General features: G+C 71.2%; 54 protein-coding genes and 1 tRNA gene (1 of these 55 cut by a window edge). 17 read left to right on the top strand and 38 right to left on the bottom strand.

The window, feature by feature from the left end:
- The 3 genes from IEY61_RS14730 to IEY61_RS14720 all read left to right on the top strand — a co-directional run.
- Nucleotides 1–103, top strand: partial view of a phytoene/squalene synthase family protein gene (locus IEY61_RS14730; RefSeq protein WP_189044509.1) — the 3' portion only. 842 nt of this gene lie to the left of the window's left edge; the window shows 103 of its 945 coding nt (coding positions 843–945); its start codon lies off the left edge, out of view; its stop codon occupies nt 101–103.
- Nucleotides 104–207: 104 nt separating this feature from the next.
- The gene (locus IEY61_RS14725; RefSeq protein ID WP_189044506.1) at nt 208–1,692 is read left to right on the top strand and encodes a dihydrolipoyl dehydrogenase family protein; all 1,485 of its coding nucleotides are present in this window, start codon (nt 208–210) and stop codon (nt 1,690–1,692) included.
- A gap of 235 nt (nt 1,693–1,927) precedes the next feature.
- Complete coding sequence (locus tag IEY61_RS14720; RefSeq protein ID WP_189044504.1) at nt 1,928–2,779, top strand: Rieske (2Fe-2S) protein; 852 nt, start codon at nt 1,928–1,930, stop codon at nt 2,777–2,779.
- Nucleotides 2,780–2,883: 104 nt separating this feature from the next.
- Here the strand turns inward: IEY61_RS14720 and IEY61_RS14715 are convergent, their stop codons facing one another.
- From IEY61_RS14715 to IEY61_RS14660, 12 genes are all read right to left on the bottom strand, one after another.
- A complete protein-coding gene (locus tag IEY61_RS14715; RefSeq protein ID WP_229705912.1) occupies nt 2,884–4,218 on the bottom strand; it encodes a LysM peptidoglycan-binding domain-containing protein in 1,335 nt (444 codons plus the stop codon).
- 15 nt (nt 4,219–4,233) lie between these two features.
- Entirely contained in the window at nt 4,234–4,659 is a 426-nt protein-coding gene (locus IEY61_RS14710; RefSeq protein ID WP_189044502.1) for a hypothetical protein, read from the bottom strand.
- Complete coding sequence (locus tag IEY61_RS14705; RefSeq protein WP_189044500.1) at nt 4,656–5,123, bottom strand: TadE/TadG family type IV pilus assembly protein; 468 nt, start codon at nt 5,121–5,123, stop codon at nt 4,656–4,658. Before IEY61_RS14705 ends, IEY61_RS14710 begins: the two co-directional genes overlap by 4 nt.
- Nucleotides 5,108–5,521: a TadE family protein gene (locus IEY61_RS14700; RefSeq protein ID WP_189044776.1), complete on the bottom strand. Its 414-nt coding sequence runs from the start codon at nt 5,519–5,521 to the stop codon at nt 5,108–5,110. Before IEY61_RS14700 ends, IEY61_RS14705 begins: the two co-directional genes overlap by 16 nt.
- Before the next feature lie 36 nt (nt 5,522–5,557).
- Entirely contained in the window at nt 5,558–5,755 is a 198-nt protein-coding gene (locus tag IEY61_RS14695) for a hypothetical protein (protein ID WP_189044498.1), read from the bottom strand.
- Nucleotides 5,756–5,788: 33 nt separating this feature from the next.
- Nucleotides 5,789–6,649 carry a type II secretion system F family protein gene (locus IEY61_RS14690; RefSeq protein WP_189044496.1) on the bottom strand — a complete coding sequence of 287 codons (861 nt, stop codon included), beginning with the start codon at nt 6,647–6,649 and terminating at the stop codon, nt 5,789–5,791.
- Entirely contained in the window at nt 6,646–7,518 is an 873-nt protein-coding gene (locus IEY61_RS14685) for a type II secretion system F family protein (protein WP_229705932.1), read from the bottom strand. The genes IEY61_RS14690 and IEY61_RS14685 overlap by 4 nt, the downstream gene beginning before the upstream one ends.
- A gap of 30 nt (nt 7,519–7,548) precedes the next feature.
- Nucleotides 7,549–9,078, bottom strand: coding sequence for a TadA family conjugal transfer-associated ATPase (locus IEY61_RS14680; RefSeq protein ID WP_189044491.1), 1,530 nt, complete (start codon nt 9,076–9,078; stop codon nt 7,549–7,551).
- Nucleotides 9,068–9,868, bottom strand: coding sequence for a CpaE/TadZ family protein (locus IEY61_RS14675; RefSeq protein ID WP_189044489.1), 801 nt, complete (start codon nt 9,866–9,868; stop codon nt 9,068–9,070). The genes IEY61_RS14680 and IEY61_RS14675 overlap by 11 nt, the downstream gene beginning before the upstream one ends.
- Before the next feature lie 2 nt (nt 9,869–9,870).
- Nucleotides 9,871–10,533: an SAF domain-containing protein gene (locus tag IEY61_RS14670; protein WP_189044487.1), complete on the bottom strand. Its 663-nt coding sequence runs from the start codon at nt 10,531–10,533 to the stop codon at nt 9,871–9,873.
- Nucleotides 10,530–11,444: a hypothetical protein gene (locus IEY61_RS14665; protein ID WP_189044774.1), complete on the bottom strand. Its 915-nt coding sequence runs from the start codon at nt 11,442–11,444 to the stop codon at nt 10,530–10,532. The genes IEY61_RS14670 and IEY61_RS14665 overlap by 4 nt, the downstream gene beginning before the upstream one ends.
- 89 nt (nt 11,445–11,533) lie before the next feature.
- On the bottom strand, nt 11,534–12,157 hold the full coding sequence (locus IEY61_RS14660) for a hypothetical protein (protein ID WP_229705911.1): 624 nt from the start codon (nt 12,155–12,157) through the stop codon (nt 11,534–11,536).
- A gap of 538 nt (nt 12,158–12,695) precedes the next feature.
- On the opposite strand from IEY61_RS14660, the gene IEY61_RS14655 reads away from it, so the two are divergent.
- Nucleotides 12,696–13,496, top strand: a complete 801-nt coding sequence (locus tag IEY61_RS14655) for a prepilin peptidase (protein ID WP_189044485.1) — start codon at nt 12,696–12,698, stop codon at nt 13,494–13,496.
- 1 nt (nt 13,497) lies between these two features.
- Here the strand turns inward: IEY61_RS14655 and IEY61_RS14650 are convergent, their stop codons facing one another.
- On the bottom strand, nt 13,498–13,671 hold the full coding sequence (locus IEY61_RS14650; RefSeq protein WP_229705910.1) for a hypothetical protein: 174 nt from the start codon (nt 13,669–13,671) through the stop codon (nt 13,498–13,500).
- Between the two features lie 229 nt (nt 13,672–13,900).
- On the opposite strand from IEY61_RS14650, the gene IEY61_RS14645 reads away from it, so the two are divergent.
- Both IEY61_RS14645 and IEY61_RS14640 read left to right on the top strand, forming a co-directional pair.
- Entirely contained in the window at nt 13,901–14,590 is a 690-nt protein-coding gene (locus tag IEY61_RS14645) for a TetR/AcrR family transcriptional regulator C-terminal domain-containing protein (protein ID WP_189044483.1), read from the top strand.
- Nucleotides 14,591–14,702: 112 nt separating this feature from the next.
- Nucleotides 14,703–15,305: a histidine phosphatase family protein gene (locus IEY61_RS14640; RefSeq protein WP_189044481.1), complete on the top strand. Its 603-nt coding sequence runs from the start codon at nt 14,703–14,705 to the stop codon at nt 15,303–15,305.
- Here IEY61_RS14640 and IEY61_RS14635 read toward each other — a convergent pair.
- Nucleotides 15,251–15,835 carry a GNAT family N-acetyltransferase gene (locus tag IEY61_RS14635; RefSeq protein ID WP_189044479.1) on the bottom strand — a complete coding sequence of 195 codons (585 nt, stop codon included), beginning with the start codon at nt 15,833–15,835 and terminating at the stop codon, nt 15,251–15,253. The genes IEY61_RS14640 and IEY61_RS14635 overlap by 55 nt on opposite strands.
- A 473-nt stretch (nt 15,836–16,308) precedes the next feature.
- Between IEY61_RS14635 and IEY61_RS14630 the strand changes: the two genes are divergently transcribed.
- Nucleotides 16,309–17,208: a DODA-type extradiol aromatic ring-opening family dioxygenase gene (locus tag IEY61_RS14630; RefSeq protein WP_189044477.1), complete on the top strand. Its 900-nt coding sequence runs from the start codon at nt 16,309–16,311 to the stop codon at nt 17,206–17,208.
- Between the two features lie 39 nt (nt 17,209–17,247).
- On the opposite strand, the gene IEY61_RS14625 is transcribed toward IEY61_RS14630, so the two are convergent.
- Nucleotides 17,248–17,913 (bottom strand): TetR/AcrR family transcriptional regulator, encoded by a 666-nt coding sequence (locus IEY61_RS14625; protein WP_189044474.1) that lies wholly within the window; start codon nt 17,911–17,913, stop codon nt 17,248–17,250.
- A 265-nt stretch (nt 17,914–18,178) separates the two neighbouring features.
- On the opposite strand from IEY61_RS14625, the gene IEY61_RS14620 reads away from it, so the two are divergent.
- Nucleotides 18,179–19,402: a DUF418 domain-containing protein gene (locus IEY61_RS14620; protein WP_189044471.1), complete on the top strand. Its 1,224-nt coding sequence runs from the start codon at nt 18,179–18,181 to the stop codon at nt 19,400–19,402.
- A gap of 136 nt (nt 19,403–19,538) precedes the next feature.
- On the opposite strand, the gene IEY61_RS14615 is transcribed toward IEY61_RS14620, so the two are convergent.
- A complete protein-coding gene (locus IEY61_RS14615; RefSeq protein WP_189044469.1) occupies nt 19,539–20,273 on the bottom strand; it encodes a VOC family protein in 735 nt (244 codons plus the stop codon).
- 140 nt (nt 20,274–20,413) lie between these two features.
- Here IEY61_RS14615 and IEY61_RS14610 point away from each other — a divergent pair, with 140 nt between their 5' ends.
- Together IEY61_RS14610 and IEY61_RS14605 are read left to right on the top strand one after the other, a co-directional pair.
- Nucleotides 20,414–20,929 (top strand): hypothetical protein, encoded by a 516-nt coding sequence (locus tag IEY61_RS14610; RefSeq protein ID WP_189044467.1) that lies wholly within the window; start codon nt 20,414–20,416, stop codon nt 20,927–20,929.
- 175 nt (nt 20,930–21,104) lie between these two features.
- Nucleotides 21,105–21,593: a hypothetical protein gene (locus IEY61_RS14605; RefSeq protein ID WP_189044465.1), complete on the top strand. Its 489-nt coding sequence runs from the start codon at nt 21,105–21,107 to the stop codon at nt 21,591–21,593.
- A 238-nt stretch (nt 21,594–21,831) separates the two neighbouring features.
- On the opposite strand, the gene IEY61_RS14600 is transcribed toward IEY61_RS14605, so the two are convergent.
- The 5 genes from IEY61_RS14600 to IEY61_RS14580 all read right to left on the bottom strand — a co-directional run bounded on the left by IEY61_RS14600 (nt 21,832) and on the right by IEY61_RS14580 (nt 27,938).
- Nucleotides 21,832–22,476 (bottom strand): response regulator, encoded by a 645-nt coding sequence (locus IEY61_RS14600; protein WP_189044463.1) that lies wholly within the window; start codon nt 22,474–22,476, stop codon nt 21,832–21,834.
- Complete coding sequence (locus IEY61_RS14595) at nt 22,467–23,609, bottom strand: sensor histidine kinase (protein ID WP_229705909.1); 1,143 nt, start codon at nt 23,607–23,609, stop codon at nt 22,467–22,469. Before IEY61_RS14595 ends, IEY61_RS14600 begins: the two co-directional genes overlap by 10 nt.
- A gap of 88 nt (nt 23,610–23,697) precedes the next feature.
- A complete protein-coding gene (locus tag IEY61_RS14590; protein WP_229705908.1) occupies nt 23,698–25,962 on the bottom strand; it encodes an MMPL family transporter in 2,265 nt (754 codons plus the stop codon).
- Entirely contained in the window at nt 25,959–26,777 is an 819-nt protein-coding gene (locus tag IEY61_RS14585) for a DedA family protein (RefSeq protein ID WP_189044462.1), read from the bottom strand. Before IEY61_RS14585 ends, IEY61_RS14590 begins: the two co-directional genes overlap by 4 nt.
- A gap of 222 nt (nt 26,778–26,999) precedes the next feature.
- The gene (locus IEY61_RS14580; RefSeq protein WP_189044461.1) at nt 27,000–27,938 is read right to left on the bottom strand and encodes an AraC family transcriptional regulator; all 939 of its coding nucleotides are present in this window, start codon (nt 27,936–27,938) and stop codon (nt 27,000–27,002) included.
- Nucleotides 27,939–28,010: 72 nt separating this feature from the next.
- On the opposite strand from IEY61_RS14580, the gene IEY61_RS14575 reads away from it, so the two are divergent.
- A complete protein-coding gene (locus IEY61_RS14575) occupies nt 28,011–28,850 on the top strand; it encodes an NAD(P)H-binding protein (RefSeq protein ID WP_189044460.1) in 840 nt (279 codons plus the stop codon).
- A gap of 81 nt (nt 28,851–28,931) precedes the next feature.
- On the opposite strand, the gene IEY61_RS14570 is transcribed toward IEY61_RS14575, so the two are convergent.
- The 10 genes from IEY61_RS14570 to IEY61_RS14530 all read right to left on the bottom strand — a co-directional run bounded on the left by IEY61_RS14570 (nt 28,932) and on the right by IEY61_RS14530 (nt 38,214).
- The gene (locus tag IEY61_RS14570) at nt 28,932–29,690 is read right to left on the bottom strand and encodes an SDR family NAD(P)-dependent oxidoreductase (protein ID WP_189044459.1); all 759 of its coding nucleotides are present in this window, start codon (nt 29,688–29,690) and stop codon (nt 28,932–28,934) included.
- A gap of 22 nt (nt 29,691–29,712) precedes the next feature.
- On the bottom strand, nt 29,713–31,059 hold the full coding sequence (locus tag IEY61_RS14565) for an MFS transporter (protein WP_189044458.1): 1,347 nt from the start codon (nt 31,057–31,059) through the stop codon (nt 29,713–29,715).
- 78 nt (nt 31,060–31,137) lie between these two features.
- Nucleotides 31,138–31,722 carry a TetR/AcrR family transcriptional regulator gene (locus IEY61_RS14560; RefSeq protein WP_189044457.1) on the bottom strand — a complete coding sequence of 195 codons (585 nt, stop codon included), beginning with the start codon at nt 31,720–31,722 and terminating at the stop codon, nt 31,138–31,140.
- A 285-nt stretch (nt 31,723–32,007) separates the two neighbouring features.
- A complete protein-coding gene (locus IEY61_RS14555; protein ID WP_229705907.1) occupies nt 32,008–32,553 on the bottom strand; it encodes a hypothetical protein in 546 nt (181 codons plus the stop codon).
- A complete protein-coding gene (locus IEY61_RS14550) occupies nt 32,550–34,007 on the bottom strand; it encodes an alpha/beta hydrolase (protein WP_229705906.1) in 1,458 nt (485 codons plus the stop codon). The genes IEY61_RS14555 and IEY61_RS14550 overlap by 4 nt, the downstream gene beginning before the upstream one ends.
- 213 nt (nt 34,008–34,220) lie before the next feature.
- A complete protein-coding gene (locus tag IEY61_RS14545; protein WP_229705930.1) occupies nt 34,221–34,514 on the bottom strand; it encodes a WXG100 family type VII secretion target in 294 nt (97 codons plus the stop codon).
- Nucleotides 34,515–35,095: 581 nt separating this feature from the next.
- Nucleotides 35,096–35,218: a type II toxin-antitoxin system Phd/YefM family antitoxin gene (locus tag IEY61_RS31800; protein ID WP_268240647.1), complete on the bottom strand. Its 123-nt coding sequence runs from the start codon at nt 35,216–35,218 to the stop codon at nt 35,096–35,098.
- A gap of 141 nt (nt 35,219–35,359) precedes the next feature.
- Nucleotides 35,360–35,431, bottom strand: a tRNA-Lys gene (locus IEY61_RS14540).
- 148 nt (nt 35,432–35,579) lie between these two features.
- A complete protein-coding gene (locus IEY61_RS14535) occupies nt 35,580–37,328 on the bottom strand; it encodes a condensation domain-containing protein (RefSeq protein WP_189044455.1) in 1,749 nt (582 codons plus the stop codon).
- Between the two features lie 4 nt (nt 37,329–37,332).
- Entirely contained in the window at nt 37,333–38,214 is an 882-nt protein-coding gene (locus IEY61_RS14530) for a helix-turn-helix domain-containing protein (protein ID WP_189044454.1), read from the bottom strand.
- Between the two features lie 215 nt (nt 38,215–38,429).
- Here IEY61_RS14530 and IEY61_RS14525 point away from each other — a divergent pair, with 215 nt between their 5' ends.
- The 6 genes from IEY61_RS14525 to IEY61_RS14500 all read left to right on the top strand — a co-directional run bounded on the left by IEY61_RS14525 (nt 38,430) and on the right by IEY61_RS14500 (nt 46,882).
- A complete protein-coding gene (locus IEY61_RS14525) occupies nt 38,430–38,714 on the top strand; it encodes a phosphopantetheine-binding protein (RefSeq protein WP_189044453.1) in 285 nt (94 codons plus the stop codon).
- Nucleotides 38,711–40,339: an acyl-CoA ligase (AMP-forming), exosortase A system-associated gene (locus IEY61_RS14520; RefSeq protein ID WP_229705905.1), complete on the top strand. Its 1,629-nt coding sequence runs from the start codon at nt 38,711–38,713 to the stop codon at nt 40,337–40,339. The genes IEY61_RS14525 and IEY61_RS14520 overlap by 4 nt, the downstream gene beginning before the upstream one ends.
- Nucleotides 40,336–41,556 (top strand): pyridoxal-dependent decarboxylase, exosortase A system-associated, encoded by a 1,221-nt coding sequence (locus tag IEY61_RS14515; RefSeq protein WP_189044452.1) that lies wholly within the window; start codon nt 40,336–40,338, stop codon nt 41,554–41,556. Before IEY61_RS14520 ends, IEY61_RS14515 begins: the two co-directional genes overlap by 4 nt.
- Nucleotides 41,557–41,690: 134 nt before the next feature.
- On the top strand, nt 41,691–42,512 hold the full coding sequence (locus tag IEY61_RS14510) for an ABC transporter ATP-binding protein (protein ID WP_229705904.1): 822 nt from the start codon (nt 41,691–41,693) through the stop codon (nt 42,510–42,512).
- Entirely contained in the window at nt 42,502–43,257 is a 756-nt protein-coding gene (locus tag IEY61_RS14505) for an ABC transporter permease (protein WP_189044451.1), read from the top strand. The genes IEY61_RS14510 and IEY61_RS14505 overlap by 11 nt, the downstream gene beginning before the upstream one ends.
- A gap of 52 nt (nt 43,258–43,309) precedes the next feature.
- The gene (locus IEY61_RS14500) at nt 43,310–46,882 is read left to right on the top strand and encodes an SDR family NAD(P)-dependent oxidoreductase (protein WP_229705903.1); all 3,573 of its coding nucleotides are present in this window, start codon (nt 43,310–43,312) and stop codon (nt 46,880–46,882) included.
- 152 nt (nt 46,883–47,034) lie between these two features.
- Here the strand turns inward: IEY61_RS14500 and IEY61_RS14495 are convergent, their stop codons facing one another.
- The 7 genes from IEY61_RS14495 to IEY61_RS31795 form a co-directional block, all read right to left on the bottom strand.
- Entirely contained in the window at nt 47,035–47,820 is a 786-nt protein-coding gene (locus IEY61_RS14495) for a thioesterase II family protein (protein ID WP_189044450.1), read from the bottom strand.
- Nucleotides 47,817–48,935 carry an HAD-IIIC family phosphatase gene (locus tag IEY61_RS14490; protein ID WP_189044449.1) on the bottom strand — a complete coding sequence of 373 codons (1,119 nt, stop codon included), beginning with the start codon at nt 48,933–48,935 and terminating at the stop codon, nt 47,817–47,819. The genes IEY61_RS14495 and IEY61_RS14490 overlap by 4 nt, the downstream gene beginning before the upstream one ends.
- Nucleotides 48,932–50,065, bottom strand: coding sequence for an acyl-CoA dehydrogenase family protein (locus IEY61_RS14485; protein ID WP_189044448.1), 1,134 nt, complete (start codon nt 50,063–50,065; stop codon nt 48,932–48,934). The genes IEY61_RS14490 and IEY61_RS14485 overlap by 4 nt, the downstream gene beginning before the upstream one ends.
- A 10-nt stretch (nt 50,066–50,075) precedes the next feature.
- Nucleotides 50,076–50,318, bottom strand: coding sequence for an acyl carrier protein (locus IEY61_RS14480; protein ID WP_189044447.1), 243 nt, complete (start codon nt 50,316–50,318; stop codon nt 50,076–50,078).
- A 12-nt stretch (nt 50,319–50,330) separates the two neighbouring features.
- Complete coding sequence (locus IEY61_RS14475) at nt 50,331–51,179, bottom strand: 3-hydroxyacyl-CoA dehydrogenase family protein (protein WP_229705929.1); 849 nt, start codon at nt 51,177–51,179, stop codon at nt 50,331–50,333.
- Nucleotides 51,179–55,912, bottom strand: a complete 4,734-nt coding sequence (locus IEY61_RS14470; protein WP_189044445.1) for a type I polyketide synthase — start codon at nt 55,910–55,912, stop codon at nt 51,179–51,181. Before IEY61_RS14470 ends, IEY61_RS14475 begins: the two co-directional genes overlap by 1 nt.
- A gap of 3 nt (nt 55,913–55,915) precedes the next feature.
- On the bottom strand, nt 55,916–56,602 hold a 687-nt coding region (locus IEY61_RS31795), incomplete at its 5' end, for an acyl carrier protein (protein WP_268240646.1).

Below are 56,602 nucleotides of genomic sequence, written 5' to 3'. Positions count from 1 at the left end.
GGTGGCCGGCCGTGCCCTGCTCACCCCGACCGGTACGCCGGTCGTGCCACCCGGGCCGCCGGTGCCGGCGGCCGGCGTACTGCCCGGGCCGGTGGTGCGGTAGCCGGGCTGCCACCGCGTCGCGACTTCCGCCGGCGGTGCTGGGGTGGCCCGTGGGTCGGCGGTTCTGGGGTGGCCCGTGGGTCGGCGGTGCGCCATGCTGGCGGGATGGCGGAACCGGAACTGGTGAACGTGGATGTGGTCGTGCTCGGGCTCGGGGTCGGTGGCGAGGAGGTCGCCGGCCGGCTCGCCGAGGCCGGGCTCACCGTAATCGGAATCGAGCGGAACCTGGTCGGCGGGGAGTGCCCGTACTGGGGCTGCATCCCGAGCAAGATGATGATCCGGGCGGCGAACGCGATCGCCGAGGCGCGCCGGGTCGACGGATTGGGCGGCAGCGTGCAGCTCCGCCCCGACTGGGCGCCGGTGGCGAAACGGATCCGCGACGAGGCCACCGACAACTGGGACGACCGTGCCGCGGTGCAACGGTTCATCGGCAAGGGCGGGCGCCTGGTCCGGGGCAGCGGCCGGCTCGACGGGCCGGGCCGCGTCCGGGTCGGCGACACGGTCTTCCAGGCCCGGCACGGCATCGTGCTGGGCACCGGCACCAAGGCGTCGGTGCCGCCGATCGACGGGCTGACGGACACGCCGTACTGGACGAACCGCGAGGCCGTCGAGGTCGAGGAACTGCCAGGGTCGCTGCTGGTGCTGGGTGGCGGGGCGATCGGGCTGGAGTTGGCCCAGGTGTTCGCCCGGTTCGGCGTACGCGTCACCGTGGTGGAAGCGGCGGACCGGGTGCTCGCCGTCGAGGAGCCGGAGGCGTCGGAGGCGGCCGCCGCCGCGCTGCGCGCCGACGGCGTCCAGATCCGTACCGGGGTCAAGGCGGCGCGGATCGAGCACGGCTCGGGTGGCTTCACGCTGCACGGCGCCGCCGGGGAAAAGCTCAGCGCCGACCGGCTGCTGGTGGCCACCGGGCGCCGCGCCCACCTGGACGAGCTGGGGCTGGAGACGATCGGGGTGGACGTCGGCCGACGGTACCTGTCGGTCGACGACCGGCTGCACGTGACCGACGGGGTCTGGGCGGTCGGCGACGTGACCGGCGAGGGTGCCTTCACCCACGTCGCCATGTACCAGGCGGGCATCGTCGTCGCCGACGTGCTCGACCATGCCCGGCGGGCCGGCGACGGCGCGGATCCCAGCGGCACCGCCAGCGCCGTCAGCGGCGCGGTCGGCGCGGCCAGTTCGTTGGCGGCCACGGGATCGAGCGGCTCGGCGGGCTCGGTGCCCCGTGCCGACTATCGGGCGCTGCCCCGGGTCACCTTCACCGACCCCGAGGTCGGCGCGGTCGGCCTGACCGAGCAGCAGGCCCGCGAACGCGGCATCAACGTGCAGGTCGGCTTCACCAAGCTCTCCTCGTCCAGCCGGGGCTGGATCCACCGGACCGACGGTGAGGGCTTCATCAAACTGATCGCCGACGCCGACCAGGGAGTGCTGGTCGGGGCCACCTCGGCCGGTCCGGCCGGTGGCGAGGTGCTGTCCGGGCTGGTGGTGGCCGTGCACGCGGCGGTGCCGCTGGCCCAGCTCCGGCACATGATCTACGCGTACCCAACCTTCCATCGCGCCATCTCCGACGCACTCCACAACCTCAATTCATGACCTGACGCCACCCCCACCCCAGCCCTTCCTCCCCGCCGATCTTGCACTTTCGGTCGCCGTTTTGTCGGTTGCGTAGGCCTTTGTCCCGACGCAAAGTGCAAGATCGACGGGGAGGAGGGCTGGGGTGGGGGTTGGGGAGATTGTGGGGTGGTGTTGAAGGGGTGGCGTCGAGGGTGGTTGGTGATTTGTCCCGGGCGACCGGTTTGCGACCGCGATCGGCGGGAAGTCGGTAACCGTGCGAGCCTTGTTGACGAAGATCGAGCAAGCGTCCGGCCTGGACCGGTTCGGCGACCGGTTGCAGAGTGTGGTGCAGGGCGTCCTCCGCCCGCAGCGGGTCCGCGACCTGCTGCACGGGGTCTGGCTCGGGCACCCGCTGCACCCGGCGATGGTGCAGGTGCCGGTCGGCTCCTGGATCAGTGCGGCCGTGCTGGACCTGATGCCGGGCCAGCGACGGGCGGCCACCACCCTCACCGCGGTCGGCACCCTGAGCGCGGTGCCGGCGGCCGTCGCCGGGCTCAACGACTGGGCCGCGCTGGCCCGGGACCAACGCCGGGTCGGGCTGGTGCACGCCGCGGCGAACACCGTCGCGCTGGCGCTGTACGGCGGCTCGCTGGCCGCGCGGTTCACCGACCGGCACAACCTCGGGCGTACGCTCGGCTGGCTCGGACTGAGCGCCGCCAGCGCGGGCGCCTACATCGGGGGGCACCTCGCGTACAAGCAGGGTGCCCAGGTGAACTTGAGCGTCGCCGACCTGCACCTGATCAGCGACGGCTGGCACTCCATCGCCGAGTTGGCCGAGCTTCCGCAACGGGAGCTGGTCACCCGCAAGGTGGACGACGTGTCGCTGATCGTCTACCGGCACGGTGACGAGGTCACCGTGATGCTCGAGCGCTGTCCGCACCAGAGCGGCCCCCTCGGCGAGGGCGAGGTACGCGACATCGACGGGCACGTCTGCGTGGTGTGCCCCTGGCACGGCAGCACGTTCCGGCTCAATGGCGGCGAGGTGGTGCACGGGCCGTCTCCGAACGACCAGCAGGTCCTGCCCACCCGCATCGTCAACGGCGTGCTGGAAACCCGCCTGCCCTGAAGCACACCGGCCGGCGGGGCCACCCATGATCGTCTGCGTTTCGGTGTTCGCCGCCCCGGCGGGTCGTGTCACTGAAGCGCAGACGATCGGCGGTAGCAGGGCGGTCAGTCCCTGCGGTGGCGGCCGGCCGGTAGGCCCGACGGCGGGCTGACCGGTACCCGTTGCCCCCCGACGGCGCGCGCCACCGCTACCCGCCGGCGCATGCCCAGCACGGCGCCGATCTGCGCGCCGACGATGCTCGCCACGGCGAGCACCGCGGAGACCGCGAGCGGCCGGTTCACCCGGTCGGGTTCGCTGGCGCTGGCCGCGCCGACCGTCACCACCGGTGGGTGGCCGCCCGTCACGTGGTCGCCCGGCGGCGCGTGTTCTCCGCCCTTCGGCGCGGGCGCCACGGGTGTGAGGTTGCCGGTTTCGCTCGGTTGTGGGGTGTCGCCGGGTTGCGCGGGTGCTACGGGCGTGAGGCTGCCGGCCCCGCCCGGGTGTGGGGTGTCGCCGGGCGGCGTCGGTGCCACGGGTGTGCGGATGCCGTCCGGTTGTGCCGTGTCCGGTGCCTGCTGCTTGCGCTCGGCCCGCTCGGGCGTGGCCGGACCGGGGGAGGGAGGCGTCGCCGCCCGGGTGACCAGACGGCCGGTGGCGTGTGGCCGGGAACCCTGGTCCGCCGCCTCGCCCGGCAGCTTGATCAGCTGGCCGGGGCGGATCCGGTCCGGATCACGCAGCCGGTTGAGGGCGGCCAACTCCCGGTAGTCCTCGAAGTCGTCGAGGTACCGCTCGGCGACCTTGCCGAGGTAGTCACCCTTGGCCACCCGGTAGACCGGTGCGCCGGAGGATGCCGGGCCACCGTCCCGGGCCGCCGCTGCGGGGCCGGCCACCTGCAACTGTGCGGCCGCTGTCCCCGATGCGGCCACCCGCAACTGTGCGACCGCTGTCCCCGGTGCGGCCACTTGCATCGGTGCGGCCGCGGCAGGGGCGACCCTCGCGGGCGCCGTCATCGCCGGTGCGGCGGCGTAGGCCGGGGCGGCGTACGTGCCGGCGTACGCCGTGGTGGCGGCGGTGGCGGCCGGGCTGGCGGCCAGGATCAGCGCGACCGACCCGACCAGCGCCGCTGCCGCCCGCTGCTGCCGGCTCATCCCGGGCAGCCGGGGCGCCGGCCGGCGCAGCGCCTGCGCGCCCACCTCGACGAGTACGGAGAGGACGAACGTGGCCCAACCGAACCACCCGGCCAGCGCCAGCGCCCGCAGGAAGAGCTGCCCGTCGTCGCGGCTGGTCAGCGCGGTGCCGATCTCCGCCAGCGTGGGTACGTGGTCGGGCAGCGGGTTGCCGGCGAAGGCCAGCAGCGCGATGGGCCCGCCGGCCAGCAGGCCGACCAGCACGATGAGTGCCCCGAAGCCGGTGAGCATCCGACCGGCCCGCCGTGCGGCGGTTCCACCCGATGCGGTCATGGCCACCTTCCTTCCCTAGGGTGCCCCGGTCAGCGCCCGCGCGGTCGCCTCGCCGGAGACGGTGACGGTGTTGGAGAAGCCGAAAAGGCCGAGCACGGCCCGGCGGTAGGTGATGGTGACGCGTACCTCGATCAGGGTTTCGCCGTTGACCACCGGGAAGCTGACGCGGTGACCGCTGGCCCCGGCGGCGGAGAGGTACCGCGCGACGGCCCGCCGGGCCTGGGGCCGGTCGATCCGCTTGGGCCCGCCCTCGATCGCGGTGGCCCGGTCGATGGCCTGGCCCCCCGTGCGGGCCGCCTCGGCGGCCAGGTTCTCGGCGCGTTGCAGGGCACGGAGCTGACCTGCGCCGTCGAACGCCATGCCGATGACGGCGAGCACCCCGAACAGGGCGACGGCGAGGAAGACGCTCACCCGCCCGGCATCGCCACGGCCCGCGCTCATCCCCGGCTCCGGTAGCGGTCCAGTGGCGAGGTGAAGGCCACGGTGATCCGCTTGCCCGCCGGCATGCTCTTCAGGGCGGGCAGCTTGATGTCCCGGTAGGAGACCGTGCAGGCGACCTCGACGGTGACCGAGGCGTCCTGCCCGACCTGGCTGCGGAAGGCCGCGTCGAAGCTGGTGGACCGGCCGTCGACCGTGCCTCGGAAGGTCACCCGTGGGGCGTCGGCGCAGGACACTCCCCGCCAGTCGAGTTGCCGGCGGGCCGCGTCCCGCGCCTCCCGACGGGCGGTGGTGGCGTCCCGGGAGATCGACGCCGCTCGGGCCGCGTCGTGCGCGGCGGCCTCGAGCGCCTCGCTGGCCACGGCGGTACGCCCGGCGACGCCGGCCAGCACCATCAGCGCCACGAAGGCGGGCGCCAGAACGGCGACCTCGATCGAGACCGATCCCCGGCTCACGGTGCGCTCCATCGCTCCACCGTTCCGTGTGCGCTCTGCCGGACCGAGAACTCGACCCCGGGTACAACCGACAAGGACCGGCCGGTGACGGTGCAGGTCACGTCGGTGTCGGTGATGACACAGCTCGGTCCCGGCTTGTCCCAGTCGACCAGCCAGTCGCCGGCCTGGTGGAGAAACTTCGTGGCCCGCTCCGCGCCGGCCCCCGCCGGGGCCTGGTGGAGCCGCTGCGCGTTGACGCCGCTCTGCGCGGCGTTGAGCGCGGTCGAGCGGGCCACGAAAACCGCGGCGACCTGGATCGAAGCGAACAACATCAGCAGGATCGCCGGCAGCGCCACCGCCAGTTCGACCGGGTTGCCGCCCCGCTCCGGGAAGGGATCGGGCAGCCGACGATGCCGGACGGCCACGGCCATCCGGCACCACCCGGTGGACAGGACGTCGCGCACGGATCACTTCGGGTCTTGATGCTTCGGGATGTTGTCCATCCAGTCGTTGGCGGCGCCGAGGGCGGCGGCGGTCACCGCCATCGCCACGGCCACCAGGCCGAAGATGATCACAGCGGTGGGTACCGGACTGTCGCCGCGGTCGCCGCGCAGCTCGGCCAGTCGCGCGCGGAGCGCGACGTGCAGATAGGTGAAGACGGACACTGCTTGCTCCTTTGCTCGGGAGGAGAGGGGAGGTCAGAGGCGGGCCAGGAACGGGTAGATGGCGAAGCCGAGCAGGACGAAGACCAGCAGCGCGCCGGGGATGTCGAGCCGGCTGGTCACCCCCTCGGCCCGGGCCAGGTTGTCGGTGCGGATCTGGTCACGCAACGAGTCGGCCCGGCTGCGCAGGGTCTCGTGCACCTGCGCGCCCTCCTTGCCGGAGGAGCGCATGATCGCGCCCACGTCGCCCAGTTCCGGGATGCCGATCCGGTCGGCGAGGTCACGCAGTTCGTCCCAGGGCGAGTGCATCTGCATCTGGGCGATGCGCAGCGCCTCGGAGATCCGGTCGAAGACCCAGCCCTCGCAGATCGCCGCCGCCCGCTCCAGCGACTGCACCGGACCGTGCGCGGCGGACAGTTGCAGCGCCACCAGATCCAGGTAGGTGCAGACCGCCTGGCGGAACTCGTCCCGGGCGGCCTCGGCGCGGACGATCATCGACCGGTGCGCGATCAGCGCGCAGAGCAGCGCCAGGCCGAGACTGCCCAGCACCGGCACGGCCACCGGCAGCGCCACGCCGACGGTGAACAGTGTGGCGCTGACCAGGGCCGGTCCGGCCAGCCCGACCAGGGCCGACAGCAGCAGGGACAACGCGTACTGCTCGGGGGTGCGGTCGAGCAGGGCCAGTTGCCGGTGCGGCGGGCGCAGCCAGCGGGCCAGCCCGGTGAGCCACTCCAGCCGGCGGTCGGCAGGGTCGAGCCGGGCCCCTGCCGGCTGGTGCAGCCGGCGCAACGCCGGGCCGAGGGCGGGGGTCGCCGGCACCAGTTCCCGGACCACCAGGAAGACACCCAGTCCGATCGCGGCGCCGCCGGTGACGGCGACGGTCAGCAGCCAGTTCACGCCACCACCTCCGCCGGGTCGGGTGCCGGCAGGAAACGGGCCGGTCGGGGCGGCTGGCTCATCGAACGCACCCAGGCCAGCAAGCCCACGAAGGCGGCGCCGAGCACCGCCATCACCACCTGGCCGACCGGCGTGCCGTACGGCCGGACGTATTCGGTGTTCAGCAGCCCGTACGCGATGGTGGCCAGGGTCATCCCGGTCAGGAAACGGACCGCGAAGCGCGGCTGGGTGCGTTTGGCCTCGACCTCCCGGCGGGTGGCCACCTCGGCCGCCGCCGCCGAGGCGATCGAGCCGAGCACGTCACCGAGCCGGTCGCCCCGGTCGGTCAGGTGCAGGATGAGCGCCGCGACCACCTGGTCGCAGACCGGGTCGCCGATCTCGTCGGCGAAGGCCAGCAGGGCGGCGCGGGCCAGCCAGCCGGCCTGGAGCCGGGCGACGAGCAGCCGTACCTCCTCCTGAATCTCCTCCGGGGCGGTGGGTACCGTGCCGATGATCGCCTGTTGGAGCCCCTGGCCGGTGGCGGAGACGTCCTTGAGCCGGCGGGTCCACTCGCCGACCGCCTCGATCCGGGCGATGGCCCGCTGCTCGGCCCGGCCCACGGAGAACAGCCACGGGGTGCCGGGCACCGCCACCGCGACCAGCAGGCCGACCACCGGCAGGCCGGTCAGGAGGAAGGCCAGCGCCCCGGCGACCAGCGCACCGACCAGCAACGCCTGGTGTGCCCGACGCTCGCGCAGGGTGCCCGAGCCGTGCCAGAGCCGGGCGATTCCCGGTCCCGCGCCGGGGGCCCGGCCGGGCGGGCGCCGGGTGCCGACGAGGGCGACGACCGCCAGCACCAGCCCGGCCACGCAGGCCGCCCCGGAGACCATCGCGATCAGTTCGATGTTGTCGTGCACCACTCACCGCCGGCCGAGTCGGGTCTGCTTGGGTCGGCGCCAGGCGCCCTGGCCGGCCTCGATCCAGCGGCTCAGCAACCGCGCGTCGTAGCCCACCCGCAGCAACTGCTCCCGGACCCGCTCGGGCAGGTGTCGCGGCACCGCCCGGCCGTCCGGCCCCGGCCCGAACACCTGCGTGGTGGCGATCCGACTGCCCTCGCTGACACCGAGCACCTCCTCGACGTGCGAGACGTACCGGTGTTTACGCCCGCCGATGCCGGTCTCGTCCTCGACCGTGACGTAGACGATGAGATCGAGCGCGTTGCCGGCCATCCGGCGGGCCTGGTCGACCGTCATCTCCCGACCGTGCGCCAGCGCCAGCTCGATGATCCGTTCGCTCACCCCGCCCGGGCTACGCGCGTGGATTGTGCACATCGAGCCCCGGCTGGTGGTCATCGCCTGGAGCATCGGCACGATCTCCCGGGACCGCACCTCGCCCACGATGATCCGCAGTACGCCCATCCGCAGCGAGACCGGGATCAGGTCGGCGATGCTCACCTCGCCGGCCGGCCGGCCGTCCGGCCCGCGTTCGCCGTGCCCCTCCCGGGCTTCGAAGCTCATCACCGCCCGGTGCCGCTCGGTGCGTCGGGCCGGCAGCAGCTCGCGGCTCTCCTCCAGCAGCACGTACGGCTCGTCCGGTGGGATATCGCTCATCAGTGCCCGGATCACGGTGGTCTTACCGGCCCCGGCCAGCCCGGCGACCATGACGTTCAGCCCGGCCCGCAGCGCCGCGCGAAGGAAGTCGCGCAGCAGCGGGTCGATCATTTCGTCCAGGTCGCCGCGGGCGCCGGCCAGGTCGTCCAGGGTCACGTCGAGGGTGTTGTGTTTCCGGATCACCGCGTACGGGCGGTGGCTGACCAGGAACACCGCCGCGAGCCGGCTGCCGTCGGGCAGTTGCAGGTCGAGGGTGGGCTTCGAGGTGGACAGCGAGCGTTCGGTCGCACCGGCCCGGCGGGCCGCCGCCTGGAGGATCTCCACCAGCTCGTCGTCGCTGTCGGCGATCGGCTCGGCCCACTCCACCCCGCCGCCGTGCCGGGTGACGCGTACCTGGTCGCAGCCGAGGATGTGCACCTCCTCGATGGTGTCGTCGACGAGCAGCGTCTGGAGCCGGCCGAGACCGGCCAGCTCGGCGGTGACCTGGTCGAGCAGCAGTCGCTCCTCGCCGGCGGGCATCGGAGTGCCGGCGCGGCGTACCGAGTCGGCGTACTCGGCGACCAGCTCCACCGCGAGCCGGGCCCGCTCGGTGTCCTCCTCGTCGACGCTGAACTCCCGGCCGCGCTGCCACCGGGTGAGCCGCTCGCTCAGCTCCCGCCGCAGCTCGCGGACCACCTGGAAGTCGACTCGGGGGCGGGGTGGCGCCTCGGGCGACACCGGCACCACGGCTACCGGCACCGGGTGGTGCTGCCGGCCGTTGGCCGGTGGCAGCGGTGGGGCGGTCGAGGTGACCCCGGGCGGTTGCCGGCGGGGATCCGACGAGACGGGTTCAAACCGCATCCGGCACCCCCTGGGAGACCGGCCACGCCAACCGCGCCCGCCGGTGCTCCAACAGGGCGCCGACCGGCACCTCCAGCCCGCGGGCCGCGCGCAGCAACGGCCGTCCGGTGCGAACGGTGCCGCCCAGGCTCAACACCTCGGCGGTACGCGGATCGTGTGGCAGCCGGGCGATCACCGGCAGCCCGAGCGCCTTGCCGATCTCGCCCTTGCCGTGCCCGCCGCCGACCAGGAGCAGCCGCAGCGTCCCCGGCGGCACCCGGTGCTCGGCGAAGTCCCGACCGATGGCGTGGATCGTGGCGCGGGCGCTGGACAGGTCCGGCAGCTGTGCCCGGGCCACCACCAGCACCACCGACGCGGCGCGCAGCAGCGGCCACGGCGCACCGACCGCGTGCAACCGGCCGCAGTCGACCAGCACGTCGTACGGCGGGTTGCCCTGATCGAGCCCGGTGAAGAAGTCGGCGAAGCGTTGCCAGAGCGGGACGACGCTGCCCGTCTGCGCGGGATCGATGACCCCGGGCAGCAGCAGGCGTTCACGGTGTGGCGCGTCCAGGTCGACCAGCTGTGACCAGAACGCCGTCTCCAGGTTGCCGTCGCGCAGCTCGCCGACGGCCAGTTCGCCGATGCCGCGCCGCCCGTCCAGCGCACCGCCGAGGTAGCCGGCGAGCACCGAGCCGCCGGCCGGGTCGCACTCGGCGAGGATCAGTCGCCGGTGCCAGCTCAACGTGCAGGCCAGTGCGGTGGTGGTGACCCCCGGCGAGCCCTTGGCCGAGACCAACGCGATGAGCGCCATGCTCAGGCTGCCCGGGTCAGCACGAGGGCGATCCGGTCCTGGGCGGCCAGCGCCACCACGGCCGGTACGTCCCGGACAGCGAGGGCCAGGTAGACCACCACCTCGTCGCGGCCTTCGGTGCTGACGGCGTCGGTGACGGTGGCGGTGAACCGGGTGGCGCCGCCGGACGAGCCGCTGCTGCTGTCGTCGCGCGGGGTGCTCACCAGCAGGACCTCGTCGCCGGGGCGGAGCTTCGGGGCGGGCACCTGGGCCGCGCGCAGGCCGAGCGCGAGCTGTTGCTGCCCGGGGCCGAGCAGCGGTTCGTCGGTGAGCTGCGCCATGGTCAGCAACGTTCCCGGGGTGAGCGAGACGGCGGCCCGCATGCCGACCACGTCGGCGAGTTGGCCGGCCGGCACCGGGTCGAGCCCCTGCCCGCCGGCCACCTGCACCGACACCAGGTCGTCGGCGCTGAGCACGCTGCCGACCTCGATCGTCCGGGCCACCGCCAGGTAGCTGCCGGTCGCCCGGACCGAGGTGACCGCGAACGCCGAGCCCAGCCCGCCGAGCGCGATCAGCAGCACGGCCAGGCCGAGCAGGCCAGGCCGCACCCGGCGCTGCCGGACCACCCGGGGTGGGGCGACCGGTGCGTCCACCGGAGAGGTTCCGTCGCGGGTCGCCACGCTCATCGGGTCACCACCTGAAGTTCGTTGATCTGGATGTCGACCGGGTTGGTGATGCGGGTGACGCCAGGAATGTTGCCGGCCTGGCCGCTGCTGCTGCGCCACTCGACGGTCCAGTACGCGGTTGCCCGGACCTGGTACGCCCCGGCCTTCGGGTAGCCGCTGTGGTAGCCGCAGTCGGGTGAGCGCCGACCGGCGCGTGGGCCCTTCGTGTCGTACGCGGTGCCGGGCCCGGTGCAGGTGACCTCGATCCCGTTGCCCATGTCCCAGACGACCTTCTCGACCTTGGCTTCGATGGTGACGGTCAGGCCCCGGTCCGTCGCGGAGGCTTCGAGCGGGCCGAACTGGTTGCGACCTCGCTCGGCCCACATCCACACCGGCAGGCCGACCAGCCCGGGGCCGATGCGCTTGCGCGGTGCGACCGATGCCCGGGGCGCGAGCAGGGTGATCGAGGCGAAGGCCCGGCGGGCCAGTTCCTCCGGGTCCGGCGGGGCGCCGAAGCCCGGTGGCGGTTCGGCCAGCAGCCGAAGGCTCACATCGCTGATCGCGCCGCCGTAACAGCTACGCGTGTAGTACTGATAGCCCGGGGGAGGCTCCTCCGGTGGCGACTCGGCGATCTTGTAGTAGCAGCCTTCGCCGCTGTTGAACCAGCCGAGGGCCTCGTCGTAGCAGGGAATGGTCCGCCCCTCCCACTGACAGACGCCCCCGCCCCCGCCGCCGTTGCCGCCCCCGCCGTTGCCGCCTCCGCCGTTGTTGCCGCCGCCTGGTGTGCCCGGGTCGTCGTCCCAGACGTCGCAGTTCGGTTGGGCGGGCGGGCAGCCGGCGCCGGGGCCGGCCGCGGTCGCCGGCACCGCCGGTCCGGTCGCCAACAGCAGGGCCAGGCCGGCAGCGAGCAGGGCTTGCCGGCCACCGATCAGCCATCGGCGGCCTGCGCCGCGAGGACGGTCAGCGGTGTCGCGGGTGTCGATCTGGCCGGCGGTCCGGCCGACCCGGGTCGTGGCCGGGGTCAGCACGGCTGGTCCTGGTGGGCCGTGCCGGCGCTGATCCGCCAGCGACCGTCGGGATGGCGGGTGGCGGTCGCGGTGGCCAGATGCCGCGTGCCGCGCGTGCCGGGCACCGCCTTCCGGTCCTTCACGTAGACCATCCGGTAGCCGGTGGCGTCCACACAGTCCTGGATCTCCACGCTGGGCGGCTTCCCGTCCAGGTGCACCGAGATCACCGTGGGATCGGAGCGCAGCGTGCCGACGCTGACGGCGCCGTGCCGGTGGGCCTGGAGAAGGCTGAACCGGACCCGGGTCAGCAGCGGGTCGGCCAGGAACCGGTCGAGTTCCGGGTGTTGTGGGTCGCTCTGCCGGCTCGCCGTACGGGAGGCGGCCAGGTATCCGGCGTAGGCCTCCAGGGCCGCCTCTTCCGCGGCCCGTTCGTCGGCGGCCCGCTCGGCGCCGATGGCCTTGACCCGATCCTTGCCGGTGCCGACGGTCACCTCCGGTGGGTCGCCGCAGGCGGAGGTGGTGCCGACCGCGGCCACCGCGACCAGGCCGGCCGTCCAGCGGCTCAACTGCCGTGCTCGCACCGTCGTGCCCTCCTCGGTGCCGGCCCGGCGACCGCCGTCGCCGGCGTCTGGGGGCATGCGGCGGCGCCGCGGGAAGGGCCGCTGACGGCCCTGTCCAATACGCAGCCGCATTTACCCTTGCGGATCACTTACAAGTGCTCTGTCCTGGGTGGTCGTGCCGATGGACGTGGGTTGCATCACATCCAAGGGGCGAGCATAGGCTGATGCCGGCCGATGCAACAGAGGCAGTTCGTCCGAACACGGTGAGTTACGAACGGTGGTGGTCCCGGATGGGTACCCGCAGGTCGTCGGGGTTGCTCGGCGTCGCGCGGTCGTCGGGCCGGTGCGGCTCGCGGCCCGGCTCGGTCTGGCTCCCGGCGATGTGCCCGGCGGCCGGCCGGAATAGGGCGGGAAATAGCGGCTCGCCCGATCCGTCCCCCCGAATAACGAGGCGAATTTGGCGACAATTGCATTCGATGGGAATTCCGCCGTCTGCATTGAAGCGTTTCGGCGCCGTCGCGTCCGCCCCCGGTGGAGCCGTCTCCCGACGTTCGGGTCGCCACCCGAACCAAGCGGGCAGATTACGGTCCGTGTTCACTCTCTCGGGTTGGTCGGCATGAGCCGGCCGCCGGCCGCCAGCCCGGTGCGCCACGAGAACCCGCTCGGCGGCCCGCCACCGGAACGCTTCCGTCTCCGCTGGCCTCGGCCGCTGGCCGTGCTGGCGCTCGCCCCACTGCTGCGGTACGCGGTCGCCCGGCACGCCGTACCGCCGGGAACCGCTCGACGCAGCGGCTGCGACGCCTGCGGTACGCCGATCGGCCTGGCCCGCCCGTGGCCGGCGCTCGGCCCACGGGCGCGGTGCGGCGGGTGCGCTGCCCGGGTCGGGGCACCGCCGGGCACCGCCGAGTTGACCGTTGCCGCGGTCGCCCTGGTGCTGCTGCTGGCCCGTCCGCCCGCCGGGGAACTGATCGCCACGGCCTGGTGGCTGGCCTTCGCCGTGCCACTGGTCTTCGTGGACGTCGCGGTGCACCGGCTGCCCGACCGGCTCACCCTGCCGGCGGCGGCCGGCACCTGGCTGCTGCTCGGGCTGACCGCCCTGGCCGGCGCCGGGGCGGCACCGTGGCTGCGCGCGATCGCCGCCGCGCTCGGGCTGGCCCTCTTCTTCGCCACCACCACGCTGCTGCTCGGCGCGCGTGGCTTCGGCATCGGCGACGCCAAGCTCGCCCTGGGTGCGGGCGCGCTGCTCGGCTGGTACGGCTGGACCGTCCCGGTGCTCGGGCTGCTGCTCGCGCTGACGCTCTCCGGCCTGGTCGCGCTCGGGCTGCTGGTCACCCGGCGCGCCGCCTGGTCCAGTCACCTGCCGTTCGGGCCGTACCTGGTGCTCGGCACCCTCGCCGCACTCCTGCTGGCCTGGTGAGTCATCGGGCGGCGAGCGGGGAGACGGCCACCGCCGGCTGCGGTGCGACCAGCGCCTGCTTCCGGACGCCCCGGACGATCAGGTAACCGAGGATCCAGAACTCGCCCACGGAGGCGGGGATCACGAGAAGGTCCGCGACGATTCCCGCGCCGGGGGCGAGGTACGCGACGAACACCGGCCACGAAGAGCCGCGGCCGGATGATCAGGAAGCCGAGTCCGCCGGCGACGGCGAGGCTGAGGTAGAACAACCCGGTCGTACGGGCGGTGCGGATCAGCGGGTGCATGACGGCTCCTCAGGTTGCGGGTCAGCACCGGTCGGCTCCGCCGCCATGACGGCCGAAGGCGGCAGGCACCTTACGCAGTAAGGCAACCATACGGCGTAAGGTAAAGGAAGAGGGGGGTCGATGGGAGCGAGGAAATCTCGGGAGCCGCTGAGCCGTGAGCGCGCCCTGGCGGCGGCGATCGCGCTGGTGGACGCGGAAGGGCTGGCGGCGCTGACCATGCGTCGGCTCGCCGCTGGGCTCGGTGTCGAGGCGATGTCGCTCTACTATCACCTGCCCGGCAAGGAGGGCCTGCTCGACGGCTTGGTCGAGGCCGTCATCGGCGAGATCGAGGTGGCGGTCGGCCGGGCCGAGGCGACGGCGGCCGGCGGCGACTGGCGTACGCGACTGCGGGGCCGCTTCCTGGCCGCGCGGGCGGTGATGCTGCGGCATCCCTGGGCACCAGCCCTGCTCAGCTCCCGCCCCACCATTCCCGTCGGGGTGTACGGCTACTACGACGGGATCATCGCCACGCTGCGCGACGGCGGATTCTCGTACCGGATCGCCCACCGGGCCCTGCACGCGTTCGGCAGCCTGGCGCTCGGCTTCGCCCAGGAGGTCTTCCGTCCGGCGGCGGCGGGCGGCGCCACCGATGTCGAGGCTGCCGAGACGGACCTGGCCGCGATGGCCGAGGCGCTGCCGCACCTCACCGCGATGGTCGCCGCCGAGGCACACGCCGCCGAGGACCCGACGCTCGGCTGGTGCGACAGTCAGACCGAGTTCGAGTTCACCCTCGACCTGCTCTTCGACGGCCTCGAGCGGGCTCGGGAATGACCGCAGCGAATTGCCGTGGCGAATCTGTCAAGTGGGTCGTCTTGAGACTGGCGAAAACCCGGGCCGTCGATGAGCCGTCCGGGCGGCATTGATGCTCGGCTAACCTGTTCCGGTGTCAACCGTGATCGTCTTCGAGACCCACTCGTGGAGTGAGGACAATGAGCGCGGCGTTGCGACCGGTTGGTCGCCGGGCCGGCTGTCGGAGCGAGGGCGGGAGCTGGCGGCGCAGCTCGGCGGGCGCCGCCGCGCCGACGGCATCGACGCGGTGTTCACCTCCGACGTGCGTCGTTCGGTCGAGACAGCGGAGCTCGCCTTCGCCGGCAGTGGGATTCCCATCCTGCACGACTGGCGGCTGCGGGAGTGCGACTACGGCGCCCTGACCGGTATCCCCGCGATCGAGTTGCACCAGGGTCGCCGGCGCTATCTCGACCAGCCCTATCCCGGCGGCGAGAGTTGGCGGCAGGCGGTGCACCGGGCCGGGCGCTTTCTCGCCGACCTGCCGACTCGATGGGACAATTGCCGGATCCTGGTCATCGGTCATGTGGCCACCCGCTGGGCGATGGACCATTTCCTCGACGGCGTGCCCATCGAGGAGCTCATGGCCGTTGACTTCGACTGGCGCGAAGGGTGGGAATACCGGCTCCAGGACCCCGTGCTGCGTCAGCGCTCGGTCAACGCGCGTACGGTCTCTTCGGGTAGCGGCCGGTCGCTGTAGAGCAGCCGTACGGCCGAGGCGTCCGGATTCCCGGCGTCCGCACCACGCCAGACCAGCCCGAGCCCGATCCGCTCGACAGTCCGCCGAGACCGTTCGTTGCTCTCCAGCACGTACGCGGTCACCGGCAGGTCGGCGCGTAGCCGTCCCGCCGCACTCGTCGCCGCCGCGCTGATCTCCTGCGCGTACCCGCGCCCCCAGAAGCGGGGCACGATGCGGAAGCCGAGATTCCACGCGACGTCGTAGCGGACGAAACAGCCGCCGATGCCGACGAAGGTGCCGTCCGGGTGGTGGGCGACCCACATGCCCAGCCCGTCGCGGTGCCAGGCGGTACACCAGTTGTCGAGCATCCGTTCGGTCTGTTCGATCGTGTGGTGGCGGCTCACCGGATCGGGCCTCCACGCCTGCGGGTCGGTGTACAACGCGAACAACCGCGGCAGGTCCCGTCGATCCGGCTTGCGCAGCATCAACCGCTCGGTCTCGGTGGGGTACTCCGGATCGGTCACCCGCTCATCGTCGGTCAGCGACAGCACGCGCCCAAGCAATTAAGAACCTGAGCAGAGTTCTGTCGCTAACAGAAGGCCGTCGGCTGGTCGAGAGGGATGGCGCCGGTCCCACGGCGCTGACGGAGTCGATGGGTCAGCGCCGCCTCACCCCCCTCCACTGCCTTTGCTCTGCTTCAAGCCACGCAACGGGTTCGGCGGCAAACCGTTGCGTAGGTTGAAGCAGAGCAAAGGGGCCACAAACCCAGGTGAGGACCGGGCCGGCAGTGCTGCCGTCGATCAGTCGAGCCCCACCGCAGCGTGCGCAACATCAAGCTGTACGAGCGCGCCGGCGATGCCCGCAGCCGCGTCGACAGCACCTCGGGCGGCATCGTTCACCTCACCAAACAGCGGAGGACCACCTGATATTTGACGCGGCAACTAATTCGCCGTACAGTAGTGGTTGAGAGTTCAACTACCCGTGAAGTAGTCGGCAGTCACATCGCAGCCTGGAGGTAGCAGCCATGACCAACTCCGCCGTCTCCACCACCGCAGCCGCCGACGCCCGGATTCCCGCCGAACACCCGTTCGCCGCGCACCTACGGCACGCGGCCGCGATGGAACGCGCCGAGCCGCACCGGCCGTGGACGCCCGCGGCCGGTCCGCTGCCGGCGCTCTACATCAGCCACGGCGCGCCGATGCTGTTTGAAATGCCCGACTGGATGACCCAGCTGCACACCTGGGCCAGGGCGCTACCGAAGCCGCGCGCGATCGTGATCGTCTCCGCGCACTGGGAGTCAGCGCCGTTGAGCATCACCAGCAGTCAGCCGACCGAGCTGGTCTACGACTTCGGCGGATTCCACCCGATGTACTACCGGATGCGCTACGACACCCCGCCGGCTGCGGAGCTGGCCCGGCAGGTCGTCGGGCTGCTGCCGGATGCTGAGCAGGTCCACGAGCACCGCGGCCGCGGGCTGGACCACGGCGCCTGGGTGCCGCTGAAGATCATGTACCCCGACGCCGACATTCCGGTGCTGCAGCTGAGCATGCCCACCCACGACCCGGACCGGCTGATGGCACTGGGTCAGCGGCTGAAGGCGCTGCGGGAGAGCGGGGTGCTCGTGATCGGGTCGGGCTACATGACCCACGGGCTGCCCTTCATCGACTGGCACAACCTGGACCAGGTGCCCGGCTGGTCGGCTGACTTCGACCAGTGGGCCGCCGACGCCCTGACCCGCGGCGACGTCGACCAGCTCGCCGGATTCCGCTCCAAGGCTCCGGGCATGCCGTACGCGCACCCCACCGTGGAGCACTTCACCCCGCTGTTCGTCACCCTCGGTGCCGCCACCGACCCCACCGCATCCACCACCGTCATCGACGGCTACGCCCTCGGTCTGGCCAAACGCTCCCTGCAGGCCGCCTGACCGCGCAGGCTCCCGGCACCCAACGGCACCGGGAGCCTGTCACCATCCCGGCGCCACGCCGTCGACCTGGTTTCCTCCGTCCCGACACCGCACCCGAAGCAAGCCGTCGAGCATTCGGCGTAGCCCGAACTCGAACCAGGTGTCGAGGTCTTCGTCGGGGTCGGTCTGGCTGGCTGCCGTCAGCCACGGCCGTTGTTGGAGGCGGCCGGTGCGTTCGAGCCGGAGCCGGGTTGCTGAGTGCCAGGTGCGCCAGGTGCAGTGATCGTTGTCGGCTGGCGGGCGTCGGATGAGCAGGGCCATGCCCTGGATGTAACCGCTGAGGACGAGGTAGGCGCGGTACGCCTCCGCGGGATCGAACCCGGCCTCGGTCAGTACCGACACGACGCGGTCGACCATGGCGAGTACGGCGGGACCGGTCGGCGGCCGGTCGCTGGCAAGAACGGTCAGAAGCCAAGGGTGCCTGCGGTACATTGCCCACTCGTCTTGGGCGAGGTGTGCCAACTGTGCCCGTGGATCGTCCTGCGATGGGATGGTGCGGGACCGGTGCGCGTCGATGACGTGCTCGGCCATCCTGCTGAGCAGGTCGCTGCGGTTGCGTACGTGGCGATACAGCAGGTGGGCGGGGAGGCCGGCGCGATCGGCGAGAAGCCGCATGGAGACGCTCTCGATGCCGAGGCTGTCGGCGAGCTCGATCGCGACGGCCACCGGGTCGGGGTCGTCGCGCGCAGGCGGCGCGTCGACCCCTTTCGACGATGTGATCGGGCCGTGGTCACGGCGTCTGCGGTACGCGCGCGCCCGGCAGCTACGCGAGCAGTAACGGCGTGGCCGTCCCCGGCCCGCCCCTGCCGGCAGGTCGGCTCCGCACTCGGCACATCTGATGGTGGCATCCCTTTCGGGCGCTTTTCGTCACGCCGGATCGTGTGACGAAACTACTGTACGGACACCGAGGGTCTTTACAAGGCTCGATGCCATGAATGTGCTCCGATCTGACTGGCCGGGCCGCGGCCGACCGGGACCGTCGTTCGACAACGACCGGACCAGTGACAACGCCCAGACCAGCGACGATGCCCGGATCAACGTCGTGGACGCGTTGCGCGGGACGGCGCTGCTGCTCATCCTGCTGGTCAACGTGTCCTTCTTCGCCTCCGGATTTGCGTTCCACCTGGTCGACGATCCGGCGCACGGTGCGCTCGACCGGCTGGTCGAAGGTGCGGTCGAGTTGCTGTTCGCGATGAAGGCGTACCTGTTGTTCTCGTTCCTGTTCGGCTACAGCTTCACTCTGCAACTCGATTCGGCGGCCCGGCGTGGGGCGGCCTTCGGCTGGTCGTTCCTGCGCCGGCTGTCCGGGCTGTTTGTGCTGGGGGCGCTGCACGCGGTGCTGCTGTTCCACGGCGACATCCTCACCACGTACGCGGTGCTCGGTCTCGTGCTGCTCGCCGTTCGCCGGATCGAGCCGCGTACCGCCCTGCTCGTAGCGGCGGCCATCGTGGGCGTGGTCGCGTTCGTGATGGGTCTGGCTGCGGTCTCCGGTGCCGCGCTGGTCCCGGACGAGGCCGCCGCGCTCGCCGCCGGCGCGCATTCGGCGGAGGCCCTGCGCGGCGGATTCGGTGATGTCGTCCTGGAGCACCTGCGTTCGTTGCCGGCCATGCTCGGTGGGCTTGCCGTGCAGGGGCCGTTGGCCTTCGCCGGGTTCCTCGTCGGTCTCGCCGCCGGCAAGCACCGGATGCTCGCTGCCGTGCACAGCCACCAGGATCTGCTGCGTCGATGCGAGCAGGTCGGCTATCCGGTCGGCCTGGCCGGTGCCACCCTGTTCGCGGTCGGCGGCGGCACCGCGAACGTGACCGGCCTGATGGTCAGCATCGTCACCGCGCCGTTCCTCGCGGCGGCCTACGCCGCGACCCTGCTGCGTCTGTTCACCCGGCGGCCGCGCGTCGCGGACGCGTTGGCGCCTGCGGGACGTATGGCCCTGACGAACTATCTCGGCCAGTCGCTCGTCTGCCTGCTCGTCTTCACCGGCGTCGGGCTGGGCCTGGTCGGCCGTACCTCGCCGGCGCAGACCCTGCTCATCGCAGTGGCGATCTTCGTGCTACAGGTGGCGGCCAGCTGGTGGTGGATGCGGCGGTTCCGGTACGGCCCCGCCGAATGGGTGTTGCGCGCGTGGACGCACCGCAAGCGGCCCACCATGCGGCGATAGACGCATCTGCTTGATGGTGTCGAGGACGTCGCGTGCGGCGTGGGCCACTGCGCAGTCGGGGGTGTGGCAGATCGGGCAGGTGCGACGGCGGGGATGAGCAGGTCGACCAGCCGCTGCCCGACCCGCCGTCGCACGATCAGACCATCCAGACCAGGCAGAACGGGTGGCCGTCCGGGTCCGCGTACACTCGCCAGTTTTCCCCGTCGCCGGGCAGCCGGGTCGCACCGAGCTCGAGCACCCGAGGCTCGGACGCGTCGATGTCTTCGACCAGAAAGTCCAGGTGCAATTGCTGCGGGTGTGCAGGATCCGGCCACCGCGGCGGGTTGTAGTCGGCCACCGGCTGGAAGAAGATCTCGCCCATTGGGGTTGGCTCCTCGGCGCCGATCCAGGCCATCTTGTCCTGTGAGTACTTGACCTTGTATCCGAGCAGGGCCGCGTAGAACGCCGACAGCGGTTCACCGTCGGGGCAGTCGATGGTGACCGCGGACGTCGTGATGGGCTCGGTCTGCTCGTAGGCGCACAGGCAGAAGGGGTGCCCGGCCGGGTCGACCATCACGTTCCAGTTGCTACCGCTGCCAATCTTTCGCGCGCCGAGCTTCTCGGCCTCAGCCGTGGCCGCAGCCAGGTCGGCCACCCGAAAATCCATGTGCATCTGCTGCGGGTGCCCCGGGTCGGGCCACTGCGGCGCTACATGGTCGGGGGCGGCCTGGAACCCGAGCCGCCAACCGTCACCGGTGAGGGCCGTCGCCCACTCGTCGTCGGCGTACTGCTCCTTGCCGCCGGTCAGGGCGACGTAGAACCGGGCCAACCCCCGATGATCACGCGCGTCGAACACCACGGTCTTGAGTTGAAAACTGCTAGCACCTGCCATGCCGAGTGATCCTGCCACCGACCACCGACACAAACGGCTGGCCTACGGACCACGCGATAATCCGAGGGCCGAAGGCGGAAGGAGACAGGCCATGCGCCATTGGCCGCGTGGACGTTGGTAGCGGTGGAACGAGTCGTGCGGTGACCAGCCGCGCCGGTGAAGCGTTCTCGACCGACCGGGCCATCTACGACATCGAGGCGCTCCTCGCCGTGGACCTACCGGCCGGCGGCTCGGCAGTCAGGGAGGGGGACCCAGAAACCGGGGAGTGGACCGCCACCAGGGGCGATGGCTTCGAGATCAGGCCGATCTGGGAAAGCGAAGGGCTCACCGGGGTGTACGGGAGGGACTGGAACGAGGCGGAGGAGGCCGCAGCGGAGAACCTGGCTCTCGTCGTACGCGAACTGGACCGCCGATGGGGTCCCCACCGGCCGGTTTCCATGCGCGTGCCGCTCTTTCGTGCTCGGGCCGGCGAACCGATACTGCCGCTCTTTCAGTCGCTGTGCGATGTGGACTGTTACGGCGATCTGGCCGTGTGGGAGCCGGTGAACCCCAGCGGTCGGTGGGTCGGGGTTTCCGTCAACCAGTGCGACGGCGATGCCCCGATGATCCTGACGGCGGTCGTCAGCAACCGACCGATCATCGAACTCGCGGACTGAACCCGGGCAGGTGGCATCAGGGCCGCATCCACTCAGCTCAGAGTGAGGGTGGGATCCGGGGCGACCACCAGGGCCTGTGATCCCCGACGTGCTGCCAGTCGGGGTCCTGGAAGATGTCCGCGGTGGCTGGTAGGCCCATTTACATAGGCCTACCAGCTGAACCCCTGGTCAAGTCATGTTCATCTACCTGTCACCCAAGATGGACTTCGCAGAAACCGCGATACCTATACGGTTCAACAACACCTACAGGTTTGGGGGAATTTATGAGGAAAGTAACGGCGAAGTGACTCGCGGCGGCGGGCGGAGCTTTCGCGCTCACGTTTGCCGGCATCCTTCCTGTTGCCATGCCGGCATCTGTGGCAGTCGATCAATTCCGAGCGCAACGGCGAACGAGATGGACGCCGAACCGGCGGACGTCGAAGCTGCGGCCTCATGCTTCGCTTGGACGCCGCACATGAGGCGAGTCATCGTCGGCAGCGCCAAGGTGCACAGCAGCTATTACGGGTCATCCCCGGTGATAGCAACGTGGAAGTCCAAGACGCTTTTCCGCATCGACAAGCGCTGCGTGAACGATCACGGAAACCTGTGGTGGCACTCGGACTGCTGCACTGGCGTTAAGGGCTGGATCTGGAACGACTATACAGAGTTCGCCCACTACAACTGACTCAGCTCAAGAATGGCGAGGAGTTCATCGCCTCAGACGCCTCCATCACCTGCGAAATAGAGCGTGCCTTGGAGGCGAGGTGGCTGGGGCGACAAGGTGTAGCGTCCGACCGGACATACAAACTCCTTGTCGCCCTGACCCCTTAGGTGTCGGCCCCTCCGATCCCCACCCCGCAGTCGATGCGAACTCGTGACGCACCCCCGGACATCTACCGGTACGGGCCGGAGGCCCGGATCGATTAGGAGCCGAGGTAGTGCAGGATCGCCAAGACCCGGCGGCTGTAACCGGTCACGTGGGACAGGTCGAGCTTGTCGAAGATCGTATTGATGTGTTTCTCGACCGCGCTCTGCGACACGTGTAGCCGTCCGGCGATGGCGGCGTTGGTGTGTCCCTGGGCCATGTGGTGCAGTACGTCGCGCTCGCGGGGGGTGAGGCGGCTGAGCGGGTCAGTGTGGCTGCTGGCGGACATGAGTTGCCGGACCACCTCGGGGTCGAGGGCCGTTGCGCCGGCGGCGATTCGGTCGAGCGCGTCGAGGAAGTCTTCGACCTGGGCGACGCGGTCCTTCAGGACGTAGCCGACGCCTTCGGACCGGTCGGCGAGGAGTTTGGCGGCGTAGCGTCTTTCGACGTACTGGGACAGGACGAGTACGGCGATGTTAGGCCAGCGGCGGCGGATCTCCAGCGCGGCCCGCAGTCCGTCGTCGGTGTTGGTGGGCGGCATGCGGACGTCGGTGACGACGACATCGGGATGGTGTTGTTCGACGGCGGTGACGAGCTGGTCGGCGTCCGCGACGGCTGCGACCACCTGATGTCCCTCGTCGGCGAGGAGACGGACCAGTCCTTCGCGGAGCAGGGTGGAATCTTCGGCGAGAACTATGCGCATGGAAGTTCCGCCCGGATCATCGTCGGGCCGCCGGCTGGGCTGTGCACGTCAAACTGGCCGTCGAGTGCGGCGACCCGGCGGGCGAGCCCCTGTAGGCCGCTGCCGTGTGGGTCGGCGCCGCCGATGCCGTCATCGCGTACGCTCATCTCGATTTTGGTGTCCCGCGTCTCGATCTTGATGGTGATCAAGGTGGCTCGGGCATGTTTCGCGGCGTTGGTGATCGCTTCGCACGCGACGAAGTACAGCACGGTCTCGATCGGTCGGGCGGGCCGGAGCGGTACGTGGTAGCTGACTTTGACGGGTGTGGCCGATCGTTGCGCCACCATGCTCAGCACCTCGTCCAGGCTGGTGTGGTCGAGTGCGGAGGGGTAGACGCGCCAGGCCACGTCCCGCAGGTCGTCGACGGCGCGCTGCGCGTCCTCGTGCGCCTGCACGAGAAGTTCGCGCGCCTTGTCGGGGTCGCGGCTGCGTCGCGCCCGGCCAAGCAGTATGCCGAGCGCGACGAGGTGTTGCTGTAGCCCGTCGTGGAGGTCGCGTTCGATGCGTTGGCGTTCGGCGTCAACGGCAGCGATGACGCCGGCTCGGCTGACAGCCAGTTCGCTGATCCGCTGGTGCAACGCCTCGCGGGTGCTGGGTTCGAGCAGGCTGCGGGCGAGCCACCGGTCCAGTGTGGCCACGCTGGCTATCGCCTGCAGGTTCACCACCAGCAGGGCTGCACCGATGAGCAGTTGCAGCAGGAACGCGGCGATGGTCATGGTGCCCGCCACGAAAGAGCGCACCACGATGGCGGCGAGTACGGCACCGACCACGAGCAGGCCGACAGTGAGCGCGCCGAGCGCCGCGGGTAGGAGCCGGGCACCGAGATAGCCGAGCACCTGCGGTCCGCTCGCCCGGACCGGGGGCGGGGCTGGTTCCGAGGCGATGACGGCCAGGCGTCGCCGCTCCCACTCCGCGATACGCCGGGTGAGCCGGACGATGATGATCCCGATGCGCCGGCGAACTGTCGGCACAGGCGAGAGCGCGACCATGACGAGCCCGGCGAGGAGCAGGAACAGCACCTCGACCGCAGCGGTCAGGACGCCGACTGCCACGCCCCCCACCGGTCGGCTCCACCGGGCCGCGCGCTTTGTCACCAGGTCCTCCCTCCGTAGCTCAGGTCGTCTCGGGGCGATGGCGGGCGGTCACGAGCATCGGGGGTGCCCGGCCGCCCGCCCAAACTGACTACCGGTCGCCGGCGACCATGATGACCTGTGTATCAGCCTCGCTGTCACGTCGGGTGACATCGGTTGTTCGGCGGCCGGCGAGGAATCGTGGGGCCCACCAGTTCGCTTCGCCGAGCAGCCGCATGAGGGACGGCAGGACGACCGCGCGAATGATGGTGGCGTCGATCAGGATCGCGGCGGCGAGCCCCACGCCGAGTTGTTTGAACTCGACGATCGACAGGGTGGCGAAGATGCAGAAGACGGCGACCATGATGATCGCGGCGCTGCTGACCGTGGACGCTGACGAGACGATGCCCTGCTCGATCGCCAGGCGGGTCGGAACGCCGCGCTGGACCGCCTCGCGGATTCGGCTCACGACGAACACGTGGTAGTCCATCGAGAGCCCGAAGAGGATCACAAACAGCATCAGCGGCAGCCAGGACACGACCGCGCCGTTGGAGGTGAACCCGAGCAGATTTTCCGCCCAGGTGTGCTGGAACACCAGCACCAGCAGTCCGTACGAGGCGGCCACGGAGATCGTGTTGAGCAGAACCGAGCTCAACGCCACCACCACCGACCGGAACGTGACGAGCATGACCAGGAACGTCATGCCGAACACGAACGCGACAACCGACGGCAGCGCCGCCGCCATGCGGTCGCGGAAGTCGGCATCGCTCGCGGTACGGCCTGCCACCGCCCACTCCGTGCCTGGGACCCGGCCGACCGTCTCCGGCAGCAGTTCGGTGCGCAGCCGGTGCAGCGACTGGGCCGCCTCGCTGCTGTCGCTGGTGCCCGACACACGGACGGTGGCCAGAAAGACAGTGCCATCGGCGGACCTGCGTACGGTCAAGGCCCGATCCTGGGCGAACCGGCTGTCCCCCTTGATTCGCTTGGAAAGCTCGGCGAGTCCCTGCTCCACCGCCGGTCCTTCGGCGACGCCGGTGCGGATCGCGACGACGTGGCTGGTGCCCAGATCGTTGCTCGGAAATGCCTGAGCCAGGCGGTCGTAGGTGCGCAGAATCGGGATCGAGCGGGGCAGGTCGGTGACGGTCGGCCGCTTGAGGTTCATTTCCAGTGCCGGGATGGCGACGACCACCAGTACTCCGACCGAGAGTACGAACGTCACCAGCGGTGCGCGCAGCGCCGGTCGCAGAACCACCGCCCAGAAGCGGCTGCGCTCCGCTTTCTGGATTCGCCGACCGAGGAAGGGCACTCGTGGCCGGTCCACCCAGCACCCGAGGACGACCAGGATCGCGGGTAGGGCGGTGAGGGATCCGATCACCGCCACCCCGACGACCAGGATCGAGCCGGTGGCCATCGAGCTGAACGTGTTGTCGCCGACCAGGAACAGACTGGCCATGGCGACCATGACCGCGACTCCTGAGACCAGTACCGCGTGCCCCGAGGTGGCGGCCGCGATCTCGACCGCGCTGCGATGGTCACGCCCGCGTGCTCTTTCCTCCCGCTCACGGCGCAGGTAGAACAGCGAGTAGTCGACGCCGACCGCCATGCCGATCAGCAGGATGATGCTGCTTACCAATTCTCCTGCCGGGAAGAGATGCGAGGCGAACTGTGCCAGCCCCATCGCACCGGCCACCGCCGACAACGCCAGCACGACGGGCACTCCGGCGGCGATCAACGCACCGAAGCTGAACAGCAGGATCACCAGCGCGACCGGCACGCTGATCAGCTCCGCCTTGACGAAATCCGCCGTCAGTGTCTCGGTCAACGCCTTGGCCAAGGATGCTGACCCCACCTGTTCCACCCACAGGTCGGGATACCGCTGCTGGGCCTGCGAGGTCACCTCGAGCAGTGGGCCAACCCTCGCGTCAGCGTCGTTCGCCGAACCGGTCATCTCGACCTCGATCAGCACCGCGTCCCGGCCGGGGGAGGCAACCGGGTCAGCGACCTTCGCCACCTCGGGCAGGACGCGCATCCGCGCCGACAGGTCGGCCGCCACAGCCTGCGCACGTTGAAGATCGAGGTTGCCGGTCCGCGCCGTGATCAGGAGACTCTCCGCTGCCGGGGGCTCCGGGAACGCGCCGGCCTGCTCGATGCGGTCCGCGTGGGCCAGCTCCCCGTGCAGGCTGTCCTGCGTGGTGGCCTTCACCGTGCCGACCAGGCTGCCACCGACCACGCTGGCCGCCACGAAACACAGCCAGGCGGCGATCGCAAGCCAGGGATGCGTGGCGCTCCACCGGCCGACCCGCGTGGTGAACGGTGCACGGGCGGCATGCCGCCGGCGGCGTCCCCCGGGCACGCGGTTCTCAACACCCGGCATCATCGGTCATCCGCCGACCGGCGCGAGCTTCCGTACACCCTGCCGCGTACGGCTCGGACCGGATCACCGGGGTGCCCGTACGGCTCGACGCGTGTGTCCGACCCGTACGGTTCGGGCTCGTCGGGTGCCAGTTCGGTCACCATCGCCGATCGCCTTCGCGTCTTGATCAGGCGGAAGACGACGAAGTACGCCACGGCGAGTGCGCACAGCGCGATGACGACCTTCTGGAACGTCCCGGCGTGCGACTCGACGGCGTCCCAGTTCTCCCCGAGCAGGTAGCCGGCCATCACGAACACCGTGTTCCAGATCAGGCTGCCGAGGGTGGTGTAAAGCAGGAACGTGGCGTTCGGCATCCGCTCCACACCAGCCGGAATGGAGATCAAGCTGCGGAAGATCGGGATCATCCGGCCGAAGAAGACCGTCTTCACCCCGTGCCGGGCGAACCACGCCTCCGTTCGGTCGATGTCGCTCAACTTGATCAGCGGCAGCCGCGCCGCGATTGCGCGGACCCGGTCCCGTCCGAACGCGACGCCGACGTAGTACAACGCCATCGCACCCACCACCGAACCAATCGTGGTCCAGGTGATGGCGGCGAACAGGCTCATCTTGCCCTGACTGGCGGCGAACCCCGCCAGCGGCAGGATCACCTCACTCGGGATCGGCGGGAACAGATTCTCCAACGCGACCGCCAAGCCGGCGCCAGGGGCACCGAGCCGCTCCGTCAGGTTGGTCACCAATCCGACCAGATCGCCCTGCGGCGGATCAGGCTCCTGGATCGCCAGGCCAGCCTGCATCGACACGTGCCATGAACGGATCATGCCGAGAACGCTATGAACTCACCGCGGCCCGGACCATGCGGTCGGCCGCCGATCTCAGCAGGTCGACCGCAACCGCCGGAGTGCGGAAAACCACACTCCCCAAGCCCCCAATACCTGCTTCATCACCTCGTAGCGGGCTGTCACTTCTGGTGCCGTTGCCAACAGCGATGGCGCCGTTGTAGTCCGACTTGGCCGTCCCTCCCCTGGAAACTACTCACCCTGCTACACCTGAGTAGCCGTCCGGTGTTGTCGGGGGCTCACGCCACGCCGGCGTTTGAAGGCGGTGCTCAGGGCGAAGGAGCTGCCGTAGCCGACGCGATGGGCGACCGCGCCGACGGTGGCGCCGGGCTCGCGGAGGAGGTCGGCGGCGAGGGCCAGCCGCCATTCGGTGAGGTACGACATGGGCGGTTCGCCGACCAGCGCGGTGAAGCGGCGTGCCAGCGCCGCCCGGGAGACCCCGGCCTTGGCGGCCAGTGACGCCACCGTCCACGGCTGGGCGGGGTTGTTGTGCAGCAACTGCAGGGCCCGGCCGACCACCGGGTCGCCATGTGCCTTGTACCAGGCAGGGGCCTTCGCCCCCGGCTGGGCGAACCACTCGCGCAGCGTGGCGATGAGCAGCAGATCGAGCAGACGATCGAGTACGGCTTCCTGGCCGGGGGCGTCCTTCACGATCTCGGCGGCCAGCAGCGGGATCAACGGGGACTCCCAGGATTTCCGCGGGACGACCAGCAGCGGTGGCAGCGCGTTCAGCAGCCGCTGGCTGACGGCGCCCTGCATCGTGTAGGTGCCGGTGAGCAGCATCGTCGGGCCGTCCAGGCTGTTGCCCCAGGTGCGTACGCCCAGTTGCGTGGTCTCGAACAGTTCCTGCCCGTCCGGGGTGGTGCAGCGCTGGCCCGGGTGGATGATCGCCTGCGGCTTCGTGGCCGGGTCGTCTGCGACGGTGTACGGCCCGGTGCCGCGAATGATGGCCACATCTCCGGAATCGACCCGTACGGCCGCGGTCTCGTCGGAAACGATCCAGGCGTCGCCTCGGACCATGGCCACCAGGGTGAGTGGCGCCTCGTCCTTGATCGCTATCGACCAGGGTGGAGTCAGGATCGAGCGGAGCAGGAAGGCACCTTGGGCTCGGGGCCCGTCAAGCAGTCCGCCAATAGCATCCACGTAGACGATTGAACACAAAGTTGCGTGTCTTGGCTATGTGGCGTCTCGCCAACCCGTATTTCAATTGGGCATATGACGAACGAGCAAGAGCAGAAGTCGATCCTGGTCCTCGGCGGTACGGGCAAGACCGGCCGCCGGATCGTGGAGCGACTGCGAGGCCGTGGAGTGGCGGTCCGGGTTGGTTCCCGGTCCGCCGCGCAGCCATTCGACTGGACGGACCGGACAACCTGGGCGGCGGTGCTCCAGGATGTCGGCGCGGTGTACGTGTCCTTCTACCCGGACCTTGCGGTGCCCGGCGCACCCGAGTCCGTCGGCGCGTTCGCTGATCTCGCGGTGGCGTCCGGGGTGACCCGGCTGGTGCTGCTGTCCGGCCGTGGTGAGGAGGAGGCCCAGGCTGCCGAGAAGCTGATCCAGTCCGCCGAAGTCGACTGGACGATCCTGCGGTCGAGCTGGTTCAGCCAGAATTTCAGCGAGGACTACCTGCGGGACCCGGTACTGAGCGGCGAGGTCGTCCTCCCGGTCGGAACCGTGCCCGAGCCTTTCGTGGACGCCGACGACATCGCCGATGTGGCCGTGGCGGCGCTGACCGAGGACGGACACGCGGGGCAGCTCTACGAGTTGACCGGGCCCCGCCTGCTCACCTTCGCCGACGCGGTCGGCGAGATCGCACGGGCGACGGGCCGGCGCATCGATTTCGTCCCGGTCTCCGTCGAGGAATACACCAAGGCGCTGGACGCCGAAGGCGTGCCGGGAGAGGTCGTCGAGTTGCTGACGTACCTGTTCACGACCGTGCTGGACGGCCGCAACGCCCGGTTGGCCGACGGGGTGCAGCGCGCCCTGGGCCGACCGCCCCGGGACTTCGCCGACTACGCCAAGGCCACCGCCGCCACGGGTACTTGGGGCAGGGAGTAGAGACGAAACCCTCGAAGGAGGGGGCCGTGGGCGTCCGGTCCCCTCCTCACAGTGGGTCACACCCGCCGTCGGCCGCCGATGTCAGGCGGTGGCGCCACCATCGATCACGTGGTCGTGGCCGACGACGTAGCTGGACTCCTCGGAGGCCAGCCAGAGGACGGCGTTGGCGATCTCCTGGGGGTCGGCGACGCGGCCCAGCGGCACGGTCGGGGCGAGGCGGGCGTCACGCTGCTCGCGGGTCTCACCAGGGAGGTAGGACATCGGGGTGTCGATCGGCCCGGGGCTGATGGAGTTGATGCGCACGCCCTGATTGATGTATTCGAGCGCGGCGGTACGGGTCAGGAAGCTGACTCCCGCTTTGGACGTCGAGTAGGCGCTCATGCCGGCCAACCGCCAGTGGGCGCCCAGGTTGGAGGCGGTGTTGACGATGACGCCGCCGCCGTTGGCCGCCATCTGCGCGGTCTCGTACTTCAAAGCGAGGAAGACGCCCGTGAGGTTGACCGCGAGGACCTTGTTCCACACGTCCTCGTCGTGCTCGCCGACCGGTGTGCCGCCGCCCAGAATGCCGGCGTTGTTGAACGCGATGTGCAGGCCACCGTGGCGGGAGACCACGGTGTCGACCATCGCCTTGACGCTTTCGGAGCTGGTGACGTCGACGATGATGCCGGACGCCTTCCCACCCTCGGACTCGATCATCTTGACGGTTTCGTGCACGGCACTCTCGTTGAGATCGGCGACGGCGACGGCCGCTCCCTCCTGCGCGAACGACAGGGCGGCGGTACGGCCCAGCACGCCGCCAGCGCCGGTGACGAGGACGGTCTTGTCGGTGAAGCGATTCATTTCGGTGACTCCTTGAGAGGGATTACTTGGTGCGGTAGGTCAGGATGGCGACGACGGCGAGTACGGCCCCCGTCGCGGCCAGGGACGAGGCGTCGCTGCCAAGCGTGAGCAGGACTGCGAAGAGGACAGTCGGCCCGAATTCCATCGCCGTGTTCAGCGCACCGCCCGCTAGCCCGGTCTGCTGCTGCGGCACACCTTCGACGGAGAGCACGGCGGCACCCGCGAAGGAGGCGGCGGCGCCGGCCGGCAACAGCACGAGACCCGGCAGCAATCCATACGCGTACGAGATGTGCGCATCGAGCCCGGTTAGCGCGAGAAGGGCGAGCCCGGCAGCTCCCATGCTGAGCCCGGCAACCGTGGTGGTCTGGACGCCGTACCGGCCGATGAGCCGTTTTGCCATCCAGCCCGCGGCGATCAGCACGATGGCGAAGGGCACGAAAGCGGCCGAGACCTGCAGCGGTGACCAGTCGCGAGCCTGCTGGAGGTGGAGCGAGAGGACCACGAACGCCATCGAGGTCCCGCAAGCGCTCATTGCGGTAGCCCCGAGGGCGAGGGCCCGCCGCCGGTCGAGCAGGAACCCGGGCGGCAGCAGCGGATCGCCGGTGTGCTTTTCGGCGCACATGAACGCGACAAGCAGCGCAGCCCCGGCGAGCAGTGGTACGAGCACGCCGGCCGACAACCAGGGGCGGGCGTCGGTGACGACGAGCCCGTAACTGGCGAGGGTGATCCCGGCGGTGGCGAGCAGAGCGCCCGACAGGTCGAGAGACCTGCCCCGACTCGGCGCGGTTTCCGGCAGCAGCCGGGGTGCAAGGACGAGGGCCGCGACCGCCACCATAAGCGGTACGGCGAAGACCCAGCGCCAGGACAGCAGCGCCGAAATGACGCCGGAGAGCAGGTTGCCTGCGGTCGCACCGAGTACCGACAGCCCGCCCCAGGTGGCCAGCGCCCGACCGTACGCCGTGGGCGCGGGAAAGACGGCGCGCAGCACGGCCATGGCGGCCGGCGCGACGAGAGCCGCACCCGCGCCCTGCGCGAAGCGCACCGCGAGCAGTGTCCCGATGCCGGGGACGAGCGGGGCCACAGCCGAGGCGGTGGCGAAGATGACGAGGCCTGCGGTGAGTGTTTGGCGCCCGCCGCAGCGGTCGGCGAGGCGTCCGCCGAAGAGCAACAGCCCGGCAAAGGTCAGTCCGTATGCCGCGCTGAGCAGGATCAAGTCAGCGCGTTCCAGGTCGAACTCGCGTCCGATGCGGGGTAGCGGCACGAGGATCGCGGTGAGCGTGAAGATCAGTGTCGTTTGGACACTGCCGAGGAGGAGGAAGGCGTATCGATGGCCCACTCCGGTGGCGCGGGCAACGTCCGTGGCCGCCACGCTCTCCTCCTTTTCTTGACCGATCGGTCAATTATTTAGGCGTGCGGAAGTGAACCCAATTAGTTCAGCGAGTGTGGTTCAGCCCAGCAGCGCTAGCGCCTGCTCGGCCGCGTCGCGCACTCGGGCGGGATCGTTCGACGCCTTGCCGACGATCCGTAAACCCTGCAGCAGGACGAACAGCATGCGGGCCAGTGCGCGCGGGTCATGATCCTCGGGCAACTCGCCTTGAGCCTGTGCTCGCGCAAGGGCGGAATGCAGCAGGGTTTCGACATGCTCCCAGCTGATCTCCACCCGCCGGGCGGCAGCGGGATCGTGCGGAGCCAGCTCGGCTGCCGTATTAGTGATGAAGCAACCACTCGCGCGCTTTTCGGGAGAGGCGGCTTCGGCGGCAAAGCGGCGCACCATCGCCCGCACCGCAGGCAGTGCGGGGCCCGGCTGAGACAGCTCGGCCAGGAGAGGTTGGTTTCGCATCTCGGTGTACCGGTCCATAGCCTTCAGGTACAGCTCGTGCTTGCTGCCGAAGGTTGCGTAGATGCTGGCACGGCCGATCCCGAGGTGCTCGACGAGGTCTGCCATCGAGGTCGCTTCGTAGCCGCGCCGCCAGAACAGCTCCAGGGCCGACTGCAGCGCGGCGTCCGGATCGAATTCCTTGGTCCTGGCCACGCCGCAGACGATAGACCTTTCCAGACCGATCGGTCAAGTTAGGTTATGCGGCAGGTCGTCAGCGTCACTGGCCTCGGGCGATCGTCCGGCGTCGGTGGATGGAGCCTGACGCACGCGGCAGTAACCCATCTGCCAGCCCGAAGGATGCAACGACCCCTGCCATGACAGCAGGTATGCCCTGCCCTACACGGACCTCTCCGCCAACGCGTCTTCGACGGTCACACCAGATCCAACGACTCACTCAGTCCCAGTGAAACTACAACCATGTAATTCGCGGACGGGCCCTTACGCGTTGGCGGGGTCTTCACCGGCGGCAGGTAGATAGCAGTCGCTGAGAAGTCCGACGGCCAGGTGATCGAGGCCCTTCGTGGTGGTGAGGGTGACCGTGATCGCCGTCTGCGGGTCGCGGGCGGCCAGCGCTCCGCGGGTGCCGTCGGCGAAGGTGCGGTCCTCGGTGATCTCGTATCCCTGTTGCCGTAGCGTCTCGCGGATCTGGGCGAGTGTGGTGATCTGATCGGCCGGCGCGACCCGCAGGTTGGCGGAGGCGCCGAGGTACCACCGGCCGTCGTCGGCGGTTTCACCGCGGCGCCCCTCACAGGGCACCGTGTTGGTACTCCAGTTGTCCAGCGGGCTCCCGGCGGCGTCGGCAACCGCATTGGCTCGGGTCTGTATGAGGTGACGTATCTCGGCCACCGCTTTGGTCTGCATGGGCTCGTCCTTCCCCTTCGGGCTGTCGCCGTCGCTGGTGCAGGCCGCCAGTACCAGGGTCAGGGCGAGCGCGATGGTGGCGGGCAGTCGGTGTCTGCGCTGCCTGATGTGTGGGGTCGTCACGGTGCCTTCCCGTGTTCGAGCACGGCGGTGTCGTAGTCGCCGATGATGACCGCTGCCTGCGAGTCCAGAATCTGACTGTTCGGGCTCCAATAGCCGCTGTGGCCGGAGGTGTCGACGTCCAGGACGTTGGCGCCGAACTCGGGCAGATGCGGGCCTGGTCCGTGGATGCCCACCGCTCCCGCGGCCGCCCATCCACCGATCAGGGGTACGCCAGTCAGCCAGCGGGCGTTGTCCTCGGGACGCGCGACGAGGGTGTCGTCGCCGGCGGCGCCGACCCAGACGTGCCGTGGGTCGACGTTGAACTCGTTGGCGCTGTCGACGCGCATGCCTGGGCTGCCGACCGCGATGATGTCGTCGGCGGCGAGGCCGTCACCGGTGCTGGCTGCTTCTCCGAGCACGGTGGAGCCGTAGCTGTGCCCGATCACGGTCAGGCGGGAATGGCCGCCGTCGTGTGCGGCACGCAGTCCGTCGACGAAGCCGTCGAGGGCGCGGGCGCCGGCTTCGGACTTGCCGCCGAACGGGGCGGTGACGATGTCCGTGCCGATCGACGGGGTGTCGTAGCCGAGCCATGCCACGACGGCGACCGGTGGGCCGGTCGGGTCCTGTCCGATTGCCCTGTCCTGCAGGAGGCTCGCCCGGTTGATCAGACCGCGGATGCCGTCGAGTTCCGTTCCAACGCCCGGGACCAGCACCGCGGTGTGCCCGGCGGTGTCCGGGTTGCCTAGAGCAACGGCTGCTTTCCCGTCTCCCATCGGGTCGACTGATAGCAGGTACAGGCGTTTGTGTGGTGGCGCGTTCTCCGCGGCTTCGAGTTTGTCCAGCAGCATCAGCGCCGTCGTGTACTGCGAGCTTTGCCCGCTGCTATGCACATTGACGTTGTCGCCGATGAAGGTCCGCAATGCCAGTTGGTTCGCCGCGTCCCGGTCGGTGGCGGGGAGGCCGTCGAGCGCGCCGATGCGCTGCGGGTATGCGGTGAGGTAGACCTGTCGTTCGTCGTCGGACAACCGGCTCCACCACGCGTTGGCCTCGGCTGGGCTGCTGCCGGGGGCCGGGATGTCGCTGTCGTCCAGCCCGAGGGCCGCGGCGGCGGCCAGGGCTCCCTGTTGGGCTTTGTTGTACTCCCAGGGCCGCTGCCCAGGGAAGGCCGCCTTCACCTGGGCCAACGCCCGGGCGACCCGGTCGTCGGACTCGGTGGCGTCGGCGACGATCCGCGCGATGAGGTCGGTGTAGATGGCGGCGTTCTGCCGGTCCCTGTCGTGTAGCAGGGCGGCGTCCGGATCGTTCCTGGCCGCAGGCGGGATCGGTGGAGGAGACACCCGTCCGTTGTCGTCGACGGTCAGACCCACACCGCGGGCAGCGTTCGCTGCAGCAGCCAGCCGCCGCTGCAGATCATCGAAGTCCTCCGCAGCGGAGCGCAACACACTGGCGGCGGTGCGGGTCTGCAGGCTCGCCACTCGAACTCGTCGTCGAGCACATCGAGCCGATCCATCGCCGCGTTCGCCGCCGGCCCGGCCCAGCCCGAGGCACGCAACGGCCCGGTCAGCTCAGCACCACACCGCTGTTCCAGATCCGCGCAGGCCCGCGCCAACTCCGTCCAGGCATGAGCGGCGTACCGCAGCGGAGCGACGTGCGCATCCCGTAGGTCCGCGTAGGTGACCATCGGACCCTCACCGGCCGCGAATGTCGAACCGGGCGGCGGCCGTGCTGTCGCTGTAGCGGTAATCCCTCGCACACTCGTTGAACGCCTCGCTCAGGGTCGACAGGTATCCCATGAGTTTCCTCAGATCGTCCTGCCAGGACACCGCCACCTGCTCCAGCGCTGCCCGGGTGCGCCACCCCGGCAGGCCCGCAACCGCCGCCAGCGTTTCGTCATCAACGTCCGCAGCGCTGCGTCGCAAGCCGTCGCGTAGGTCCCCGCAGACAACGCCTGCTTTTGTCAGCACCTCCGGATCGACCCGCATTTCTGTCACCTGCTGGCCTCCCCCGCTCACGCGGTGAACATACCGTAGTCACGCGCCCACGCAGCACCAGTTGATCGACCGTTGTGGTTCGATTCGATTCCAGCTGACAAGTGGTTCCTTGCCCCACGGGCACCAAGGCATCTTGCCAGCGAACGCGATCGCGCCAGTCATGCCCACACGCGGGGAAGTCGCCATGCCATCTCGGCCGTCGTCGCATCCTCACCGAGTCATTGTGATTGCCCGGCCAGGAACACGCGGCTTGGGAACGGTGTGCCGCTTGGCACCGACTGCGTGATTTACCAGGCCAAACGGCAGACCTTACGTCCAAAGCATTTTTGATCATTCCGCACCTGTTTCTGATTTTGCGGTGGCGGCCATGGAGATCTATACCGTGGTCTCCTCGGGCTGCCACCCGCGACGCGCTCAAGCGACTCGGCCAGACGCTCGACCAATGACTGCAGCGATCAGGTCCTGGATGCGCTTGATCAGCTTGCGGTCCGTGTGACTGAGGTACTGGCTTCACGCCGTCGCGGTGAATACCAGCCGCACGCGGCGTCCCGCCGGGCGTCCGGGTCGGTCAACTACCGCTCGGCCGTGTCGCCCTGCTCAAGCTCCGCGATCGAGCGGCGGAGCGCGGCGGCGTTGCTCGGGCTGCGCAGGAGGTACTCGGTCTCCTTCAGCTGGGTGAAATTCACGGTCCGCATGACCACCTCCAGGGCCGGTACAGAAGCTCGTACCACGGGTAGGCCTTGCTGCCTCACTCCTGGCCGATGCTGCACTTCGCTGCTGTACGCCGGGATCGCGGCTCAGCCAGCGCGCGGAAGGGCCTCTGACCTGCGGAGGAGTGGGCCGCCGGGGGCTCGAACCCCGAACCTACTGATTAAAAGTCAGCAGCTCTGCCATTGAGCTAGCGGCCCGCCGAGCCACAAGGCTACCCGAGTCCCGGGCGACGAGGCGCGCGGCTGTCCGAACAATCGGTCTCCCGCAGCCCGTCCTTGCCACGTTCGGGCGTCTGCTGCTGGACCCGGAGGGCTCCGGCCGAGTCTCGCCGCCGGGCCGGCGTCGCTACCCGCTCCGGCCCGATCCTTCCATCAGCGGCGACCGCCAGGCGGCCGGGTCGGTCGGATCGTCCGGCGCCGCCCGGAACAGGACGTAGTGGCGCGGCGCCAGCGCTGTGTGCCGGCCCGGCAGCGCGGCCAGGCAGGCGGCATGCGCCTGTTCCGGGGTCGTCACCGACTCGCTCGCCACCAGGTACGCGACGAGCTGCCGGCCGTCCCGCTCCGGGAGGAGCAGCGTGCGTCCCGGGCCGAAGGTGTCGGCCAGCATCCGCCGCATCTCGGGGAGCTCCACCCAGCTCGAATCATCGTAGCGCCAGTCCGGCCCGGACGGCGGCGGCGGGACCGCCAACGCCCGCGCCAGCGCCGTGTGGTCCAGGTCGGACTCGGCGGCCAGCACCAGCACCCGCTCCACCGCGCGTAGCATCGACTCGACGGCGTCGGCCGACACTCGGCTCGTGTCGCCGGTCCAGAGCCGCAGGTCCATCACGTCGTCGTATTCTCGCAGGTCGAAGCGGAGAAGGGTGAGGGTGCGCCGCATCGACTCCCGGGACACGGTGGTGGCGGCCAGTGCCGAGCGCGGCTGCTCGGCGGTCGGCGGCGGGCGCTCGTCGGCCCGGTCCACCATCGGGCTGTTGAACAGCGGCTCGAAACTGAAGTGGATGCCTCGCTCCGAGCTGACCCGGCGGTCGATCTCGACGCGCCGGTCCACGTCGTACATGCCCCGCTCGCTGGCGGCCACCACCGCCAGCCAGGCCCGCCGGATCACTTCGTCGAAGTTCGCCGTGCCGACCGTCACCCGGGTCAGCACGGTCTGCACCAGCGTGCCGACATGGTCGCGCAGATGTCGCTCGAACCGGTTGCTGGCAAGCGTGGGGAAGACCACGTCCGGCGAACCGGTCCGCTGGGCGAGCAGCGCGCAGACGGCGGCGAGCACGGCGCTCGGTCGGCTGCGGCCGGTACGCGCCGCCAGTCGCCGCAGCGCCAGGGCCGCCGCCGGGGACCGCAGGTTGACGGCGACCGACTCGCCCGTCCCGGTGCCGCGCGGCGCCGGGTACAGGCAGGCCGGCATCTGGTACAGCAACCCCTGGCGGTAGCGCAGCGCACGGTCCACCCGGCGGCGCAGCCTCGGCTCACCCTCCTGTAGCGCCTGGTCGACCGGCTGGTGGCGCGGCGGGCCGGGCACCCGGGTGGCCGGGTCGCCGATCATCTCGTAGAAGTCGCGGCCCAGCAGTGCCATTCCCTGGAGGTCGACGACCAGGTGCGAGAGCCGTACGTGGCCGGCCAGCACCTGCCCGTCGCGCATCGCCAGCACGACCCATATCGGCAGGTGCCCGGGACCGCAGCCCAGGCCGGGCGCCCACCGGCGTTCCAGTTCGGCGGCGACGGCGTCCCGGTCGGCCGGTTCAGACCCGCCTGATCCGACGTGGTAGGTCGCGATCGGCAGCGCACCGCTGCCCAGCACCCGCTGTCGCGACCGGTCGCCGAGGTCGAACACCGTGCGCAGCCCTTCGTACCGGGCGATCAGGGCGGCGAAGGTGTCCACCACGTCGGCCAGGCGGGTGCCGTCGGGGAAGACCAGCGCGCTGCCGAGCGTCGTGTCGAACGAATCCGGGGCATCCTCGATCCACTTGAGGATGTTGAGCTGGCCGAGGGTCAGCGCGCTTTCGCGGGCTCGCAGGCCGGCGAAGCGCACCACCGCGTCCGGCCCGGACGTCAAGCCGGAACGCCGCGGCTCCAGCACCACGCTTCCGCTCATCTTGTCACGCCGCCTTCGCCGACGCCGTCAGCAATGCCCCGTCGAGCGGTGACAACCCGTCGACCGGTGCTGCCACGTCCACCGACGACACCCAGTCCGGCCGGAGCCAGCTGGCGGCCTGCACTCCAGCCTGGAACCGGCTGACCGAGTCCAGGCTGCGCAGCAACGCGGCGACGTGCCGCCGGCAGGTTCGTATCGACATGCCGAGCTTGCGGGCGATCACCTCGTCCGTGAAACCCTGGGCCATCAACTGCGCGAGGGCGTACCGCAGGTCGTCGACGACCGGCTCGTAACCGCTCTGTTCGGAGCTGAACGGCACGCCACCGTCCCACAGTTGGTCGAAGAGGCCGACCAGGCAGCTCACGAGGTTGTGGTCGCGGATCCGCTGCGCGGTCGGCAGCCCGTTCTCGGTGGTACCGAGCAGGACCGCCAGCCCGCGGTCGAAGATGACCGCGTTCTGGGCCAGCTGGGCGACCGTTCGCACCTGTCCGCCGCCTTCGATCAGCCGCAGCGCGCGCGCCCGGTCGGCGAAGTCGGCCCGGTACCCGTGCGGGCACAGCGCTCGGATGGCGGCCCGGCGGTCGGGATGGCCGGTCAGCAGGTCGACCAGTTCCATGCTCTCCGCCGACGAGTGCAGCATCAGGACCTCGTCGCGGCAGTCGTCCAGCGCGAGCCTGAGCAGGCCGTGGACCTCGGCCTCGCCGACCACCCAGTCGACCGCGGGGACCGGCCCGGCGACCGCCGGGGGTACGCCGGCCGGGCGGGGCGGGTCGGCCGGGAGCGTGTGGGCGGTGACGTCGAGGCTCTGCCAGAGCCGGTCGATCAGCGCGCGGTGGACGAACACCGCCCGCTCGGCGCGGGTGGCCAGTTCCCCGTTCGACAACATGGCGAAGCCTCCTCCATACACCCTTCGGTGGCGGCCACAGCATCCGCGCCCCGGACATCGCGGCGCTATGCCGAACCAATCGTCGATGTCACTGACGGTGGCGCGACGGTGCCCGACAGGTGGCGGTCGCGAGGATAAGGCCGTGATAGCGCCGAGAAAGGCCCGTCTGCTTCGCTGCTCGGCGAACGGACCTCCCACCGACCCGAGGTGAGATCATGACGGCTGAGACAGGGACGATCGGACAGGTACCCCGGAGATTCCAGGAGATCGTGCGGCCGTACCTGCCGTACGCCGACGACGCCGAACTCTCCGCCGACGACGACCTGGCCGTACTCGGCCTGGACTCGATGGGCGTGGTGCAGCTGCTCGCCGCGGTGGAGGAGGGCTATCAGCTCCAACTTCCGGACGAGCTGCTCGACCAGGAGAGTTTCAGCACGGTCGGCACCCTGTGGCAGACGGTGGCCGCCGTTCTGCCGCCCGATCAGCGCGGCGAGAATTGAGCGCCCTGGCCGCGCCGGGCCGGCTCGACGACCTGATCGGTTGTGGTGAGCCGGAGCGGCCGGCGGTGACGTTCCGGGACGCGACGCTGACCTACCGGCAGTTGCGCGATTCGGTCACCCGGGCTGGGGCCGGGTTGCGTGGGCTGGGCATCCGCCGGGGCGACCGGGTCGTGATCTTCCTCGAGAAGCGCCTGGAGACGGTGGTCGCGCTGCTGGCCGTGGCCCGGATCGGCGCCGTCGTGGTGCCGGCGAACCCGGTCTTCCGGCCCCGGCAGCTCGGCCACGTCGCCGCGGACTGCGCGGCCACCGCGATCGTCACGACGCCGGACCGGTACGACACCAGCAGGGACGAACTGCGCGGTGTCGCCTCGATCGAGCACATCATCCTGGTCGGCTCCCGCGACACCCGGGCACCGGGCGACGGAACGGCGGTCGACGCGGGGGCGGACGGCGGGCCGCCCGGGGTGTCGTGGCGAACCGTCGGGTGGGATTCGCTGGACGGCCCCGACACCGACGCGGTCCGGGTGATCGACGAGGACGTCGCGGCGATCCTCTACACCTCGGGCAGCACCGGCGGCCCGAAAGGCGTGGTGCTGACCCACCGGAACCTGATCGTCGGTGCCCGGAGCGTGGCCAGCTATCTCGGTCACACCGCCCAGGACGTGATCCTGGCGGTGCTGCCGCTCAGCTTCGACGCGGGTCTCAGCCAGCTCACCACCACCCTGATCGCCGGCGGCCACGTGGTGCTGGTGAACTTCCTGCTGCCCGGCGAGGTCGTCAAGGCCTGCGCGCGGCACCGGGTAACCGGCCTCACCGGCGTACCACCGCTGTGGATCAAGCTGGCGTCGGCGGACTGGCCGGCCGCCGCAACCGGCCAGCTGCGTTACTTCGCCAACACCGGCGGCCGGATGTCGAAGACCACTCTGGATCGGCTGCGGTCGCTGTTCCCCTCGGCCCGGCCGTTCTTGATGTACGGGCTGACCGAGGCGTTCCGGGCCACCTACCTGGATCCAGACGAGGTGGACCGCCGCCCCGCCTCGATCGGCAAGGCGGTGCCCGAAGCAGAGGTCCTCGTCGTACGCCCGGACGGCTCGGTCTGCGGGCCGTACGAGCACGGCGAGATCGTCCAGCGCGGCGCACTGGTGGCCCGGGGCTACTGGAACGATCCCGAGCGCACCGCGATGCGGTTCCGGCCGGTACCCGAGGGCGTACGGGACGCCCGCGCCGACTGCGGCCGGCCGGAGACAGCGGTCTGGTCCGGCGACGTGGCGTACCGGGACGAGGAGGATTTCCTCTACTTCGTCGGCCGTACCGACGAGATGATCAAGACGTGCGGCTACCGGGTCAGTCCCACCGAGATCGAGGAGGCGGCGTACGCCACCGGCCTGGTCGTCGAGGCGGTGGCGCTGGGCCGACCGGACGAGCAGATCGGCGAACACATCGTGCTGGTGGTCGCCGGCGACACCGACGAGCGAACGCTGCGCACCGCGCTGTCCGGGGCGCTGCCTGGATATCAGCGCCCTCGTGAGGTGGTGATCCGGGGTCAGTTGCCCCGCTCGCCGAACGGCAAGTTCGACCGGGTCGAGCTGCGGCGGCAGCTCGGTGTCGATGGCGGGGCGTCATGAGCGCCCCCGGAATCCCGGACGGCTACCGGTGGAGCTCGGGGCAGCTGACCGTCGGCGGGATCCCGCTCGACCGGCTCGCCGCCCGGGTGGGTGGTACGCCCTTCTTCGCGTACGACCGGCGCCTGGTCACCGAGCGGGTGGCGCAGGTGCGGGCGGCGCTGCCGGAGGTGCACCTGCGCTACGCGGTGAAGGCCAATCCGATGCCGGCGCTGCTGGCCCACCTGGGCCAACTGGTCGACGGCTTCGACGTGGCCTCCGCGCTGGAGATGCGGCACGCGCTGGACACCGGGGTTCCGGCGGACCGGATCAGCTTCGCCGGACCGGGCAAGACCACCGCGGAACTGTCCGCCGCGGTCGCCGCGGGCGTCACCGTGGAGGTCGAGTCGCCGGGCGAGCTGGAACGGCTCCGTGCGGTGAGCGAGGGGCTCGGCATCCAGGCCAGCGTGGCGGTACGGGTCAATCCCGACTTCGCGGTGACCGGTTCCGGCATGCGCATGGGCGGTGGCCCGCAGCAGTTCGGCACCGACGCCGAGCGGGTGCCGGAGCTGCTGGCCGCCATCGGCCGGTACGGGCTGGCGTTCGACGGCTTCCACGTCTTCGCCGGCTCGCAGAACCTCGACGCCGAGCGGATCTGCCAGGCGCAGCGCCGGACGGTCGAGCTGGTGGTGAAGCTCGCCGCGGAGGCGCCGGGGCCGGTCCGGCACCTGAACATCGGCGGCGGCTTCGGCATACCGTACTTCCCGAAGGACCGGCCGCTGGACCTCGCGCCTATCGGGGCGAACCTGGCGCGACTGCTCGACGACGTGGTACGCCCGTTGCTCGGCGACGCCGAGGTGGTCGTCGAACTGGGCCGGTACCTGGTCGGCGAGGCGGGCGTGTACGTGACCCGGGTGGTGGACCGCAAGGTCTCCCGTGGCACCACCTACCTGGTGGTGGACGGTGGGATGCACCACCAGCTCGCCGCCTCCGGCAACTTTGGCCAGGTGATCCGCCGCAACTATCCGGTGGCGGCCGGACGGCTCGGCGACGGCGAGCCGGAGACGGTGACGGTGGTGGGTTCGCTCTGCACCCCGCTCGACCTGCTCGGCAAAGCGGTGCGGCTGCCGCGGACCGGTCCCGGCGACCTGGTCGTGGTGTTTCAGGCGGGCGCCTACGGGCTCACCGCCAGCCCGGTCCGTTTCCTCAGCCATCCCGAGCCGGTCGAGGTGCTGGTGTGAACGAGCTGGTCGAGGCCGCGGCTCCGCCCGGGGCGAACGGAGGTGTCCCGTCGGACCAGGGCACCCATGCGACACTGACCGCCATGGATTACGGAGATCCTCGGGAGTCCGGCGACGATATCGTTCTCGCCGCAGTGGACCTACGGAAACGGTACGGCGACGTCCAGGCGTTGGACGGCTTCTGCCTGACCGTGGCGGCCGGGGAGGTGGTCGGCCTGGTCGGCCACAACGGCGCGGGCAAGACCACATTTCTGGAGATGGTGGCCAGCTTGATCCGGCCGGACAGCGGCCGGATCACGATCGACGGCGCGGACCCGATGCAGAGCCGAGGTCTGGTCGGGATCTGTCCACAGCACATCGCGCTCTATCCGTCGGCCACGGTGCGGGAGCACCTGCAGCTGTTCGGCGGCGTCAACGGGCTGCGCCGCCGCGCGCTGCGCAGGGAGATCGACGAGCTGGCTGTCGGCCTGCGGCTTACCGAGATCATGGCCCGGCGGGTCGGCGTGCTCTCCGGCGGGCAGCAGCGGCGTACCCAGGCGGCCGTGGCGCTGATCCACCGGCCCCGGTTGATGTTGCTGGACGAGCCCACGGCGGGCGCCGATCCGGAGACCCGGCAAGCGGTGCTCGACGTGGTCAAGGGCCGGGCGGCCGAGGGCGGCTCGGTCATCTACACCACCCACTACCTGCCGGAGTTGACCGAGTTGCAGGCCACCATCGCGGTGGCCCGGCGCGGGCGGGTGATCGCCCGCGGCACCGGCGCCAAGCTGCTGGAGCAGCTGCCCGGACAGGTACGGGTACGGTTCGGGAACGACGAGGTGCGGATGTCTGCGATGGACACCACCGGCGCGCTGGTGACGCTGCTGAGTTCGGCGACCGCCGCAGTGACCGAGATCGAGATCCGTAAGCCCTCGCTGGACGATCTCTACCGCTCGCTGGCGGTGTCCGATGATCGGTGACGCGCTCTACGCCACGGCGGTACAGATCCGGCACAACGTGCTGCTGCGGCTGCGCGATCCAGCCCAGATCATCAGCTACATCTTCCTGCCGATGGCCCTGATGCTGGTCTTCGAGCCGCTGTACCAACGGGCACTCGACGGCGGCACCCTCCAGACCGTCACCGGGCCGTTGATCCTGTTCTCGGTCTTCGCTCTCGGCGTGGTCGGCAACTCGGTGCTCACCGAACGCGAGTGGCGCACCTGGGACCGCCTGCGGGCCAGCCGCGCCCCGCGTACCTCGTTGCTGATCGGCAAGGCCGTCCCGGTCTTCACCGTCCTGCTGGTCCAGCAGACGGCGTTGCTGGTCTTCGGCTGTGCGGTGATCGGCCTGCCGGTGCCCCGCGACCTCCTCCACGTCGCCCTCGCCGTGCTGCTGTGGGGTTTCGCGGTGCTCGCGGCGGGCACCGCGCTGGCCACCGTGGTGCGCAGCCGTGGTGACCTGATGCTCGCCACCGACCTGGGCGCCATCCTGATCGGTTCGCTCGGCGGCGCCCTGGTCCCGGTGGACCTGATGCCCGGCTGGCTGCAACACGCCGCACCGGCCTCACCCGGCTACTGGGGCCTGGCGCTGATGCAGAACGCGGTCCAGGGCGACCTCCGCGGAATGCTGGTGCCGGCTCTGGTCGTCGCCGGCATCGGCCTGGCCCTCGCCGGCCTCGCCACCTACCGGCTCTCCCGCGGCTGGGGACGCAGCGACCTGCTCTGACCCCGCCGACCAGCTCGACCATCGCTGACCGATCCGCGACCGGAGGCATGACGTGACCGAGGCAAGCTACGACTCCGCCGTCGCCATCATCGGCATGTCCGGGCGCTTCCCCGGCGCCGCCGATACCGACGAGCTGTGGCGCAACCTGTCGGCCGGGCTACCCGGCCTGCGCACCATCACCGACGACGAGCTGCGTGCGGCCGGCGTGGATCCCGAGGCAGCCGCCGACCCGGCGTACGTCGCGGTCGGCGGGCCGCTGTGCGGCATCGAGGAGTTCGACGCCGGGGTGTTCGGCTTCAACCCGCAGGAGGCGGCCACCATGGAGCCGCAGCACCGGCTCTTCCTGGAGTGCGCGTGGGAGGCGCTGGAGCGGGCCGGCTACTGCCCGACCGAAGCGCCCGGGCAGGTCGGGGTCTTCGCCGGATGCGGCTTTCCGGACTACCTGACCCGCAATCTCGACGGGCTGAACGACGAGCCGGGCGGACACCTCCTGCTGGCGGCCGGTAGCGAGCGGGACTCGCTGACCTCGCTGGTCGCCTACAAGCTCGGCCTACGCGGCCCGAGCATCACCGTCCAGACGTTCTGCTCCACCTCGCTGGTCGCGGTCCACCTGGCCTGCCAGAGCATCCTCACCTACGAGTGCGACATGGCGCTCGCCGGCGGCGCGGCGGTCGGCCTGCCGCAGCCCGCCGGCTACCGGTACGAGCAGGGCGGCATCCTCTCTCCCGACGGCGTGGTCCGCAGCTTCGACGCGGCCGCGACCGGAAGCGTGATGGGCAACGGCGTCGGCGTGGTGGCGCTGAAGCGGATGACCGACGCGCTGGCCGACGGTGACCCGATCCTCGCCGTCATCCTCGGTTCGGCGGTGAACAACGACGGCCCGGACCGGGCTGGTTACCCGGCGCCCGGGGTGGACGGCCAGGCCGAGGTCATCGAGTCCGCGATGACGGTGGCCGGAGTCAAGCCGGAGACCGTCGGGTACGTCGAGTGTCACGCCACCGGCACCGTACTCGGCGACGCCGTCGAGCTGGCGGCGATGGCCCGGGCCTTTCCCGCCGGCCGGGCGGAACCGTGCGTGCTGGGTACGCTGAAGCCGAGCATCGGGCACCTGGACCGGGCCTCCGGGGTGACCGGCCTGATCCGTGCCACCCAGGCGCTCCGGCACCGGACGCTGCCGGCCACCCCGAACTTCGTCACCCCGAACAGCGCGCTCGCCGCCGCCGGTGACCGGTTCGCCGTGCTGGACCGGCAGCGGCCGTGGCCTGCGGGGCCGCAGCCGCGCCGGGCCGGGGTGAGCTCGTTCGGTCTGGGCGGCACCAACGCGCACCTGGTGCTGGAGGAGGCGCCTCCGCTTCCGGCGGGCGACCCGCGCCCCGGTCCGCATCTGCTGACCTTCTCGGCTGCCGACCCGGCCGCGCTCAACGCATTGACCGAACGGCTGCGCCACCACCTGCGCGCCGCCGCTGACGACGATGTGCGGTCGGCCGACGTCGAGCTGGCCGACGTCGCGTACACCCTCCAGGTGTCCCGCGGCCAGTTCGCGCTGCGCCGCGCGATCCTCTGCCGCGACCTGGCCGACGCCGTCTCGGCGCTCGACGAGCCGGAGCGCTGGCTCGACGGCGAACCCACCCGCCGCGCCCCGGCGGTCCGGCTGGTGAACGCCACGGACCAGGTCGCCGCCTGGTTCGAACGGCTGTCGGTACGCCTCGGCGACGGCCCGATCGAGGTGGTCGTGCCCGCTGAGCCGAGCGAGGAGTGGCTGCTCGGCACGCTGGCCAGGCTCTGGCTCGACGGGTGCACGGTGGACTGGGCGGCGCTTCACGAGGGCCGGGGGCGGCGCGTCCCACTGCCGACGTACCCGTTCCAGCGCCGCCGGCACTGGGTCGAGCCGAAGGCGCGGGCGGAGCAGCCCGCGTACACCGGATGGACCTACCTGCCGAGCTGGCGGCAGCGCCCGCTGCCCGAGCTGGACCTGGACACCCGACTGCGGGCCGCCGGGCCGTGGCTGGTGCTCTCCGCCGACCCGCGCGGGGAGGCGCTGGTCGACCGGCTCACCCGGGCCGGCGCCGAGGTCACCACGGCCCGCCCCGGAGCCGCGTTCGAACTGACCGACGCCGACGACTTCGTCGTCGGCGCGGACCTGGGCGAGCTGTTCGGCGCGCTGATGGTCGCGCCGCGCACGATCGTGCAGGGCTGGAGCCTCGGCGGCCACGACCCGGACCGCCGCGGATACCGCGCGACGCTCCAGATCGCCGACGCGCTCGCCGGTGACGGGTACGGCGGCCCGACCGAACTCGTGCTGCTCACCTCCGGGGCGGTCGGCGTGACCGGTGGTGACCTGTGCAACCCCGACCAGGCGGCGGTCGGCGCGCTCGCGCCGACGCTGATGTCGGAGAACGACGCGCTGCGCTGCCGGCACGTCGACGTCGACGACCGGACGGACGCCGAGGTGCTGCTCGCCGCGCTGGTGCAGCCGCACGAGGGTCCGGTCGCCCTCCGCTGCGGCGAGCCGTGGCTGCGGCACTTCGACCCGCTTCCGCTGGACGAGCGCGGCGCGCCGCTCGGGCCCACCAGCACGGTGCTCATCACCGGCGGACTCGGCGACGTCGGGATCGCCCTGGCCGGGCACCTGGCCGACCGTTACGGTTGCCGGTTGGTGCTGACCGGGCGCACCGAACTGCCGCCGCAGGAGACCTGGCAGGCGTACCTCGACGGCGGCGCGGACGGCCGGGCAGCCCGACACGTGCGCAACGTACTCGACCTGGAGGCGCGTGGCGCCCGGGTGCTCGCCTGCTCGGCCGACGTGGCCGACGTGCGGCAGATGCGCGCGGTGGTGGACGCTGCGACCGAGCGGTTCGGTGGGATCGACGTGGTGGTACACGGGGCGGGTGCCCAGGATTCCCGCTACTTCACGTTGGCGCACCAGACCGACGAGACGACCAGCGAGGCGCACTTCCGGACCAAGGTGACCGGTTTCCAGGTGTTGCAGGAGGTGCTGGCGGGCCGCTGCGATGGGCCCCGACTCACCCTCTCGTCGATCGCCGCGGTGCTCGGCGGGCCGGCCCTCGGCCCGTACGCTGCCGCCAACGCCACGCTCGACGCGTACGCGCGGGCGGCCCGGCGCGACGGCCAGGGTCGGTGGACCACTGTGGACTGGGACACCTGGGCCGTGGATCCCCGGCGGGCCGGCGGCACGTTCCAGATGACGGCCGAGGAGGGCATCGGGGTCTTCGAACGCGTCCTCGCCGCCGCCGACCGGCTCGGTCACGTGGTGGTGTCCACGGGCCCGCTACAGGAGCGGGTACGGCGCTGGGTGATCGGCGACGACGGTCCGGACCGGGCCGTCGCGGCCCGGCCCGCCCACCCGCGGCCGAACCTCGACACCGCGTACGTCGAACCGGCCGACGAACTGGAGGCGGCGATCGCCGGCGTCTGGGCGGAGGTGCTCGGCCTGGCCGAGGTGGGCGCGGCGGACAACTTCTTCGAGCTGGGTGGACACTCGCTGGTCGCCATCCAGGTGGCCGCCCGGATCCGGGACACGGCGCGGGCGGCGGTGCCGGTGACGGCGATCGTCGAGCACCCCACGGTGCGTCAGCTTGCCGCGATGATCCGGTCCGGGAGCTGACGTAGGCAACCGGCACCCGGCGGCAGAACCCGAAGGTGTCCGTCCTCGCGTCCTGCCAGGAGCGGAAGCCGGGCCGGGCCGGGCGAGCGGAAGCCGGGCCGGGCCGGGCTGCGGGAGCCCGAGCCCGGCCCGGCTGAGGGCAGGGACAAGGTTCAGCAGGCGACGGTTCCGCGCAACGCCTCGGCGATGTGCCGATGCGTCACCGCCGCCTGTTCCAGTGCGGCGAAGTGGCCGCCGGCCAGGGTGTGCAACCGGAACGGCCCGGCGGTGTGCCCGGCCCACGCCTCCACGTCGCCGGGGCCGACGCGCGGGTCGTCGGTGGCGGCCAGCGCGGTGATCGGCACTGCCAGCGGCGGCCCTGGGCGGTATGCGTAGTTCTCCTTGATCACGAAGTCCGCCCGGAACGGCGGCAGGAACATGCGCAGCAGCGCCGGCTCGGCGAGCAACCCGGGCGGGGTGCCGCCGAGGCGACTCATCAGCGCGGCGATCTGCGCGTCGCTCATCGTGCTGACCAGGGGACCGGTCTCTGCGCTGCGCTCGGGTGCCCCGCAGCCGGAGACGAACAGATGCACCGGAGCGGGACCGCCGAGCTCGCCGATCCGGCGCACCACCTCGTACCCGACCAGCGCACCGAGGCTGTGCCCGTAGACCGCGTACGGGTGGGTGCCGCGGTCGAGCACCTCGAGGACGGCGCGGGCGAACTCGTCGGCGAGCGACTCCATCCGTTCGTGCTGGGGCTCCGCGTTGCGACCCTCGCGGCCCGGTGGCTGCATCGGGCAGACCGCGACCCCGGGCACCCGGCCGATCCACGGGCGGAAGACCGAGGCGCTGGCGCCGGCGTGCGGCAGGCAGTACAGCCGCAGCGCGCCGTCGGGTACCCCGAACGGCAGGACCCGCTTGGAGACACCGGTGCCGGCGGACCTCGTGGGTACGCTCACGGCACGATCTCCAACCGGACGTGCGGCGACGGATCCTGCAGATTCGTCAGGTCGGCGGCGAGCACGATCCGCTGGCCGTCCCGGCTGACCTCGGTGAAGCCGCTGAACGCGTACGTGATCCGCATCATCCGGTTGCGGTCGGTCTCCACGAAGTCGGCGTGCAGCCCCGCACCGGCCTCGGCGGCGAGCCGCATCACATGGTTGAGCAGCACCATGCCGACGCCCCGGGACATCACCCGGCAGGACATCAGCAGCATCCGAAGCCTCCACAGTGCCGGATCACGCTTCTCCACCAGGGCCAGGCCGATCTTTCCGTAGCTGCCGAACCGGTCGGTGAGCGAGGCGACCAGCAACAGATGGTCGGGGTCGCGGCGCAACTCGTCGAGTTCGTCGTAGGAGTAGGTCCGGCCGGTGGCGTTGAGCTGGTTGGTGCGTACCGTCAGCTCCTCGGCGCGTTGCAGGTCGACCTGGCCCGCCGGCGCGATGGTGAAGACCATCTCCAGCCCGGCCAGGAATTCGTCGTCGGTGCCGACGAACTCCCGAGCCAGCTCGTCCCGGACCATCTGGCCCTGGTACATCGCGCGGCGCTGGGCGGACTCGTCGGTGACGAACCGGGGGACGAACTCGGGCCGGGCCAGCGCCTCGTCGAGGTCGGCCACGTCGACGCAGGTCACCTCGGGCAGCATGTGCGCCACCTCGGCCAACTCGAACGGCTGGTCGTCGACGAAGGCGAACGCGTCGAGGCCGAGGTTGAGCGCCTTGGCGATCTGTCGGATCGAGTCGGACTTCGCGTTCCAGTTCGCCTGCGGGCAGAGGAACAGGTCCGCCACGCCGAGTTCGCCGAGCTTGGCGAGCGCGGCCTGCGGGTCGTTCCGGCTGGCGACGGAGTGCAGCACACCCATCCGGTCCAGCCGCCGGATGTGCGCCAGCACCGCCGGCCGGAGCGTGACCTCGTCCCCCTCCAGCAGCGTGCCGTTCCACAGCGTGTTGTCCAGGTCCCAGACCACACACTTGATCCGCCCCTGCCGGGGCTTGCCGGCCGCCGCCCGCCCGGCCGTTGCGGTGCTCGCCGCTGCGGCCGTCACGGCAACCTCGCTGTCCTGCAGGATGCTCATCGGACCCTCCCCCGGTAGGCCTCCGCGGCAATCATGGTGCGCTGCACCTCGGTGCTCCCTTCGATGATTTCCATGACCTTCGCGTCCCGGTAGTACCGGGCGACCGGGTACTGCGGGCTGCACCCGTTGGCGCCGTGGATCTGCACCGCCTCGGCTGCGTGCCGGGCGGCGGCGGTCGAGGTGAAGTACTTCGCGATCCAGGTCGCCATCAGGGTGGCGGAGTCACCGGCGTCCTTGAGCCGCCCCGCGTCGGCGAGCAGCAGCCGGCCGGCGCGCAGGTCGGTGACCATGTCGGAGATCTTCGCCTGGATCAGCGGCAACTCGCGCAGCGGCCGGCCGCCGACCGTGCGCTGTTCGGTGTACGCCGCAGACGCCTCCAGACAGGCCCGGATGATGCCGATCGAGCCGCTGGCGACGCTGTACCGGCCGAGGTCCAGCACGCCGGTCAGCACCATGCCGCTCGCGAACGCACTCGGACCGAGCAGCGCGTCCGATTTCAGTTCGACGTCGTCGAACGTCACCTCGGCGAGCATCGAGGCGCGGGTGCCGAGCATGTCGTCGATCGGACGGACCCCGACCCCGACGGTGCCGCGCGGCACCAGGAACGCGACCGTGCCGGCGCCGAGCCGGGCGAAGACCAGGAACAGGTCGGCCCGCTGCCCATTGGTGATCCATTTCTTGACGCCGGTCAGCCGCCAGCCGCTGCCGTGTGGGACCGCCCTGGTCGCGATGGCCGAGGTGTCGCTGCCGGCCGCTGGCTCCGAGAGGCAGAAGGCACCCAGCGTACGACCGGCGGCCAGCGGCGGCAGCCAGCGCTCGCGCTGGGCGTCGTCGCCGAAGCGCTGCACCGCCCAGGCCACCATGCTGTGCACGGTGAGCAGGCTGCGCACCGACGAGCAGCCCCGGCCGATCTCCTCGTGCAGGGTGCCGAAGCCGATCATGTCCAGCCCCTGCCCGCCAACCGTGACCGGGAGGAACGGTGCCCACAGCCCAGCCCCGGAGAGCCTGTCGAGCAGGTCCTCCGGGATCGCGCCGGCCCGGTCCCAGGCGTCGGCGTACGGGACGATGTAGGCGTCCACGAACTCGCCGGTGGCGTCCAGGTAGATCCCTCGATCCGTGACGCTCGTCATCGCGGCCGTCCTACGCGGTGACCGAGAGCTGCCGCTGCACCAGGGCGGCTATCGAGTCGGCGGTCCGGAAGTTGTCGATCCGCAGTGCCTCGTTCGGGACGGTGATGCCGAACTCCTTCTCCACGAACATCACCAGTTCCATCGCGAAGAGCGAGTTGACGAACCCGAGGGAGAAGATGTCCTCGCTTCCGGTGAGTTCGGCCAGCGGGAACCGCGCGGTGATGAACCCTAGAACTCGCTGCCTGATCTCCATCTGCCTCTCCTGTCAGCTGCCGTTGGGGTAGGTGTAAAAGCCGCGGCCGGTCTTGCGGCCGTGTAGCCCGGCGTCGGTCATCTGCTTGAGCAGCGGGCACGGCCGGTACTTGCTGTCCGCGTAGTGCTCGTAGAGCACTTCCACGCTGTAGAGGATGGTGTCGACGCCGATCAGGTCGGCGGTCTCCAGCGGCCCCATCGGGTGGCCGAAACAGCCGCGGAACACCTCGTCGACCGACTCCGCGGTGGCGACTCCCTCGTAGACCAGGTACGCGGCCTCGTTGACGGTGAGCATCAGCACCCGGTTGGAGACGAACCCTGCCGAGTCCTTCACCTGCACCGCCTTCTTGCCCATTCCGGCCAGCAGCGCCCGGGTCCGCTCCATCGCCTTCGGTGTGGTGTGTACGCCCGGAATGAGCTCCACCACCGGCTTGGCCGGCACCGGGTTCATGAAGTGCACGCCGACCACCTGCTGCGGCCGGCTGGACACCGCGGCGAGGCGGGTGATCGGTATCGCCGAGGTGTTCGCGATGACCACCGTGTCGGGTCCGCACACCTCGTCCAGCTCGGCGTGCACCGCGCGCTTGATCTCCCAGTTCTCGGTCACGTTCTCGATGACGACGGATGCCTTGGCCACCGCGGGTACGCCCACGGCGGTGGTGATCCGGGCGAGCACGGCGGCCGGGTCGAGCGCCGGCCCACCCATCAGGGCACTCATCCGGCAGTCCCGGGCGATCGTCGCCCGTGCCCTGTCCAGCGTCTCCTCGTCCCGGTCGACCAGCACCACCTGGTAGCCGCTCGCGGCCAGGTTCTGCGCGACGCCGACGCCCATCACCCCGGCTCCGACCACTCCTACAACCATCACCTGCGGTCTCCTCCTGCCTCTCTGCTGCCTTCCCGCTGCGACCGTTTCGCCGCACGGTGGCCCGAGCCGGCGAGTGCGGCACGGCGCCGTTCGTTGCGCGCGTCGTTGCGAGCGGTGGTGTCCGGCCGGCGTTCCGCCGGGTCGGGACGGTGTGCGGCGGCACTCCCCGCCCCTGGGCCGGCCGCCTCTGCCAGCGCGGCGGCCATCGCCGCGACCGTCGGGTGCTCGAACAGCAGCGCCGGGGGCACCGTGCGGCCGAGTTCCCGTTCCAGCGCGGCGGTGAGCGACATGCCGATCAGTGAATTGCCGCCCAGCTCGAAGAACGGGTCCTGGACGCCGACCCGGTCGATGGCCAGGAACCGGCCCCACGTATCGGCGATCATCGACTCCAGTTCGCTGCCCGGTGCCAGGTACGCGGTGCGCAGCTGCGGCCGGGGGTAGCGCGGCCCGTCCCGGCCCTGGGCCGGGCCGTCGGCGGCCGGGTTCAGGTCGGTCAGTCCGGCCCACTCGCGCCGGGCGGCGGCCAGTGGCTGGCGCAGTGCCAGCACCTGCCCCTCGGCGGCGCCGACCAGGCCATCCAGCAGGGCACACCCCGTCTCGTCGGTGAAGCCGTGCCGCCGCCGGTAGTCGGCGACGCGTTCGGCGATCGGCCCGCCGCCGGTGCCCCAGTCGTCGTGCCGCCACGGCCCCCAGGCGACCGACAGCACCCGGGTTCCGGCTCCGGCCAGGGCCGCCGCGTAACTGTCCAGCACCGCGTTGGCGGCCGCGTACTCGGTCTCGCCGATCCCGCCGAGCGCGGTCACTGCGGACGAGTAGAGGACCACGATCTCCGGTCGGCTCTCCGGCGCGGTGGCCGGACCGACCAGCTCGGTGAGCGGCCCCATCGCGAGGACTTTCGGCGCCAGCACCGGGCGGGCGTCCGCGGGAGTACGCCCGGCGGCCAGCCCGCCGGCCGGCAGTCCGGCGGCGTGCACCACGCCGGTCAGCGCGCCGAAGTGGTCGCGGCAGCGACGCAGCGCCGCGCGCAGCTCGTCCGGTACACCGGTGTCCGCGGTCAGCAGCAGCACCTCGGCCCCCTGCTGTTCCAGTTCGGCGACGTCCCGCAGGGAGCGGGCGGTCCGGTCGTCCGGCGCCTGCCGGTCGCGGTCCAGCGGGGTACGGCCGACGAGAGCGAGCCGGCGCACACCGGCGTGTACGAGGTGGCGGGCGAGCGCCATGCCGAGGCCGCGGGTGCCACCGGTGATCAGGTACGTGCCGTCGGGTCGCCACGGCACCTCGGTAGCCGTACCGTCCACGAGCAGCGGACCCCAGCCGCGCAGCAGGCGCTGGCCACGGCGGCGGACCGCGTAGTCGTGCTCGGCATCTGGCCACGGGCCGCGGGCCAGCTCCTCGACCAGCTCGCCGGCGCTGGTCACCGGCTCGCCGTCGGCGGGCAGGTCGACGCCGCGCCAGACCAGACCGGGGTACTCGGCGGGCACCAGTCGCCCGAAGCCGTGCACGATCGCCCGTGCCGGCGCCACCGCGTCGCCGCCGATCACCTCGGTCGCGCCGGCGCTGACGGTGAGCAGCCGGACACCACGGGAACCGCACAGCCCGGCGAGGGCCTGCACGGCGAGCAGCAGGCTGTCGAAGCCGTGCCGGATGGCGGCGTCCGGATCGTCGGGACCGGCCGCGAGGACGCCGAGGTGGGCCACGTGGATCGTGCCGGGACCGGCCTCGGCCGCCGCCACGAACGCCTGCCGGTAGTCGTCCGGGTCGCGTACCAGCAGTGCCGGGCTGCCGACCGCTTCGACCAGCCGCTCGCCCAGACCCGAGCCGTCCGCGATCACCACCAGCGGCCCGGCCAGCTCGTTCGCCGTGGTACGCGTGGCGCTGTCCCGCCGCCACACCGGAACGTAGCAGTGGTCGCCCGCCGCGACCGGCTCGGCCGGCACCGAGGTGGTGGTGCTGGCCGCCGGCCAGTACCGGGTGCGTTGGAACGGGTACGACGGCAGTTCGACGAGCCGGCCGGGCCGGCCCAGTGCCGTCCAGTCCAGGTCGACACCGAGTTCCCACAGCCTGCCGGCGGTCTGCAACACCGTCGGGTGGGCCTCGTCGCGCCGCTCGGCAGGCCAGGGACCGGGCAGCGTGCCGAAGACAGCGGCGCTCCCGGTACCGCCCTGCCGCACCAGGCCGCCGAGCGTCTGACCCGGCCCGACCTCGACGTACGCGTCCACGCCCAGCGTCGCAGCCTGGCCTATCCCGTCCGCGAACCGGACCGGCCGGCAGAGGTGGTCGGCCCAGTAACGCGGGTCGGTGGCTTGGGTCGCGGTCAGGGGCCGGCCGGTGCTGTTGGAGACGATGGTGACCGTCGGCTCGGCCCGGGGCACCGCCGCCACCGCCGCGGCCAGCCGGTCGCGTACCGGTGCCAGCAGCCTGGAGTGGAACGGGTGGGAGGAGCGCAGCAGCCGGGCCGCGACACCGGCCGCGACCAGGTGCGCCCGAACCTTCTCGACCTCGGCCGGGCGGCCGCTGACGACGGTCATCTGCGGGCCGTTGAGCGCGGCCAGGTCGGCCCCGCTGCCGCTGGCGGCCAGCGCCGCCCGGACCTGGTCGGCGTCGGCGGAGACGGCGAGCATGTGGCCGGTCTCGGCGGCGGCGATCAGCCGGGCCCGCTCGACCACCAGGCGCAGCGCGTCGTCGAGGGTGAAGACTCCGGCCAGGCAGGCGGCGACGTACTCGCCGAGGCTGTACCCGATCAGCACGTCCGGGGTCACGCCCCAGTGGGCGAGCAGGGTGGCCAGGGAGTACTCGACGGTGAACAGGAACGGGTGGGACAGCTCGGCCCGGTTCAGCTCGTCCTCGGCCGGGTCGGGCGCGGCGGCCCGACCGAGCAGCGCGGCCAGGCTGCCGTCGGCCGGTGCGGTCGCGCCGGCGGCCGGGAAGAGCACCGGGCGCAGGTCGACCCCGCTCTGCTCGCGGAGCAGGGCGACACACCGGTCGACCTCGGCGGCGAACGCCGGTTCCGCCGAGTAGAGGTCACCGGCCAGGCCGGCGTACTGGTCCCCGACGCCGGGCAGCAGGAACGCCAGCCTCGGGCGGCTCTTCGACCGGCGTACGGCCGGCAGGGCGACCGCGTTGGCGAACTGCTCCGCCGCACCGGTCGGGTCTGCGGCGACCACCGCGCGCCGGAACTCGTGCGCGGTACGCCCCCGCTGCAGGGTGTACGCGAGATCGGTCAGCGGTAGCTCCGACGCGGTGGCGACCCGGTCGGCGAGCCCGCGCAGCCGGGCCGCCAGCGCGGGTTCGCCGGCCGCCGACACCGGCAGCAGGTGGGCGGCACCCGCACCGGCTCCGGCCCCGGCGGCCGGCGGTTCGGGTTGCTTCGGTGCGGCTTCGAGTACGACGTGCGCGTTGGTGCCGGACCAGCCGAACGAGCTGACCCCGGCCACCCTGGGCCGGTCGCCGAGTCGGTACCGCTCGGTGGCGGGGCGGATGGTGCCGTCGGCCGGTACCGAGTCGGACGGGCTGGTCTGGTTGAGGTTGGGCGGAATCACTCCGTGCCGGAGGACGAGCGCTGCCTTGATCAGGCCGGCGACACCCGCGCCGGAGACCGTGTGGCCGATGTTCGTCTTCACCGCGCCGACGAAGAGCGGGCGGTCCGGATCGCGCCGACCGAAGACGTCGTGCAGCGCGGAGAGCTCGATGGCGTCGCCGAGCCGGGTCGCCGAGCCGTGTGCCTCTACATAGGACACGTCGTCGGCCGGTGTACCGGCGTCGGCGAGCGCGGCATGGATCACCGCGGCCTGCGACGCCCGGTTCGGAGCGGTCAGACCGTTGCTGCGGCCGTCCTGGTTCACCGCGGACCCGCGCAGCACGCCGTGGATCCGCCGGCCGTTGCGCAGGGCGGTGGAGAGCCGCTCCAACACGACCATGCCGCCGCCCTCGCCGAGCACGTAACCGTCGGCGCCGGCATCGAAGGTGCGGCAGGCGCCACTGGGGGAGAGCATCGACGCCGCACAGCCGTAGACGAACGCGGCGTCCGGCTGCATGGCCAGGAAGCCGCCGCCGGCGATCGCCAGCTCGCACTCGTCGCGGCGCAGGCTCTGCATCGCCAGGTGGACCGCGACCAGGGACGAGGAGCACGCGGTGTCGACCGTGAGCGTCGGCCCTCGCAGGTCGAAGTGGTACGCGATCCGGCCGGCCACCACACTCGGCGAGCTGCCCTGCACCAGGTACGGGTCGGTGAACGCCCGAATGCCCTCGGCCTCGGCCTGGATCCGGCCGTACTGGAAGGTGTCGAAGAAGCCCATCAGCACACCGGTACGGCTGCCTGCAAGGTCGGCGGCGGGAGTGCCGGCGTCCTCCATGGCCTGCCAGACCAGCTCCATCAGCAGCCGCTGTTGCGGGTCGGTCCGCAGCGCTTCCTGCGGCGAGATCCCGAACGCCTCGGCGTCGAAACCGTCGATCTCCGCCAGCAGCGCCGCGCGGCGGGTGTACACACCCCAGTCGCGCTGGTACGGGGCCAGGTCAAAGCGCTCGGCCGGGACGTCCGCCACGGCGTCGTGCCCGTCCACCAGCCGCCGCCAGTACTCGTCGACCGAGTCGGCGCCGGGATAGCGGCACGCCATGCCGACGATCGCGATCGGTTCACGGGCCCGCTCCTCGACCTCGGCCATCCGGCGGCGCACCCGGGAGAGTTCCCCGGCGGCCCGCTTGACGTAGTCGCGCAGTTCCTGCTCGGTAGCCATGCCTCAGCCCTTCTGCGGGTCGCCGTCGATGACCGCGAACAGCTCTTCGTCCGACGCGGTCGCCGTGTCCAGCGACTCCGTCGCCGCCCAGCCCGGACCCAGCCGATCCAGGTACCGGCGGAGCAGATCGGGCAACCCGGGCTCGGCGGATCTCGCCTCCAGCAGCCGTTCGATCTCGGTCAGCGGATCGTCGGCGGGAGAGGCCAGCGCGTCACCCAGGTGCGTGGCGAGTTGGCGCGGGGTGGGGTGGTCGAAGACGACCGTGGCGGCGAGTTGAAGCCCGGTGAGACCGATGAGCCGGTTGCGTAGCTCGACCGAGGTGAGCGAGTCGAACCCGAGGTCGCGGAAGGCCTGCTCGGGGTCGACGCCGTCGACCGAGTCCTGGGCGAGCACGACGGACGCCTGCTGCCGGACCAGGTCCTCCAGCATCCGCTGCTGGTCGGCACCGGAGAGTGCGGCCAGCCGGTCGGGCAGGCCCGGGTCGTCGTAGCGGGCCTGGGCCTGGGCCCGCCGCCGGACGGCCGGCGCGAGACCGCTGAGCATCGGCGGTAGCGAGGCCGGGTCGCTCAGGTTCCATTGGGTGGCGGTGGGGGTGGGGTGGTGGGTGGTGAGGGCGTGGTCGAGGAGGGTGAGGGCGGTGGTGGGGGTCATGGGGGTGATGCCGGTGCGGGCGAGGCGGTTGTGGTGGGT

The sequence above is a fragment of the Micromonospora sonchi genome, assembly GCF_014646235.1.
Classification (GTDB): domain Bacteria; phylum Actinomycetota; class Actinomycetes; order Mycobacteriales; family Micromonosporaceae; genus Micromonospora; species Micromonospora sonchi.
The sequence above is the reverse complement of the archived record's forward strand: the minus strand, read 5'-3'. Positions and strand labels throughout refer to the sequence as shown.

What these genes read in the sequence shown, in the direction of transcription:
- IEY61_RS14485 (WP_189044448.1), bottom strand. Translation starts at nt 50,065, where the DNA reads ATGACGAGCGTCACGGATCGAGGGATCTACCTGGACGCCACCGGCGAG.
- IEY61_RS14470 (WP_189044445.1), bottom strand. Translation starts at nt 55,912, where the DNA reads ATGGCTACCGAGCAGGAACTGCGCGACTACGTCAAGCGGGCCGCCGGG.
- IEY61_RS14545 (WP_229705930.1), bottom strand. Translation starts at nt 34,514, where the DNA reads ATGCGGGTCGATCCGGAGGTGCTGACAAAAGCAGGCGTTGTCTGCGGG.
- IEY61_RS14710 (WP_189044502.1), bottom strand. Translation starts at nt 4,659, where the DNA reads ATGAGCGCGGGCCGTGGCGATGCCGGGCGGGTGAGCGTCTTCCTCGCC.
- IEY61_RS14620 (WP_189044471.1), top strand. Translation starts at nt 18,179, where the DNA reads ATGAATGTGCTCCGATCTGACTGGCCGGGCCGCGGCCGACCGGGACCG.
- IEY61_RS14515 (WP_189044452.1), top strand. Translation starts at nt 40,336, where the DNA reads ATGAGCGCCCCCGGAATCCCGGACGGCTACCGGTGGAGCTCGGGGCAG.
- IEY61_RS14590 (WP_229705908.1), bottom strand. Translation starts at nt 25,962, where the DNA reads ATGATGCCGGGTGTTGAGAACCGCGTGCCCGGGGGACGCCGCCGGCGG.
- IEY61_RS14530 (WP_189044454.1), bottom strand. Translation starts at nt 38,214, where the DNA reads ATGTTGTCGAACGGGGAACTGGCCACCCGCGCCGAGCGGGCGGTGTTC.
- IEY61_RS14615 (WP_189044469.1), bottom strand. Translation starts at nt 20,273, where the DNA reads ATGGCAGGTGCTAGCAGTTTTCAACTCAAGACCGTGGTGTTCGACGCG.
- IEY61_RS14660 (WP_229705911.1), bottom strand. Translation starts at nt 12,157, where the DNA reads ATGCCCCCAGACGCCGGCGACGGCGGTCGCCGGGCCGGCACCGAGGAG.
- IEY61_RS14475 (WP_229705929.1), bottom strand. Translation starts at nt 51,179, where the DNA reads ATGGTTGTAGGAGTGGTCGGAGCCGGGGTGATGGGCGTCGGCGTCGCG.
- IEY61_RS14630 (WP_189044477.1), top strand. Translation starts at nt 16,309, where the DNA reads ATGACCAACTCCGCCGTCTCCACCACCGCAGCCGCCGACGCCCGGATT.
- IEY61_RS14680 (WP_189044491.1), bottom strand. Translation starts at nt 9,078, where the DNA reads ATGCGGTTTGAACCCGTCTCGTCGGATCCCCGCCGGCAACCGCCCGGG.
- IEY61_RS14655 (WP_189044485.1), top strand. Translation starts at nt 12,696, where the DNA reads ATGAGCCGGCCGCCGGCCGCCAGCCCGGTGCGCCACGAGAACCCGCTC.
- IEY61_RS14705 (WP_189044500.1), bottom strand. Translation starts at nt 5,123, where the DNA reads ATGGAGCGCACCGTGAGCCGGGGATCGGTCTCGATCGAGGTCGCCGTT.
- IEY61_RS31800 (WP_268240647.1), bottom strand. Translation starts at nt 35,218, where the DNA reads ATGCGGACCGTGAATTTCACCCAGCTGAAGGAGACCGAGTACCTCCTG.
- IEY61_RS14585 (WP_189044462.1), bottom strand. Translation starts at nt 26,777, where the DNA reads ATGATCCGTTCATGGCACGTGTCGATGCAGGCTGGCCTGGCGATCCAG.
- IEY61_RS14675 (WP_189044489.1), bottom strand. Translation starts at nt 9,868, where the DNA reads ATGGCGCTCATCGCGTTGGTCTCGGCCAAGGGCTCGCCGGGGGTCACC.
- IEY61_RS14605 (WP_189044465.1), top strand. Translation starts at nt 21,105, where the DNA reads ATGTTCATCTACCTGTCACCCAAGATGGACTTCGCAGAAACCGCGATA.
- IEY61_RS14725 (WP_189044506.1), top strand. Translation starts at nt 208, where the DNA reads ATGGCGGAACCGGAACTGGTGAACGTGGATGTGGTCGTGCTCGGGCTC.
- IEY61_RS14670 (WP_189044487.1), bottom strand. Translation starts at nt 10,533, where the DNA reads ATGAGCGTGGCGACCCGCGACGGAACCTCTCCGGTGGACGCACCGGTC.
- IEY61_RS14525 (WP_189044453.1), top strand. Translation starts at nt 38,430, where the DNA reads ATGACGGCTGAGACAGGGACGATCGGACAGGTACCCCGGAGATTCCAG.
- IEY61_RS14505 (WP_189044451.1), top strand. Translation starts at nt 42,502, where the DNA reads ATGATCGGTGACGCGCTCTACGCCACGGCGGTACAGATCCGGCACAAC.
- IEY61_RS14570 (WP_189044459.1), bottom strand. Translation starts at nt 29,690, where the DNA reads ATGAATCGCTTCACCGACAAGACCGTCCTCGTCACCGGCGCTGGCGGC.
- IEY61_RS14715 (WP_229705912.1), bottom strand. Translation starts at nt 4,218, where the DNA reads ATGACCGCATCGGGTGGAACCGCCGCACGGCGGGCCGGTCGGATGCTC.
- IEY61_RS14480 (WP_189044447.1), bottom strand. Translation starts at nt 50,318, where the DNA reads ATGGAGATCAGGCAGCGAGTTCTAGGGTTCATCACCGCGCGGTTCCCG.
- IEY61_RS14645 (WP_189044483.1), top strand. Translation starts at nt 13,901, where the DNA reads ATGGGAGCGAGGAAATCTCGGGAGCCGCTGAGCCGTGAGCGCGCCCTG.
- IEY61_RS14685 (WP_229705932.1), bottom strand. Translation starts at nt 7,518, where the DNA reads ATGGTCTCCGGGGCGGCCTGCGTGGCCGGGCTGGTGCTGGCGGTCGTC.
- IEY61_RS14575 (WP_189044460.1), top strand. Translation starts at nt 28,011, where the DNA reads ATGACGAACGAGCAAGAGCAGAAGTCGATCCTGGTCCTCGGCGGTACG.
- IEY61_RS14490 (WP_189044449.1), bottom strand. Translation starts at nt 48,935, where the DNA reads ATGAGCATCCTGCAGGACAGCGAGGTTGCCGTGACGGCCGCAGCGGCG.
- IEY61_RS14600 (WP_189044463.1), bottom strand. Translation starts at nt 22,476, where the DNA reads ATGCGCATAGTTCTCGCCGAAGATTCCACCCTGCTCCGCGAAGGACTG.
- IEY61_RS14700 (WP_189044776.1), bottom strand. Translation starts at nt 5,521, where the DNA reads ATGGCCGTGGCCGTCCGGCATCGTCGGCTGCCCGATCCCTTCCCGGAG.
- IEY61_RS14535 (WP_189044455.1), bottom strand. Translation starts at nt 37,328, where the DNA reads ATGAGCGGAAGCGTGGTGCTGGAGCCGCGGCGTTCCGGCTTGACGTCC.